6 protein-coding genes and 4 pseudogenes (1 of these 10 running past the window's edge) are annotated in these 57,671 nt (G+C 60.8%); 2 read left to right on the top strand and 8 right to left on the bottom strand.

Features of this window, described 5'->3' with window-relative positions; all coding sequences use genetic code 11:
• The 7 genes and pseudogenes from BLO51_RS09100 to BLO51_RS09060 all read right to left on the bottom strand — a co-directional run.
• Positions 1–15,537 carry the 5' portion of an SDR family NAD(P)-dependent oxidoreductase gene (locus BLO51_RS09100; RefSeq protein WP_090670095.1) on the bottom strand. 855 nt of this gene lie to the left of the window's left edge, so only the first 15,537 of its 16,392 coding nucleotides appear in the window; its start codon is at positions 15,535–15,537; its stop codon lies off the left edge, out of view.
• A gap of 250 nt (positions 15,538–15,787) precedes the next feature.
• Positions 15,788–23,770 (bottom strand): annotated as a pseudogene (locus tag BLO51_RS09095) (SDR family NAD(P)-dependent oxidoreductase); the annotation flags it as partial.
• 424 nt (positions 23,771–24,194) lie between these two features.
• A pseudogene (locus BLO51_RS30210) lies at positions 24,195–39,725 on the bottom strand (SDR family NAD(P)-dependent oxidoreductase); the annotation flags it as partial.
• A 1-nt stretch (position 39,726) separates the two neighbouring features.
• A pseudogene (locus tag BLO51_RS09075) lies at positions 39,727–51,213 on the bottom strand (SDR family NAD(P)-dependent oxidoreductase); the annotation flags it as partial.
• A 52-nt stretch (positions 51,214–51,265) separates the two neighbouring features.
• Positions 51,266–54,679 carry an ACP S-malonyltransferase gene (gene fabD / locus BLO51_RS09070; RefSeq protein ID WP_090670083.1) on the bottom strand — a complete coding sequence of 1,138 codons (3,414 nt, stop codon included), beginning with the start codon at positions 54,677–54,679 and terminating at the stop codon, positions 51,266–51,268.
• A gap of 36 nt (positions 54,680–54,715) precedes the next feature.
• Positions 54,716–55,396: an MBL fold metallo-hydrolase gene (locus BLO51_RS09065; RefSeq protein ID WP_090670080.1), complete on the bottom strand. Its 681-nt coding sequence runs from the start codon at positions 55,394–55,396 to the stop codon at positions 54,716–54,718.
• Between the two features lie 90 nt (positions 55,397–55,486).
• The gene (locus BLO51_RS09060) at positions 55,487–56,170 is read right to left on the bottom strand and encodes a 4'-phosphopantetheinyl transferase family protein (protein ID WP_090670077.1); all 684 of its coding nucleotides are present in this window, start codon (positions 56,168–56,170) and stop codon (positions 55,487–55,489) included.
• A gap of 394 nt (positions 56,171–56,564) precedes the next feature.
• Here BLO51_RS09060 and loaP point away from each other — a divergent pair, with 394 nt between their 5' ends.
• Complete coding sequence (loaP, locus tag BLO51_RS09055; protein ID WP_090670074.1) at positions 56,565–57,119, top strand: antiterminator LoaP; 555 nt, start codon at positions 56,565–56,567, stop codon at positions 57,117–57,119.
• Between the two features lie 64 nt (positions 57,120–57,183).
• On the opposite strand, the gene BLO51_RS29165 is transcribed toward loaP, so the two are convergent.
• Positions 57,184–57,348, bottom strand: a complete 165-nt coding sequence (locus tag BLO51_RS29165) for a hypothetical protein (protein ID WP_167670143.1) — start codon at positions 57,346–57,348, stop codon at positions 57,184–57,186.
• Between the two features lie 85 nt (positions 57,349–57,433).
• Here BLO51_RS29165 and BLO51_RS09050 point away from each other — a divergent pair.
• Positions 57,434–57,671 (top strand): annotated as a pseudogene (locus BLO51_RS09050) (IS4 family transposase); the annotation flags it as partial.

The raw sequence follows: 57,671 nt of genomic DNA, 5'->3' as shown, positions 1-57,671 counted from the left end.
CGTGCCGTACTGTTGATTGATCACGCGAACCCATTCCACACCGACGATGGAGTCCAGCCCCATGTCCACGAATGCCTTGTTCACGTCGACGTCGCTCGGCTGCAAGAACAGCGCTTCGGCCAGGGTCGCTTGCAGCTCTTTTTGCAAAGACTCCGCCGGGATGGATGCCGGAACAGACGGTGCAGGCACCGCCACTTTGATCTCCACAGGGGCCGGTGCCGTCGTCGCTTGACCTACAGGTGACAGTTGGATCGGTCGACGGGGTGCTGACCGTTCCGAGGACGGCTCGCGGACAGCCGACAGCGGCTGCAGCGCGATCCCGTTCGTTCGGACGGAACGGTTCGATCTGCCGGAACGGTTCGACGACGCTTTGGCCGGTCCGATCGGCTTGAGTTCGCCCTCCGGTGCGACTAGTGCGACTGGTGCTACCGGTGCTGCCGGTGCTACACGGATCGCCGGGAGCCAGATGCGTTGTTTGGCGAACGGGTACGACGGGAGACTGATCAGGCGGGGCTGGTGTGCACCGTGCAGCTTTTTCCAATCTAAGGTCAATCCCTTGACCCACAAGGAAAGGAGTTTGCCGAACTTGCGCTTTGCAATCCACGCTTCAATCGTCAGCGCCATGTCTTCATCGGCGGCAAACAGCATCAGATCCTCATTGTTGCGTCTGAATTGCCCGCGATACAGGTCTTCTACGCCCGTCTCGCCAGCTGCATAGCGCTTCAGCTTGTCAGTCATCTCTTGCAGAGAGCCAACGACCAGCGCCAGCCGCTCTTCCATCGGCTCGCGTCCCACCTGCAGCATGTAGGCCGCATCGGACAGATTGGCCTCCGTGATTCGTCCGTCCTCGACGGCTGCCAGCAGCTGCAGAGCCTGTTGGCGAAGCTGCTCTTCCTGGCGAGCCGACAGCACGATCACAGCCGGGTTCTGCGGCGTGACCCGCGCCTGCGTCCCAGACGCTTGCTCAGGTCTGTACTCTTCGATGAGGATGTGCGCATTGGCACCCCCTGCACCAAACGAGGACAGACCTGCGATGCGCGGACCTTCCTGTTCTTTGCCGTCGATCTCTACCACCGGACGCTTCCAGTCGGTCAGCTCCTGCTGCACCACAAACGGCGTTTTCCCAAACTGAATGTTCGGGTTCAACTCTTGCGCATGCAGGCTCGGCGCAAGTTGGCCATGCTTCATCTGCATGACGATCTTCGCAAGTCCCGCGATGCCGGCTGCCGCTTCCAGATGTCCGATGTTCGACTTCACCGAGCCGATCGCGCAGAATCCGGTGTCCTTCGTATGGCGTCGGAAAGCTTGTGTCAGCCCGGTGATCTCGATCGGATCGCCGAGCTCTGTGCCCGTGCCGTGCGCTTCGATGTAGCTGACTTGGCGCGCGTTGAGTCCGGCCCGCTCCAAGGTCTCGAAGATCAGGTCGCCTTGCGCAGTCGGGTTGGGCACGGTGTACCCGTTGGTCTTGCCGCCGTGGTTCACGCGGGAGGCTCGGATCAGCGCATGAATCTGGTCGCCGTCCGCGAGCGCTTGCGACAACGGCTTGAGCAATACTGCGCCCACACCTTCGCCCGGCACGAATCCGTTGCCATTCAGCCCGAAGCTCTTGCACTGCCCGTCCGTCGAGAGCATGCGCTGCGCACTGAGGAACACGTAGGTGGAAGGATGCAGGTACAGGTTCACCCCGCCCGCGATCGCCATCTCGCAGTCCCCGCGATACAAGTGCTCGCAAGCCTCATGAATCGCGCTCAGCGAAGAGGAGCACATCGTATCCACCGGCATGCTCGGCCCGTTGAGGTTGAGGAAATACGACACGCGATTCGCAACGGAAGCAAAAGACGTGCGCGGGAAGATCTTCTCCCCTTGCTTCCACAGATCCGGCCCATACAGCTCAAAGCCGGTTTTGGTCACGCCGACAAACACCCCGACGCGGCCTTCGTGCTGGTCCGCGATGCGCTCCTTGGTATATCCGGCATCCTCCAGCGCCTTCCAGCTCTCTTCCAAGAAGAGGCGCTCCTGCGGGTCGATGTTGATCGTCCCTCGGGGCGACAGGTTGAAGAACTGCGGATCGAAGTCTGCGAATCCGTCTACAAAACCGCCCCATTTGCTGTAGCTTTTGCCTTGTCTCATCGCTTCGTCTTGATTCGGATGGTAAAAATCATCCAGCGACCAGCGTTCGCTCGGAACCTCGGAGACGCAGTCTCGGCCCGCTTTTAGATTCTCCCAATAGTGCTGTAGCGAAGGCGACTTGGGATAGCGGCCGGAGATCCCGATGATCGCAATCGGTTCGCGCTCGTTCGGTTTCGTCGGCAATGGCGCTACAGGCGCGATCCGTTCGACCGGTCTTGCCGGCGGCTGTGCAACAGATGCATCCGCTGCGACGGGTGCTTCATACCCCGTCCACCGCTGACAGGCCGTCCGTTCTTCCTCGACAAAATAGTCGGCCAGCGCGCCCAGCGTGCGGTATTCAAAGAAGAGCGTCTTGGACAGATCGCCAAAGATCACGGCGAGCTTCTGGTTGAGCTTGGAGATCATCAGCGAATCGATCCCGTAGCTCTCCAGTGGCTCTTCGGCATCCAGCTGGTTCGCGCGGATGTCGGTGGTTTCGCTGAAGAGAACTTTTAGCGCATGCAAGGTCTTGGCGCGCAGTGCGGCGTCTTGCTCCTTGGCAGGCGTGACGACCTCTGCGGCTTCGGCTTTGGCTGCGCGTGCCTCGATGCGTTCTGCCACTTGACGAAGCGTGGTCTCATAGAGCGAAGCCGGCGTGAGTTCCAGCCCGTATTGACGGTTGATCTTCTGCGCCAGTTCGCTGAGCAGGTACGGATCGAAGCCGTATTCCGTCAGTTGAGCATCCGGATCGATCTCGTTCCCCTTCACGTTGAGCAACTCGGAAACCATGTGCAGCAGGGCTGCTTCCAGCGGCGGCAGGACCGCCGTCGAGGAAGCGGACGTTGCGTGAACCGGTTCTGAGTGCAAGGTCTGCTTGATTTGTGCACGTTTGCCTTCCAACACCATCACCTGATCTTTGCCGGTTGCCAGACCGCGATACAGGGCCTGCAACCCGGTTTGAGTTCGCAGAGGGATCATCCCCATGCGTTGCAGCAGCAGCTTTTCCGTCTCTTCGTCAACGCGCATTCCGCCCTCTTGCCAGAGCGGCCAGTTGATGGACAAGATGCGTCCGCCGCGAGAGTTCGCAAAGGCATCCAGGAATGCGTTCGCCGTCGCGTAGTCGGCCTGTCCGAGATTGCCGAAGACGGCTGCGACGGAGGAGAAGAGCACGAAGAAGTCGAGGTTCAGGCCTTTGCTGGCCGCATCCAGATGCACCAGACCTGCAACCTTGGGAGCCAGCACCTCGGCCAACTCCTCTTGTGTTTTCTTGAAAATGAACTGATCCCGGTTGACGCCCGCACCATGCAAGATGCCGTGCAGGGTGCCGTATTTTTCACAGATGCCTTCGATCAGGCGTGTCACCTCAGGAGCAGAGCTCACGTCGACTTGTCGATATTCCACGCATGCGCCCATGCCCCGCAGTTTCCGCAGACGGGCCTGACCAGCGTCCGACAGCGGGGATCGGCCCGCGAGAATCAGGGTCGGGTTGGCGGCCTGCCGTGCGATCTCCTCGGCGACGATCATCCCGATCCCGCCGGCGCCGCCCGTAAGCAGGTAGATGCCTCCTGAACGCCACGGAACCGGGGCGCGCTCTTGGTCGATCTCCACTTCGCGCCACCCGGCAACAAGACGCTTGCCGTTTTGATAGCGGACATGGTCGTCTTGCAGGGCGTGCAGGTTCTCTTGCAGTCTCGCTTCAAGCCCTGCGCCCGACTCCACTTCGATCACTTGCCCGATGAAGTTCGGGTTCTCCAACTGCGCCGTTCGCAACAGGCCGGACAGCGCGGTGAACAGCTGCGAATCCGCCTGTGACGGCACGGCGATCTGCATCAGCACCTTGCCCTTCGGCTTGTTCTGCAGAAGGGTCTGAATCTCCGTGAACACCTGTGCCACATACGCTTGGAAGCGTTCTGCAAGCGCAGCGGAGCCGGCTTGCAGGATGCGATACTGCAACGAATCGAGCTTCGCCTCGACCTCGCAGAGCAGCACAAGATGCTGCGCGAGAGACGGTGGTGAAGATTGCGGGACCACCGCCTGCTCGGTCCAGATCGGTTCAAACAGCAGCGCTTCATAGGCATCCTGCGCTTGCGAAATCCAGTGGCGCTCCTTCGCGAACGGATAGGTCGGCAGGCTGAGACGGCGCGGTCGGTTCTCGCCGTAGAGTCGGTTCCAGTCAGAAAACTGGCCCTTCACCCAGAGTTCGGCGATCTGCTCCGCCCCTCGCGATTCCGGATGAGCGGCCGCTTCGGCCGAGCTCGCCTTGCCGCGCTTGACCTGTCCTCGCCAGACACCGTTCAGCCCGGTCTGCCCTTGCAAGAACGCCTGCAATCTGCGCTCCATCTCTTCAACCGACGTGACGACCAGCGCCAGGCGCTCTTCCATCGCATCGCGCCCAACTTGCAGCGTGTAGGCGATGGATGCGAGGTCTTCGTCGGCAAACTCCTGCGCGACGAGGGCGTTGCACAGTTGCCGCACCTGCTCCTGCAGGCGCTGTTCATTCTTGGCTGACAGCGCGATGACGACCGGGTTCTCGGTGGAGGTCTCCGTTTTCGATCTCGGCTGCTCCTTCGGCAGATACTCCTCGATCACGACATGCGCGTTGACGCCGCCGAACCCGAAGGAACTGACGCCCGCACGGCGCGGCAGGTCTTGGCCGGCTGCGTCTTGCAGAGCCTCCCATCGCTTCGCCTCCCGCACGAGATAGAACGGGCTGCCCTCCAGTTGGATGTAGGGATTGACCGTTTCGCAATGCAGCGTAGGTGCCAGCGTCCGGTGACGGAGCTGCAGCAGCACTTTGATCACGCCTGCGATGCCGGCCGCGAGTTCAAGGTGGCCGATGTTCGTTTTCACCGAACCCAGCCCGCAGTGAACGCTCTCGACCTCTTGCGTCCCTGTTCTTCTGTACAACTCTTGGAACGCGCTCTTCAATCCGTTGATCTCAATCGGGTCGCCCAATTCGGTGCCCGTTCCGTGCGCCTCGATGTAGGTGACGGTCCGCGGGTCGATGCCGGCTTTGTCGTACGCGTTGATCAGCAGGTCCGCTTGGGCCTTCGGGTTGGGAGCCGTCAGCGAGTTCGCGCGTCCCCCGTGGTTGACCGCCGTCGAGCGAATCAAGCCGTAGATATGATCTCCGTCGCGCTCGGCAACCGACAGCTTTTTCAAAACGAGCATGCCGACCCCTTCGCCGCGCACATAGCCGTTCGCCGCGTCCGAGAACGTCTTGCAGCGTCCGTCTTCAGATAGCATGCCGGCCTTGTTGAAGCTGATGTGCGCCTCCGGGGTTACGATCGTGTTCACACCGCCGACGACCGCCATGTCGCAGTCGCCGTTCTGCATCGCGCTGACGGCGCGGTGGATGGCGACCAGCGAACTTGAACAAGCAGTCTCCACCGGCTCGCTCGGGCCGTGAAGGTTCAGGGCATAGCTCATGCGGTTCGGTCCGACCGACGGCACGACGCCCGTGGACGAGTACCCTTCAATCGGGAAGTTCGCCTGCGTGATCAGTCCGCTGTACCCGCTGCTTCCCGTTCCGACGAAAATCCCCGTCTTGCTGCCCGACAGGCTCTGTGCCGAATAGCCCGCATCCTCGATCGCCTTCCAGACATAGGTCATCAAAAGGCGCTGCTGAGGGTCCATCAGCTTGGCTTCAAGCGGCGAGATGCCGAAGAAGAGCGAATCGAACTTGTCGGTCTCGTCGAGGAAGCCGCCCCACTTGATGTTCGTTTTGTTGGCTTCCGTCTTCGGGTCGCCAAAATAGGCTCTCCAATCCCAGCGTTCCGGAGGAATCTCGGAGATGCAGTCGATGCCTTCCACGAGGTTGTGCCAGAACTCCTGCATGTCGCGGGATTGCGGGAAGGCCCCGCTCATCCCCACGATGGCGATCGGCTCGGTCACCGCCGATTGTGCCTGTTGCACCACAGCGGTACGCGGGCGGCGCTTTTGTCTCGTCGCCCGGGTCGGAGTCGCTTCTTGCAGCAGGGGCGCTGCGACTTCCGCCCGTGCCGTTTCCGCTTGCACGGGGGCAGCCGGGGAGGAAGGAGCCGTCAAGCGCGAGGCGAACACATCTCGGAATTCGTCGGCCAAATAACCGGCAAACTCATGCAGCGTCGGATGCTCGAAGAAGATCGTCGGCATCAGGTCCAGCTTGTACGCCTCGTTTAGATCGTTGGCAAACTCGGTCAGCGTGATCGAATCAAAACCGTACTCGCTCAGCTCTGCATCCGCATCCAGCTCTTCTGCATCGACCTTGAGCAGACGGGAAACCGTCTGAGTCAGCAGGCCCAGCACGCGCTCTCGCAGGTTCATGCTGTCCGCCTTGTCATCGACAGCAACAGCGACAGAGGACGGCGAGACGGAGACAGATGCCGGCAGCAGTTTCTTCTTGATGCGCTCCGCTTTTCCTTCGATCACCAGCACTTGGTCCTGACCCGATGCCAAGCCTTCATAGAAGGCGCGAAGTCCGCTCTTGGTGCGCAGCGGGATCATGCCGAGGCTCTGCATCATCATCTTCTCGGTTTCCGGATCGACATGCATGCCGCCCTCTTTCCAGAGCGGCCAGTTGATCGACAGCGTCCGGCCAAGGCGATCCCCGGCGGCCACCCGTCTGTTGCGATGCGCCGCGTACTGATCCATGAACGCATTAGCCGCCGCATAGTCGGCCTGCCCCGGATTGCCAAGGCCGCCGGACAGCGAAGAGAACAAGACAAAGAAGTCCAAGGCCATGTCTTGGCTGGCGACATCAAGGTTCACAAGCCCGCGCACCTTCGGTGCCAGCACTTGCGTCAGTTCCGCCGCTGTTTTCTTGATGATGAAGCTGTCTCGGATCACCCCGGCGCTGTGCAGGATGCCGTTCAGGGTACCATGATCCGCCCGCAGCTCTGCAAACAGCTTCTCGACTGCCGCTCGATCGGTCACATCCACCTGCTTGTACACCACGCGCGCCCCCAGAGACTCCAGTTCGGACAGCGCCTCTCGTTGAGGATCGCCCAGCACGGATCGACCTGTGAGCACCAGCGTTGCACCCGGCGCCTGTGTGGCGATCTCCTTGGCAAACACCAGTCCAAGACCGCCCGCACCGCCGGTGAGGAGATAGATGCCGCCCTCTTTCCACGGTGTCAAAAGGGCATCTGCATCTGCGGATGCGCGAACTTCGCGCCAGCCCGCCACTTGTCGCGAGCTTCCCAGATATCGAATGCGGTCTTCCTTCCCGCTGTTGCGATCTGCCAGCAGCTTCTCCTCAACCGCTTCGAGCTCATCGACTTCGATCAGCTGCCCGATCAAGTTCGGATTTTCCATCTGGGCGGTTTTCAGCAGACCTGACAGCCCGGCGAGCAGAAGTTGTTCCGCATGGGCCGGCACGACGATCTGCACCAGCACCTTGCCCTTGGGCTTGCCTTGCAAGATGCGCTGAATCTCCTCCAACGCCTGCATCGCATACGCTTCAAAACGCACCTCGATGTCTCTCTCATCCGCTTGCAACGTCAGGCAGCGCGCCCCTTGCACGTCAGCTTCGAACTCGCAGGACAGCACGAGATGATCCGCATAGGCCGTCGCCTCTTGCTGTTCGTGCGCCTGTTCCGTCCAATGCGGTGCCAGCATGAGCGTTTCGAACGCCTCCGAGTCGGCCTGATTTTCCAGCACGCGAGAGGAAAAGCCCTTCATGTGCGCACACACGTTGCCTTGCTCGTCACAAAGGCGAATGTCGAGCTTCTGCACGCTATCCCCCGGCTTGCACCCCTCGCAGTAGCGAACCTGCGCCCACATCGAAGACGTGCAAGGAGCATAGATGTCAAGCTCCTGCAACGCAAACGGAAGCGCCGGCTTCAGCGGTGCCACGCCGAGCTGGAACCCGATCGCCGCCTGCAAGGCCGCGTCCATCAGGCTCGGGTGCAGGACGTATTGCGAATCGGTTCCCGTCACGCTCGACGGCAGTGTCAAACGAGCCAGAATCTGCCCGTCGCCGACCTGCAACAGATCGAGCGCACGCTGCGCCGGACCATACTCCAAGCCCATCGCGGCAAAGCTCTCATAGCACTCCGACGCGCTGATCTCACGCGTGCTGTAAGCTGCCTTCAACTCCTCAACAGGCAACTGCTCCACCTGTTTCTTGCCCATCACGACAGCACGCCCTTGGCTGTGTATGTTCGCGTCAACGCCGCTGAAGATCTCGTAGGAGATCGTGCCATCTTCCTCTTCGCACAGTCCGATGTGTACCTCGACAGGCCGCTCGCCAACTGTGACAGGGTGCGTCCAGACCACATTTTTCAGACGAAGGAATTGCGTGTCCTCGTCGGGAGCTCCGGCCGCCAGTTCGACGGCGGCGCGCGCCATCTCCAGATAGGCGACGCCCGGCAGAACGCGCTGTCCCTTCACCACATGATCGGCGAGGAAAAACTCCTGCCCCGTCAAGCTCGTGCTGTATCTCTGTTCGGAAAAATCGGACGTGTTCCGATGCAAAAGCGGATGAAGCGCGTCCGTCGTCAAGCCTGCTCGAACGACGGGCGGACGCTCAAGCTGCGGTGCCCAGCAACGCTGTTTGGCAAACGGATAGGTCGGCAGGCTGATGCGGCGCGGCAATTCCTCGCCCCACAGCTTGCTCCAATCGAGCGCCAGGCCCTTGACCCACAGGTCGGCCAGCTTGGACAGCTTGCGGCGCTGAATCCATTTTTCAATCGCTTCCTGCAGCTCTTCATCTGCGGCGAAGAGCGAGAAGGTGTCTCGGTTGCCTTTGACCTGCCCTCGGAACAGTTTACTGATCTCTTCCTGTCCGCTGATAAACGCCTCCAGCTTGCGAACCAGCTGCTGCACCGAACCTGCAACTACGGCGAGACGCTCTTCCATCGCTTCTCGTCCCACCTGCAAGGTATAGGCCATGTCCGCGAGATCTTCGTCGGCGAATCGTCCCTCCTGCAGTGCGGCGAGCAGGTTCTCCGCCTGTTGACGCAGGCGCTGTTCATTTTTGGCCGACAGCACGAGCAGCACCGGATTCTGCGGCGACACCTCGACAGGCGTGCGCAGCGGCTCTGCCGGAACGTACTCCTCGATGATCACATGCGCGTTGGAACCGCCCGCCCCGAACGACGAGATGCCGGCGATGCGCGGCACTTCGCGAACCTGACCGCCGATCTCCACCAGCGGACGCTTCCACTCCGCCAGCTCCTGCTGCACGACGAACGGGGTCGCGTCAAAGTCGATGTTCGGGTTGAGCACCTTGGCATGCAGCGAAGGCGCGAGTTGGCGATGCTTCATCTGCAGCAACACCTTCGTAACGCCGGCGATGCCCGCTGCGCTCTCGCAGTGACCGATGTTCGACTTGGCCGAGCCGATGGCACAGGATTGCAGTTTGGCGTTTGCCGTGGCCTGGAAGGCCTTGGTCAAGCCTGCGATCTCGATCGGATCGCCAAGCGAGGTGCCGGTACCGTGCGCTTCGATGTAGGAGACCATGCTCGGGTCAAGTCCCGCCTGCCGCAGCGCCTGCTCGATCACATTCGCCTGCGCATTCGGGTTCGGGACGGTATACCCGTTGGTTTTGCCCCCGTGGTTGATCGCCGTCGCCTTGATCACGCCGTAGATCTGATCGCCGTCTTCAATCGCTTTGGACAAAGGCTTGAGCAGCACCGCGCCAACGCCTTCGCCCGGCACGTACCCGTCGCCCCCTTCGCCAAAACTCTCGCATCGCCCTTTGCTCGACGCGAACTTGCCTTGGCCGAGCAAAATGTACTTATTCGGGTGAATCGAGACGTTGACACCGCCGGCGATCGCCAGCTCGCAACCGCCTTGTTGCAAGCTCTGGCAGGCCAGATGAATCGCCGTCAGCGAAGACGAACACATCGTATCGACGGCAAGGCTCGGCCCGTGCAGGTTGAAGAAGTACGACACCCTGTTGGCGATCGAAGCCGGACTTCCCGCCAGCGCGATCGGGCGGCCAAGCAGCGTCTCCTGTGCGCCATACAGCTGATACTCTTCGTACATCACGCCGACATAGACCCCAACGTTGCCGTCAAGCCCCCGTCCGCGCTGCTTGGCGAGCGTCTCGCGGGTATAACCGGCGTCTTCCATCGCTTCATAGACGGTCTGCATGAACAATCGCTCCTGCGGGTCCATGAGCTCCGCCTCGCGCGGGGAGATGTTGAAGAACAGCGGATCGAATTGATCCACGCCGTCAATAAATCCGCCCCATTTGCTGTTCGTCTTGCCCGCCTTGTTTTTGTCCGGGTCAAAATAGAGGCTATGATCCCAGCGTTCTTGAGGAATCTCCGTGATCGAATCCTCGCCGTCCCGCAGATTGCCCCAGAATTCCTGAAGGTTGCGCGCCCCCGGATAGCGGCCGGAGACGCCGATGATCGCGACGTCCAGCCTGCCGTTCGCTCCCTCTTCTTGTGCATGCGCCATCGAAGCGAACCGCTGGCGTCGACGGCTGACGAGCGCCGTCCGTTCCGGCGTCTCCTTGACCGCAGGCTTGCGGGCCGGCGCGGCGTCTTGTGCCGGTTCCTCGTCCCCTGTCAGCCGCACCAGTTGCGCTCGATGCGAGTCGAGGAAGTACCCAGCCAGGTCTCGGAGGTTCTGGTACTCAAAAAAGAGCGTCTTGGGCAGAGAGCCAAATGTTTTTTCCAACTGGTTGGTCAGCTTCATCACCAGCATGGAATCAATCCCGTACTGTTCGAGCGGCGCATCCGCATCAAGGCGGCTCACCGGCCATTTCAAAACGGTGGACACCTGCTCTTTGAGATACGCGATCGCTCTCTCCTGCAAGGGGTCCGCGCTCGCAGCAGCTACCTCTTCCCGGCTCGTTTCCACGAGCTTCTCCGGCACAGCGGCCTGCTCGTCTTCCGCAACCGCTCCAGCTTCCAGCACGCGGGAGGTATACCCTTTGAGACGGATGCGAACGCTTCCTTCCTTGTCGCAGAGGTCGACATCGAGCTTTTGCACCTTTTCTTCCGGCCGGCTGCCCGCGCTGTATCGAACGAGCGCCCACATCTCGGCTTCACACGGCCCGAAGACATCTAGCTCCTGCAGCGCAAACGGCAGTGCCGGCTTGAAGATCTCTTGCCCGATCAGGAACCCGACGGCCGATTGCAAGGCCGCATCTGCAAGGCTCGGATGCAGAAGGTAGTCGGCCAGAGAGTCGGTGACGACGGACGGCAGCCTCAATCCGGCCAGCACGCGCCCTTCGCCCACCTGCACCTGCTCGATGCCTTGATAGGCCGGCCCGTACTCCATGCCCATCGCACGGAAAAATTCATAGCAGTCCGCTGCCCCGTACTGTCCCTGCACGAAGGATGCTTGCAGTTCCTTCAGGTTCCACTTCGGCGCTTCTTCCGCCGGCGCATTCCGCACGGCGCGTCCTTGGCTGTGCACGATCTCCTCCCCGTCTTGCAGGGTGTAGACCTCATATCCAACTTCTCCGCCCGCCTCCGGGAAGAGGGCGATGTGCACCTCGACAGGTTCTTCGCCGACGAGGATCGGCCGCGCCCAGACCACATTGCGCAGGCGAATATCCTTCAGGCCAGCCGCCTGCTCGACCGCCTTGCGGGCCATCTCCAGATAGGCCACGCCGGGCAGCACCTTCTGCCCCTTGACCACATGATCGGCCAAGAAGAACTCCGCTCCCGTGAACGTCGAGGAAAAGCGCTGTTCCGCAAAATCAGACGTGTTCCGATGAACCAGCGGATGCAACTGCGACGCCGTCGGAAGAGCGCTGACCTCCGCCTTCTGTGCAACCCAGTATTCTTCCCGCGCGAACGGATAGGTCGGCAGGTTCGTGCGCGTAGGTCTTTCTGCGCCGAACAGCGCGTCTCCCGCGATCTCGCCGCCTTGGCAATACAGACCGGCAAGTGTACGAAGGTGCTCCTGATAGGCCGCAGGGTTCGTCGCCAATTCGCGGCTCTTCCCTGCCAGCTCCAACGCCTGCTCCTGCAGGGCCGGCTCTCCGGCCTTCTCGCGCGCCACCTTGCCGCGGAACACGTTGGCATCTTGCACACCTTCCCGCGCCTGTTTCAGAACGCGCAGCATCTCCTGCGCATCCTGCACCACGACCGCCAGACGATGGGCAAAATGCTGACGCCCCTCCAGCAACGTGTAGCTGATCTGCGCGAGACTGCCTGCCGCGCCCGAATCGGTCTCCAGCTTCGCGATCATGTCTTGCAGTTTCTCTTGCAGCGCCTCGTCCGTTTTCGCCGAAAATGCGAGCAGGTAATGCGAGTCCTGGGGACCGGTATTCCCACCCTTTTCAAAACTGCGGACGACCATGTGCGCGTTGGTGCCGCTCATGCCGAACGAACTCAACGCTCCCACACGGCCTGCGCCCGCCCGCTTCGTCCACGGCTTGCTCGTCTTATTCACATAAAAGGCACTGTTCTCCCAACGGATGTACTCGTTCTCCGTCTCGCAATGCAGGCTGGCCGGGATGGTCTCATGCCGCATCGCCTGAACCAAGCTGATCAGGTTGACCAAACCTGACGCCGCAAACGTGTGGCCCAGATTGGTCTTGGTCGAAGTCAGCGCACAATACCCGCGCTTTTGCGTGCGGCGCTTGAAGACGTCCTGCAGCGCATGAACCTCGACCGGGTCCCCGAGCTTCGTCCCGGTGCCATGCGTCACGATGTAGTCGATCTCTTCCGGGTCTACCTCGTGCTGCTCGTACACATCCTGTACGAGATTCGCCTGTGCGACGGTGCTTGGCGCCGTGATGCCGTTCGTCTTGCCGTCATAGTTCACGCCGCTGCCTTGGATGACCGCGTAGACCGGGTCGCCGTCCGCCAGTGCTTGCGAGAGCCGCTTGAGCACGACCACCGCCACGGCTTCCCCCGGCACCAAACCGTTCGCCCCGTTGTCAAACGCCTTGCATTTGCCATCTTCCGACAGCATGCCGGCCTCCGTCATGCCTAGGTAAGCGGCCGGCGTCAGCAGCAAGTTCACGCCGGCGACCACCGCCGCGTCACACTCCCCATTTCGCAGGCTCAAGCAGGCCTGATGGGCTACCACCAACCCGGAGGAGCAGGCGGTATTGATCGCCATCACCGGGCCGCTAAAGTTCAGGAAATACGGCAGGCGCGCCGCAAGAATCGCGTTATGGTTCGACGTGATGCTGGTATCCTCGCCTTGAGACAGCATCTGATAGTCGCCTTCTTCCACGCCGACGAACATGCCGATCTTGCTCTCGTTCAGATGTCGCTTGCCCAATCCCGCATCTTCCAGCGCCCGCCACGCCTCTTGCAGGAGCAGGCGCTGTTTCGGGTCCATCGCTTCGGCTTCCAGCGGCGAGATCTCAAAGAACAGCGGATCGAACTCCCGCACGCCCGGGATCGCACCCAGCCATTTGCTGCGGCTGCGGTCGCCATAATACTCCCGCCAGTCATAGCGGTCTTCCGGAATCTCGGTGACCGCATCCCGTCCTTCGGCGAGGATGTCCCACAGTTCGTCGATGTCGCGCGCCTGCGGGAAGCGCCCGCTCATCCCGATGATCGCAATCGGCTCCGGCCCCGCTCCCGAGGTCTCGGTCGCCGCCGTTTCCGCAATAGTGTCCTCAAGAGACGCTTCCGGCTGTTTCTCCACACGCTCAGGCTGCACTCGCTCCGTCGCGTAGAAGGCGCGCACGACTTCTCCATGCTCGCTCTCCAGATGCGAGACCAGCGCCTGAATCGTCGAATGCCCGAAAAACACCGCCGGGGAGATCTCCACGCCAAAATGCTTCGTCATCGCAGCGGCCAGCTCGGCCAAGCTGACCGACTCAAATCCAAAATCGGCCAGGTTCGTCCCCACGTCCAACTTGTCCCGCGAGACCTTTAGAATTCCGCCGATCAGTTCTTGCAAATCCCACGTCAAGCATTGTGCCACCGTGAATCCCTTCATCTCCGGACGTCTTCCGGAACCGGAAGAGAGGACCGCTTGCGAGGTCGGAGCCTTCGAAGGCTCCGGCTGCGACAGGCCGAGGAAGTGCTCGACTCGACGGCGCTCTCCGGCCATGACCAGATGCTGCGTCCGCTCCTGCGAGAGAAGGAGGTCGAACATCGCCAGCCCTTCTTCCACTTCCAAGAAGCGCTGACCGCTCGTTTTCAGGTAGATCTTGGCGCTCTCCTCATCTTCCAGCCCCATGCCTCCGTCTCTCCAGAGCGGCCAGTTGATCACCAGCGTCTTACCGGGACGCCCCTGTTCGTTTCGCATGGCTGCATAGGCCATCTGGAACCGGTTCGCCAGCGCATAGTCACCCGAACCAAAGTCGCCGAGGACCGCCGAAGACGACGAGAAATAGCAGACGAACTCCAACGCCTCTTCGTCTGCGAGCAGCTCATCAAGCACTTGGGTGCCCCTGATTTTCGGGTCGAGGATGCGCTTGAAACTCTCCGCATCTTTCTCAAGGATGCTCCGGTCGCTCGTGACACCCGCCGCATGCACAACGCCATGAATCGCGCCAAACTGCTCACGCGCTTGAGCAAGCCCTTCCCGCATCGCATCCGCCTCGCAGACATCCGCTTTCACATACAGGACTTGGCTGCCCAGCTGTTCCAGAGCACGGATCTTGGCCAGCTTCTCATCGTCAAGCGCAGAGCGGCCAGTCAGGATCAGCTTGACCGGACCTTTTTTCGCAAAATATTCCGAAAATAAATACCCAAGCCCGCCGCATCCTCCGGTGATCAGATAAGTGCCCCCTGCTCTCACCTTCAAGTCGCCCGCTTGCAAGTCGGTCGGCTGCACGGAGCAGACATAGCGCTTGCCGGATCGGTAGAGAACGCTGGAGAGCGACGGCGCTTGCAGTTCCGTCAAAATCTTCGGCAGGCACGCAGCGAGCGAGACCTCTCCCTCTTGAATGAACATGGCCGCCTGCGTCTGTGGCAGCACGAGCCGTAGCGAGCGGGTCAGCGCGATCCACGACTCCAGATGACAGCGCTCCAATTCGTTGGCATAAGAACCGAGGAGCAGCAGTCGCTTGGCCTGCACGTTCGACTTCGCCAGATCTTGGACAAGAGGAACGAGCGCAGCCGGGTCCTGACGGCAGCTCGCATCCTCCAGCGGACAGAGGTACAGCACGGCGTCCACCTCTTGCCAGTCCCGCCGCCCGTCGCCGAGCACGTCCTGAAGGCTCTCCCCGCTGGTGACGAACGCAACCTGTACGCGATCATCGACAGCCTGCACCGCTTCCACGACCGCTTGCTGATGCTCCGGCTCTGTCAGGAAGCAGATCAGCTTGCTCGCACGAAGCGGCGTTCCCTCGGCCGCCTTTTCCTCCTTCCAGACTTCTTCATAGGTCAACAATTCAGAAGCCGGCTCAGAAACGGACTCGTTTCTGCTTGCCGCCTGTGCATTTCGAATCATATCTATCGCTTCGGATTTGGACAAACGATTGTGTTTCACTTCAGACAATAGTTGCTGCAGGAAATCTTTCATATGTGCCTCCTCGCGGTTCGGCGTTTCTTTTCGAATTTCTCTCATATAAATAGAAAAAAGGGAGGATCGCTCCTCCCTTTTTTTAGGTTCTGCTATGAAAATATGTCATGCGGACATACTCTTCCCATGTCATCTGCCCACATGCACACGACACAATGCAACTGGATGTGCCCCTTACGCCCGCCAACGCGCCGCAACATCGATTGGAAAGCAAATAAGGAGTTTTTTTCAATCATACCATCATTTACCTTCTTATACCTAATACTAATCTCGCAACATTCATTTAGTCAAGAGATCAATTCGGGATCAGGGCGCTGCTGATTTTCAGAAGGGCTTCTTCGAGGGTGATCTCTTCGTCCACCATCTCGTCCAGAATCTGCTCATAGAACCCTTCGTCAAAATTCGGCCCCTCCACCGCCCAGCATCTCTCACGGGCAAACGGATAGATCGGTAGCGAGAGGCGGCGCGGTCTCTCCGTGCCATACAAAGAACCGAACTCCACACGCAGGCCCTTGACCCAGAGGTCGGCCAGCTTTGCAAGCTGTCCGCTCTCCCACCATTTCGTCACGAGCTCCTGCAGAACTTGATCCGCCGCGAACGAAAGCGAGCTGTCCGTCGGACCGCGGAAGACCGCGCCAAGCGCCGGACGGCCTTGCAGATAGGCGGACAGCTTCTGCTGCAGGTCCTGTGCGGAGGTTGCCACCACGGCGAGCCGCTCTTCCATCACTTCGCGCCCCACCTGCAAGGTATAGGCCGCATCGGCGAGCGTGTCATCCGTCACGACCTGTCTGTCGATCGCCGCCTGCAGGCGCAGCACCTGCTCGTGCAGACGCTGCTCGTCTTTGGCGGACAGCACGAGCAGAGCCGGACGGTTCTGCGCGATACGGGCAGCCGCTCGCGGTGCTACCTCCGGCACATGCTCCTCGATCACAAGATGCGCATTGGAACCTCCCGCTCCGAACGAGGAGATGCCAGCGATGCGCGGAACCTCGCGAAGCTCGCCGTCCACCTCCAGCAGCGGGCGCTTCCACTCCGCCAGTTCCCGCTGCACGACGAACGGCGTCCGACCAAAGTCGATGTTCGGGTTCAGCACGTCTGCGTGCAGAGACGGCACCAGCTGGCGATGCTTCATCTGCAGCAGCACTTTGGTCAGGCCCGCGATGCCAGCCGCACTCTCGCAGTGGCCGATGTTCGATTTGACTGATCCGATCGCGCAGAATTGCGTGTCTGCCGTGTCTTCTTGGAAGACTCTCATCAATCCGGCGATCTCGATCGGGTCGCCGAGCGCCGTTCCCGTGCCGTGCGCTTCCAAGTAAGAGAGGGAGCGCGGGTGAATGCCGGCCTTTTTGAACGCGCGTCCGATCACGCGAGCTTGCAGATTCGGATTCGGGACGGAGTAGCCGTTGGTCTTGCCGCCGTGATTGACCGCCGTCCCCTTGATCACGCCGTAGATCTGGTCGCCGTCCTCCAACGCCTTGGCGAGCGGTTTGAGCAGCACAGCGCCGACGCCTTCACCCGGCACGTACCCGTCGCCCCCTTCACCAAAGCTCTCACAGCGCCCTTTGCTCGACGCGAACTTGCCTTGGCCGAGCATCAGGTACTTGTTCGGATGCAAGGACAGGTTGACCCCGCCGGCCACGGCCAGCTCGCAGTCGCCTTGCTCCAGACTCTGGCAGGCCAGATGAATCGCCGTGAGCGACGAGGAGCACATCGTATCGACCGCAAGGCTCGGGCCGTGCAAGTTGAAGAAATAGGACACGCGGTTGGCGATCGACGACGGGTTGCCCGACAAGGCCATCGGACGGCCCCGCAGCGTCTCCTCCGCTCCGTAGAGCTGATACTCCGAGTACATCACCCCGACGTAGACCCCGACATTGCGCTCCTCGCCCGATTCCCCGCCTGACACGAGCGTGTCGCGGGTGTAGCCCGCATCTTCCATCGCCTCATACACGGACTGCAGGAACAGGCGCTCTTGCGGGTCCATGATCTCAGCTTCCCGAGGTGCGATGTTGAAGAACAGCGGGTCGAACTTGTCGACATCGCGCACGAACCCGCCCCACTTGCTGTACGTCTTGCCACGCTTGCTGCGATCCGGGTCATAATACGGGCTGTGATCCCAGCGCTCCTTTGGAATCTCGGTGATCGAGTCCCGACCCTCGCGCAAGTTGTTCCAGAATGCCTCCAGATCATCCGCCTGCGGATAGCGCCCTGACAGGCCGATGATCGCGACGTCGAGCGCGCCGCTCTGTTTGGTCGGCTCCTTGACCGCCGCGTGAACCGGCGCGACGACCTTCCGCACAGGCGCTGCCACCGAAACCGATGCAGGCTCTGCCGGTCGCTCCTCGACCCCGAGCAGGTCGATCAGATGGGCACGGTGATTTTTCAAAAAGTACCCGGTCAGATCGCGAATGTTCTGGTACTCGAAGAACAGCGTCTTCGGCAACGCACCGAACGTTTTTTCCAATTGACGGGTCAGCTGCATCACCATGATCGAGTCGATGCCGTACACTTCCAGCGGCGCAGACGCTTCGATGCTCTCAGCCGGAACTCCCAGGACGGAGGACAGCTGCTTTTTGAAAAAATCGGCCGCTGCGCTCGCCAGAACCGCCTCTTCCTTGGCAGTCAGGATCGGAGCTGCGGGAACCTGCTTGTCGGTCTCGCCTGTCAGCAGGTCGATCACCTGCTGGATCGTCGGCAGTTCCGAGAAGGTGCTCGGCGTCAGATCCAGGCCGAACTCCTCGTTGAGACGATCGGCCAGCTCATTCATCAGAAACGCATCGATCCCGTAGTCCAGCCACTCGGCCTCGGCATCCAGTTCATCAGGTCTGACCTGCAGCAAGTCCGAGGCGATCTGCAGCACTCTCGCTTGCACATGGCCAGCCACGCTGTGAACCGGGCGGGCAGCAGGGGCAGGGAACAGCGGGTGCAGCTTCTCCGTGATCCGGGCGAGGTCGCCTTGCACCACCATCACCTGATCGCACCCGATGGCCAAGCCCTGATAGAGAGCCCGAATCCCGTTCCGGATCTCCAGCGGGATCATCCCCGTATGCTCTCTCATCCATTGCTCCGTCTCTGCATCCACCTGCATTCCGCCGTCTTGCCAGAGCGGCCAGTCGATCGCAAGCGTGCGGCCTTGGCGTTGCCCGCGAGCGACCAGACGATTGCGCTCGGCAGCATAAGCATCCAAGAATCCGTTGGCCGCCGCATAATCGGCCTGCCCCGGATTGCCGAGGCAGCCGGCCACAGCGGAGAACAGCACGAAAAAGTCCAGCGGCAGCCCGATGCTCGAACGGTCGAGGTGGACCAATCCGCTCACTTTGGGAGCCAGCACCTCCTGCATCTCCTGCCCGGTCTTGCGGATGATGAAGTTGTCGCGGATCACGCCCGCTCCGTGCAGGATGCCTTGGAGGGTGTCATAGCGCGCCCGGATCTCCTCAAACAGTCCGGCGACCGCCTCTTCCCGCGTCACATCGACCTGTTGGTACTCGATGTGTGCGCCGAGGTCCTTCAACTCCTGCAGAGCCGCTTGCTGCTGCAGGCCCAAGGGGGAGCGGCCGGTGAGGATCAGTCGCGGAGCCTTGACTTGGCTTGCGATCTCTTTGGCAAAAATCAGGCCGAGTCCTCCCGCACCGCCAGTCAGAAGGTAGACGCCGCCATCGCGCCACGGGATGTGGAACGCCTGCTGCGAGACTTCCGCCACATCCCAAGAAGCGACCCAGCGCTGCCCGTATCGGTAGCGGATGCGGTCATCTTGCAGGGAATGGCGATTTTCCAAAAGCTTGTGTTCCAATCCTGCCGTGTCCTCGACCTCGATCAGCTGCGCGATCAGGTTCGGGTTCTCGCGGCGGGCGGTGCGAAGCAGTCCGGCAAGGCCGCTGAAGACCTGACCTTCTCCGTCGGCAGGCACCACGACTTGCACCAGCGCCTTGCCCTGTGGCTTGCTGCGCAGAAGGGTCTGAATCTCTTCGAACACGCGCACCGCATACGCTTGGTAGCGCTCGGCGATGTCCTGACGATCCGACTGCAGCGCCACGACCTGTCCGCCGAGCACGAGAGGTGCCGTCAGCTCGCAGAGCAGCACCAGATGCTGCGACAGGGCAGGAAGGGCCGTCTTCTGCGCGATGCCCTGCTGCTTCCAGCTCGGCTGCAGCAAGTGCGCTCCCTGCGTGCGCCCCCCTGCTCCCTCTTCCAGCACGCGCGAGGTGTAGCCTTTCAAGCGCACGCGCACCTGACCATTTTCGTCACACGCGTCCACGTCGAACTTTTGCACCTTGTCTTCCGCTGTGCTGCCTTCGCTGCGGCGCACCACGGCCCACATCGAGGGCGTGCACGGGCCGTAGATCTCGACTTCCTCCAACGCGAAGGGCACAAGCGGCTTGAATGACGCAGTGCCGAGCATCAGGCCGATCGCGGCCTGCAGCGCCGCGTCCATGAGGCTTGGGTGCAGAACGTAGCGGCTCTCAGTGTCAGCCACGCAATCGGGCAGCGACAACTTCGCCAGCACCTGCCCCGTTCCGATCGACAGGCTCTCGATCCCTTGGTGTGCCGGCCCGTAGTCCAGCCCGGCTTGGCGGAAGAGCTCGTACAGCTCGGAAGCGCTGATTCGGTTCTGCGAGCAGGCCGTCTGCAGAGTGGCGAGATCGACGGCAGGAGCATCTGCCTTACCCAAGCGTCTCGCCCGGCCTTGGCTGTGTACGACAGCCCCCCGCCCGTCTCTGACTTCAAAGGAAATCGCCTCGGCCTCTTCCGCCCGCAGCCCGACCTGAACCTCAACCGGCCCGTTCCCTGCGAGGATCGGGCTTGCGAAGCCCACATGCTGCAAGCGCCATGCGCTGCCTTCTTCGCTCGCTCCTGCCGCCAGCTCAAGAGCTGCGCGGACCATTTCGAGATGGGCCACGCCCGGCAGAATCCGCTGTCCGTTGATCACATGATCGGCAAGGAAGAACTCTTTTCCTGTAAAAACAGACGCATAGCGCTGCTCTTCCAGCACCGAAATGTTTTCGTGCAGCAACGGATGCAGCGTGCGGGAGTTTGTGCCGCCCGCCTTCGCGACAGACTGCGCCGAACCCTCCGGCTTCCAATACCGCTCCTTGGCAAACGGATATGTCGGCAGCGGGATGCGCGCATAGGGCAGCCCTTCAAACAGGCGTCCGTACTCCAGCGCATAGCCTTGTGCATACAGATCGGCCACGGCCGCGAGCTGTTCGAGCAGGTCTGCCCCTTGGGCAGCATGGCGACAGTTTTCGATGCACTGGTTGCCGTAGCGTTTGAGCGACGGCTGTTCCCGAAGTTCGTTCTCAAGCAATTCGCCGTGATGCACACCGGCGACTTTTCCCGTCTCCAGCCATTTTTGCAGCGACTTGACCAGTTCCGGCACATCGCGCACCACGCAGGCCAAGCGGTGAGGCAGATGCCTGCGCCCGACGAGCAAGGTGTAGCTGATGTTGCCGCAGTCCGCATTCGGTTCCTGCTCGCAGAAGGCGATCAGATTCTGCACCTGCTTGCGAAGCTGTTCGGCGGTGCGAGCGGACAGCACGATCAGATGCCCAGCTCTGTCAATCGGCGTCCGAACGGTCTGCGGCGCTTCCTCGATCACCATATGCGCGTTGGTGCCGCTGAACCCGAAGGCGCTGATCGCCGCGCGGCGCTTGCTCCCCGGCTCGATGCTCCAGTCCCGCAGCTTGGTGTTCACATAGAACGGGCTGCCTTGATGCTCGATGTTTGCATTCCACGCATCAAAATGAAGCGAGGGCGGCAGTTGCTTGTGTTCCAGCGCGAGCAGGATTTTGAGCACCCCGGCGACCCCGGCCGCCGCAGCTGCGTGTCCGATGTTCGTTTTGATCGAACCGATCGCGCAGTATTCCTTGCGATCCGTGTAGGCGCGGAAGGCGCGGGTCAAGGCGTCGAACTCGATCGGATCGCCGAGCTTCGTTCCGGTGCCGTGCGCTTCGACCAGTTGAATCTGCTCCGGGTTGATCCCATGCGTCTCATAGACTTCGCGCTCCAGACGCTCTTGCGAATTGGCGCTGGGAGCGGTGATTCCGTTCGTCGTGCCGTCCTGGTTGAGCGCTGAGCCTCGAATCACGCCATAGATATGATCTCGGTCGGCGAGCGCGTCTTTCAGTCGTTTGAGGACGACGACCCCCACGCCTTCTCCCGGCACGAATCCGTTCGCCTGGTCATCGAACGTGTGACAGCGCCCCGTCGCCGAGAGCATGCTCGCACGCTCTGCCGTCAAGTAGAAACGAGGCGTGCTCTGGATGAAAACGCCGCCGGCCAGCGCCATGTCCGTCTCCCCCGACCGCAACCCTTGGCAAGCCAAGTGGATGGAGACGAGCGAACTCGAACAAGCCGTGTCGACCGCGACCGCCGGGCCTTGAAGGTCTAGGAAATACGAGATGCGCGCCGGAATCACAGAGGCGGCGTTGCCCCACATCGCTTGTGCCGGTGCCTGTTCAACCATCGACTGCTGGTAGTCGCCTCCGTTGATCCCGACATACACCCCGCAGGAGGCTCCTTTGACCGCGTCGCCGGCATAACCGGCCACTTCGAGCGCTTTCCAAGACTCTTCGAGGAAAATGCGCTGCTGTGGGTCCATGTACGTCGCTTCAACGCCCGAGATGTGGAAGAACAGCGGATCGAAGCGGTCGATGTCATCGAGGAAGCCGCCTTCGTTGCAAAAGCGTGCTCCCTCCGCATGATAAGAGCGAAGATCCCATCGCGTCACCGGGCCAACGAGATCGTCTCCGTTCGCCAGATGCTCCCACAGCTCGCCCAAGTCCCCCGACTTCGGAAAACGCCCGCTCATGCCGACGATCGCAATCGCATCAAGATCTCCGCCTTGTTCGGAGATCTTTTTCCCCGCATCGTCTCGACCGTCAACTCGACCGCCTTCTCGAGCACTTTCTCGAGCGCCTTGCTGAACGTCAGCTTGAGCTCTTGCCGTTTGCACCAATGTTGCTGCCGATGCAATTGTATTTGCAATTGCAGGGTCATTTGCGATTGCAGTCGCTGAGGTCGTCGCCGATGTTTGAGGCTTGGCGGGAGCGAACGCTGTGGCAAGCGCTTCTTTGTATTGCCGGAGCATGTAGGAAGCGAGTTGGTTGACCGAGCTGTAATCGAACAGGTTCGTCGTCTTCAACCCGACCGGCAGCTTGTCGTTCAGCGCCTGCACCAGATGAACACCCGTGATCGAATCCAGACCGTAATCGGCAAACGACTTGTCGGAATCAATCCGATCCCGATCCACTTTTAACGAAGAGACGAGCTGGTCCTTGATCGCCTCCTTCACCCGCTCCTCGATCAGCGCTTCCGTCACCTCGGAGGCCGTCACCTCGGATGCCGGAGCCTCGCCCGCTTCTCTCGACACAACGGGGATCTCCGTTTTCGGCGACTTCGCTGCGGTGGAGGCCACCGTCGGCCCTTGCCCCTGTTTCTGTCGCACCACCCCGTCGCTTTCCGCCACGATGATCTGCTGGCCGAGATTGTGCGCCTTTTGCGCCGGATGATCGACCGCGCGGAATCCTTCCGCTTTCAACACCGAGGACCAGGCCTCCGGAGACAAGCCCGGGCAACCCGGCATGCGCAGCTCCGCATCCTCATACCGCCACCATCCATCGAGCAGGCCAAAGGTCAGGTGCGTGAACACCGAATTGCGGCTCATCTCGTTGAGCAGCAACAGGCCGTTTTTTGCTAAAACAGCCTTGGCATTGCGCAAGGTCTGGCGAATGTTCTTGGTGGCATGTAGGCAGTTGGTCGCCAACACGAGGTCATACGCCCCCGCGTCCAGTCCCTGCCCGGCGATCGGCTCCTCCACATTGAACACTCGATAGGTCAGATACGGAGCCTTCGGAGCATACTCCCGTTCGGCATGGAGCAAAAACGCCTTGGAGATGTCCGTGTAGCAATATTCTTCGACGTGCTGCTGATAAGGTTGTAGCTTGTCAAACACCATCGCGCTCGTCCCGCCGGTTCCGGCTCCGATCTCCAAGATGCGGATGCGCGCCGCCGGTTCGTTTTTCAAACGCTCCTGCAGGTAGAGGACCACCGTGTCGGCCAGCACTTCGTTGAAGCCGTCGGAGATCGCGTTGTTTTTATACACGCCTTCCACCAGCTTCATCGAGGCATCAGGGAACAGGATGTCCGTCGCCGCCCGCTTGCCCGTCAGAATGTCCGGCAGTGCGCGCATCGTCGTCTCGACCAGCACGACCTGCGCCTTGAGTTCCGCTTTTTCCAGCCAGCGAGACTTTCTCGCCTCCCACTCCTGCCAGAGCGTTTCCGACGATGCGTCGAAGCTGAGATGCGCATAACGGGTCAAGAGGGCGAGGCTTTCTTCGTACCACTTGTTATATAAGTCGGCCAACCCGCGAGCCGGGTTCTTGGCCGGATGCAGTCCCAGTTCGCGCAGGTGCGCCCCGAGCAGACGACAGAGGAGTTCATCCAGTTCCTCGCGATCACGGCTGCCTTCCGCCCAGACGCGAAGGAGGGTGGCGTCATCAGACACGAACTCCTTGCGGATCTGTTTCACAATGGAGGGATGCTTCTGCGGATAGACGGTGATGATGTCTCCTGCTCTTGTCCCTAGATACCGGTTCATGATCTTGCCCCCTCAAGTCAGGTGATTTGCTTTCCTATCTTTTGCATAAAAAAAAGCGCCCCCCTTCCCGGACAGGAAGAGGAGCGCTTTTCATCTAGTTCAAAATCTTCATCAGTGCCATCTGATCCATCGGACCTGCCAGCAGCGCCTCCAGCGCCTGCATGCCCTCAGGCGGCTCGATCGAGCCGATCCCCGCCTGGGTCATGCGTTCCTGATAGGCCGGAGATGCGACGACCCCGACCGAGCCCCAGTAGCCCCAGTTCATCACTTTCACGGCACAAGGCCATTCCTGCGCGAGCCGGTGCGCAAACGCGTCGGTAAAGGTGCAGCCGGCCACATAGTTGCTCTGGCCTGCCGCTTTGAGAAACGCGTTCACCGAGGAGAAGATCATCACGAAGTCTAGCGGTTCTTCGCCAAACACCTGCGCCATGCGGACGCTGACATCCACCTTGGCTGCGAGCGAGGCGCGGAACTGCTCCTCCTCCATGTTGGCCAGGCTGCTGTCCGCCAGCACGATCGCGGAGTGTACGATCCCGTCGACCTGTACGTAGCGAGCCTTGATCTTCTCATAGGCGCGCTCCAGCGACTGTCGATCCGTCGCATCCGCCGCGATGTAGTGCGGTGCAGGCCCCAGCTTGGACAGGGCGATCCGCTTGGCTTCAATCGCGGCATCCTGCGAACGGCGGCCGATCCAGACGATCTGCGCCGCGTAAGTACGGATCATGTACTCGCTCCAGACTTCGCCGATGCCGCCGGCCCCGCCGATCACCACGTATACGCCGCCCGGCTTGTAGATCGTCTGATCCGGCTGTGGGCATCTCAGCTCCGCCAGTTGCTGGCGATGCCATTGCCGTCCTCGATAGACCCATGCATCCCCTTGCGGGTCTGCCGGGATCGTGAACAGGTCGGGCAGCGGCCATGCCTCCTCTGCGTCCAGATCGACCAGGCGAATGTTCCAGTTCGGATACTCCTTGGCCATCGAACCGATCAGGCCATGCAAGCCGGCGTGAACCGGGTTGACCGCCTCTTCGCGGTGCAGAGCCTGCGTCTGCGTCGTCAGCACCGTCCAGCCAAGGCTTCGAGCTCCGTACCCGAGATCGAGCACCGCTTTGATCAGGCGGAAGGCGAGCAGAACCCCTTCGTGCTGCCCGGCGATCACCGCCTCCAGCTCCAGCCCGTCAGAAGAACGGTCGGGCGCGATCCAGAAAATGTGATCGAGCGCACCGCGCGCCTGCAGCTTGCTGGCGATGGCCTCCACGCTCTCTCCCGGCTTGATGTCAAGTTCGCGCGCGTTCGGCAGATACTGCCGGATCGCTTGCTGCTGCTCCGGCGTGCCGCCTACGATGGCGATCTGATCGAGCGGGGATGGGTGCAAGGGGCCTCGCTCCAAGGGAAACGCATCCCAGACAGGAACCAGACTCACAACCTCGCCTTGCTCATCGTGCAGAAGGTTCGCTTCTGCGCTTGAAGTCTGCGGTGCAAAGGAAGCCACTCCCGGATTCTCCATCAGCGGCTCCACCCAGCAGCGCTGCTTGGCGAACGGGTAGGTCGGCAGGGAGATGCGTCGCGGTCTGTTTCCTTCGTAGAGCCGGCTCCAGTCAAACGCCAATCCTTTGACCCACAGGTCGAGCAGCTTCGCATATTTGCGCTTGCTCACCCACGCCTCGATCGCCGCCTGCAAATCTTCATCGGCCGCAAACAAGGACAGGGTCTCTTTGTTGCCTTTGAGCTGACCACGGTACAAGCCGTCGATGCCGTCCTCCCCATTCAGGAAGCCCGCCAGCTTTTCCACCAACTCCCCGACGCTCGAAGCCGTCAGGGCCAACCGCTCCTCCATCGCTTCTCGTCCGACCTGCAAGGTGTAGGCGAGATCGACGAGGTCGGCTTCGGTGAACGCTTCCTCTTGCAAAACGGTCAGGAGATGCCTTGCCTGCTCGATCAGGCGCGGCTCTTCTTTGGCCGACAGCACAACGACCGCCGGGTTCTCTGCGGTGACCTTCCGCTGCACGCGAACCTCCGCTTCGGGAACGTATTCCTCCAGCAAGAGGCAGGCATTGGAACCACCCGCGCCAAAGCTGCTTACAGTTGCTCTCCTCGGCACTTCCCGCCCGTCGATCACCGGCCGCTTCCATTCCGCCAGCTCCTGCTGGACGACAAACGGCGTGCGGTCAAAGTCGATGTGCGGGTTGAGCACGGCTGAATGCAGAGAAGGCACGAGCTGACGATGTTTCATTTGCAGCAGCACCTTCGTCAGACCGGCGATGCCCGCGGCGCTCTCCGAGTGCCCGATGTTCGATTTGACCGAACCGATCGCGCACTTCTGCCCGCCAACACGCGATTCTTGGAAGACCTTGGTGAGACCGGCGATCTCAATCGGGTCGCCCAGCGACGTTCCGGTGCCGTGCGCTTCCACATAGGAGAGCGTGCCCGGATCGATGCCGGCCTCTTTAAAGGCGCGGCCGACCACGCTCGCCTGCGCGTTCGGGTTCGGGACCGTATAGCCGTTGGTCTTGCCGCCGTGGTTGATGGCGGTCGCTTTCAGCACGCCGTAGATCTGGTCTCCGTCTTCCAGCGCTTTGGCCAGCGGCTTGAGCAGCACAGCGCCCACGCCTTCGCCCGGCACATATCCGTCGCCGCCTTCGCCAAAGCTCTCGCAGCGCCCTTTGCTCGACGCGAAGTTGTTCTGCCCGAGCAGCAGGTACTTGTTCGGGTGCACCGACACGTTGACGCCGCCGGCAATCGCCACCTCGCACCCGCCATGCAGCAAGCTCTGGCAAGCCAGATGAATCGCGGTCAAGGACGAAGAGCACATCGTGTCGACCGCCAGACTCGGCCCGTGCAGGTTCAGGAAATAGGACACGCGATTGGCGATCGAAGACGGGTTGCCGGCCAGCGCCATCGGCTTGCCGAGCAGCGTCTGCTGCGCCCCGTACAGCTGATACTCTTCATACATCACGCCGACGAACACCCCGACATTGCCGTCGAGCCCATAGGCGCGGTGCTTGGCGAGCGCATCGCGGGTGTAGCCCGCATCTTCCATCGCTTCATAGACGGTCTGCAGGAACAGCCGCTCTTGTGGGTCCATGAACTCCGCATCGCGAGGGGAGATGCTGAAGAACAGCGGATCGAACTTGTCCACATCTTGGAGGAAGCCACCCCACTTGCTGTTCGTTTTGCCCGGTTTGCGCTTGTCGGCGTCGTAATACGGGCTGTGATCCCAGCGGTCAGCCGGAATCTCCGTGATCGAGTCCCGACCATCGCGCAGGTTTTTCCAAAACTCGCGCAGGTTCTGCGCCTCCGGGTAGCGGCCGGATACGCCGATGATCGCGATATCCAGCGGTTTTGCATCAGAAGTTGCTTCAACGGTCGGCACGTTTGCACGCACCTTCGAAGGAGCTTGTACGAAACGGCCTCTCCCTCGCTTGCTGAGCACGGGCGCTTCCCGCTCTGCGATCGGCTCGGCTGCGGCGACCGGCTCAGCGGCTGCCGGAGCCGGCTGATCTGTCGGCACCTCGACCCCGAGCAGCTTTTTCATCGGCTCCGGATAGGAGTCGATGAAGTACCCGGTCAGGTCTTCGATGTTCTGATATTCGAAGAACAAGGTCTTCGGCAGCGAACCGAACGTTTTTTCCAGCTGGTTGGTCATCTGCATGACCATGATCGAATCGATACCATAGTCCTCCAGCGGCGCATCTGCTTCGATGCGGGCCGTCGGCATCTTCAGGACGGTCGATAGCAATTTTTTGAAAAAGAGAATCGACTTGTCCCGCAGGATCTCTTCCGACACCGAAGACGTGCTCAGCACAGAAGCCGATGCAGTCGGAACTGCCGTCTCTTGCGGCTGCTCCAACAGGGAAGCCCGCAGCTGTCTCATGTCGCCGTGAAACACGACAACCTGATCCTGTTCCACCGCGAGGCTCTGATACAGCGCCTGTACGCCGCTCAAGGTCGGCATCGCGGTCATGCCTAGCTGCTCTTGCAAGGTTCGCTCCGTCTCGGCATCCAAGCGCATGCCGCCGTCCTGCCAGAGCGGCCAGTTGATCGACAGCGTGCGACCTTGGCGCTGCTTGGCTGCCACCTGCCCGTTGCGATACTGGGCATATGCATCCAAGAAGGCATTGGCCATGCTGTAGTCCGCTTGGCCCGGATTGCCGAGCACACCGGCGATCGACGAGAAGGTGACGAAGAAGTCGAGAGGCATGTCGCCGCTCGCTTGATCCAGATTCACCAGACCCGCCACTTTGGGAGCCAGCACCTCGGCCAGTTCCGCTTCCGTTTTCTTCAGCATGAAGTTGTCGCGGATCACGCCGGCGCTGTGGACGAGGCCGTCCAGCTTGCCGGAGTCGGCGCGGATGGCGTCAAACAGGCGCGCGACCTGTGCTCTGTCGGTCACATCCACACGCTTGTACTCGATGCGAGCACCTGTCGCTTGCAGCTCCTGCATCGCGGTCTGCTGTGCCGCTCCAAGAGCAGAGCGGCCGGTGAAATACAAGGTCGTGCCGCTGACTTGCTGCACGATCTCCCGAGCCACGATCAGGCCGAGACCGCCTGCGCCGCCCGTGATCAGGTACGTCCCGCCATCTTTCCACGGGATGTGCACCTCCTGCCGGGAGACCTCCGCTTCGCTCCAGCCTGCCACCCAGCGCTTGCCATCTTGGTAGCGAACGTGACGGTCTTCCAAGCGGGCGAGATTCTCTTGCAGGCGAGCGGCCACTTCCGTCGCGTCGGACGTGCGCTCCAGTTCGATCAGTTGCCCGATCAGGTTCGGATTCTCTTGCGACGCCGTTCGCAGCAGAGCGGAGAGTCCTGCGCTCAAGCGATGCTCCGGCTCGGTGCCGACTGCGATCTGCACGAGCACTTGGCCTTTGGGCTTCTGCTGGAGCAGAGCTTTGATCTCTCGGAACGCTTGGGTCGCGTGCGCTTCATAACGCGCTGCCGGATCGGATGTCTCCGAGCGCAAAGTTATGCAGCGAGCGTCGTGCACGTCTGCCTCCATGTCGCAGAGGAGCACCAAGCGCTGGCTGTAGCTCGGCTGTTGTGCCGGCTCGCCGACCGGTTGCTCCGTCCAGTTCGGGAGCAGCATCAGCGTTCCTTCCCGGCCGCGCCCATCGTCCAGTTGTCGTGCGGAATAGCCCTTGATGCGAACGCGGACATCGCCTTCTGCGGCGCAGAGGTCAAGGTCGTACTTCTGCACCTTGTCCCCCGGACGGCTGCCAGCGCTGCGGCGCACGAGCACCCACATCTCGTCTGTGCACGAACCGAGGATGTCCACTTCCTCCAACGCGAACGGCAGAGCCGGACGCTTGATGTCGGCACCGTCGGACAGCAGGGCCAGCGTGACCTGCAAGGCCGAATCCATCAGGCTCGGATGCAGCACAAACGAGCTTTCCTGCTCAACGGAAGCCGGCAGCACAAGGCGGGCGAGCGCTCGATCCGTGCCCAGATGCAAGCGCTCGACGCCGCGATGTGCCGGCCCGTGGTCGATGCCAAGCGACTCAAACATCGAGTAGAACGCGGAGGCATCGAGCGTCTTCAGGGAGCACTGAGACTGCAAAGTCTTGAGGTCAAGGCTTGGCATGGCTTCAAACGACTTCCAGACCGCACGCCCTTGCGAGTGAATGACCGGCTCCTGACCTGCCTCCTCCTCGCGATAGACCTCAAACCCGATCTCGCCATCCGCTTCCGGGAACAGGCTCAGATGCACATCCAGCGGCTGCTCCCCGAGGAGGAGCGGGCTTGCCCAGATGACATGCTTCAGGCGCAGGCCGTCTCTTCCATCTTTCAGAGAAGCGGCCGCCAGTTCGACAGCTTCGCGCGCCATCTCCAGATACGCCACGCCCGGCAGCATGCGCTGGCCTTGCACGACATGGTCGGCCAAGAAGAACTCCTCCCCTGTGAAGGTCGAGGTAAATCGCTGCTCGGTCAGGTCGGACGTGTTGCGGTGAAGCAGCGGGTGAAGCGCCGTGTTCATCGCGTGCGACGAACGGCGTCCGCTGCCTGCCGTCCCCTCCTCCTTGGACATCCAGTAGCGCTCTTTGGCGAACGGATAGGTGGGCAGGCTGATGCGCTGCGGTAGGGTTTGATACAGCTCGTTCCAGTCAATGCTGCCACCAAGGACCCAGAATTCGGCGAGCTTGTCGTGCTGACGATTCTGCATCCAATCGCTTGCCTCGGATGCGAGGTGGCCAAGGCTCGGCTTGTCCTTGCCGCGTCTGACCTGACCACGGTACAGCCCGGCGATGTTTTCCTGCCCTTGCACGTACGCTTCCAAACGGTCTGTCAGCTCTTGCAAGGATCGGACCACGAGGGCCATCCGCTCTTCCATCTTTTCGCGTCCCACCTGCAACGTGTAGGCCGCGTCCACCAGATCGGCATCCGTGATGCGTCCTTCCGCCACGAAGGCGAGCAGTTGGCGGCTCTTTTCCTGCAGGCGCTCCTCATTCTTCGCCGACAGCACGACGATCACCGGCTGCTCCGGCGCGGTGCCTTTGGTCTGGCGTGTTCCGCTCGGGATATATTCCTCGATCACCAGATGCGCGTTCGAACCGCCGGCGCCAAACGACGAGATCCCTGCGATGCGCGGATATTCTCGACGAACCCCATCCAGTTCCAGAACCGGACGCGGCCACTCTCCCAGTTCCTGCTGCACGACAAACGGCGTCTTGCCGAAGTTGATGTTCGGGTTCAGCGTCTTGGCGTGCAGGGTCGGCGCGATCTGTCCATGCATCATCTGCAGCAACACTTTGGTCACGCCCGCGATGCCTGAAGCGCTCTCGCAATGGCCGATGTTCGACTTGGCCGAGCCGATCGCGCAGAACTGCTTGTCCTCCGTGCCTTTTTCAAATGCTTTGGTCAGGCCGGTGATCTCGATCGGGTCGCCCAGCGACGTGCCGGTTCCATGCGCTTCGAGATACGAGACTGTCCGCGGGTGAACGCCCGCCCGCTGCAGAGCGTCTGCGATGACGCGAGACTGCGCGTTCGGGTTCGGCACCGTGTAGCCGTTGGTTTTGCCGCCCGCGTTCACCATGCTGCCCTTGATGACGCCATAGATGTGGTCGCCGTCGGCGATCGCCTTGTACAGCGGCTTCAGGAGGATCGCCCCGACGCCCTCTCCGTCGACAAAGCCGTCGGCCCCATCGCCGAACGCCTTGCACGCATCGGTCGCCGAGAGCATAGTCATCGCCGAGAGCCGCAGATAGTGCGCCGGATCAGAGATCAGGTTGACACCGCCTGCGATCGCACAATCGCTCGTGCCGCTGTACAAGCTCTCCAAGGCGAGATGAATCGCCGTCAAAGAGGACGAGCAAGCCGTGTCCACATTGATGCTCGGCCCTTGGAAGTTAAAGAGATACGAGACGCGGTTCGCCAGCGACCAGAAGTTCGCACCCGTCGGGTAAAAAGCGTTCATGATCCCGGCGAACACCCCGACCTTGCCACTCTTCGCGAGAGTGCCCGGCGTGTACCCCGCATCTTCGATGCTCGCGTATACCGTCTCCAGGAACAACCGCTCCTGCGGGTCCATCTTCTCCGCTTCGGCAGGGGAGATCTGGAAGAACAAAGGATCGAACTTGTCGATGTCCTTCAGGAACGCTCCCCATCGGGTGTACATCGTCCCCGCTTTTCCTTTTTCCGGGTCAAAATAGTCCTGCCAGTTCCAGCGTTCTTGCGGAATCTCGCCCACGCTGCTGCGGCCCTGCTTCAGATTGTTCCAGAAGCTATTCACATCGTCAGCGCCCGGGTAGCGCCCGGCCAGCCCGACGATCGCGATGTCCTGCAGGCGCATCGGCGGCTCTTCAGCTCTCACTTCGCGGGCGACAGGTGCCTCTTCTTGCCGCTGCAGATAGCGCTTGGAGGACGTGCGGAAGGTCAGGTTCGTGCGTGTTTGCGCGGCCTGTGCAGGCACGGAAGCCTCCGTGCGCGGCGTCTGCTGCACCTCCCTCTGCCCGGCCAGCCCGAGCTTTGCGACAAGCGCCTCGCGCTGCGTGTCGACCAGATGATCGGCCAGCGAGTCTAGGGTCTGGTATTCAAAGAACAGCGTGCTGTTGAGATCCTCCCCGATCCCTTCGCGCAACGCATTGGTCAGCTGGACGACGAGGATCGAATCGATGCCATACTCCTCCAGCGATTCGGACGGGTCGATCTGGTCACTCGGAATCTTCAGCGTGTCACCGACCACATTTTGAAGGTAGGCGATGACGTTTTCACGCAGGCGTTCTTTCGTAACAGGAGCCTTCGTGACAGGAGCCTTCGTGACAGGAGCCTGCGCGACAGGCGCGACGGATGCCGGCTGCACAACCGCAATCGGTTCTGCTCTCACCGGTTCCGGCTCGAAGCCGATCGCCTTTTGCAAAGCGTCCTTGTGCGCCTTGACAAAATAGTCGGCCAGCTCGCCGAGCGTCTGATATTCAAAGAACAAGGTGCTGCTGATCTCCCCGAACACCTCGCGCAGAGCATGGGTCAGCTGCACGACGAGGATCGAGTCGATGCCGTACTCCTCCAACGCTTCCGTCTCGTCGATCTTGTGCACCGGAATCTTCAGCGTGTCGCTGACGAGCTCTTTCAGATACGTCACGCTCTTCTCGCGCAGAGATTCAGGAGAAAGCGCGGCGACCGTCGCCTGCACAGGGGCCGGCTTGATCGATACCGCTTGCGGTTTTGCTGCTTGTGGCTTGGTCGCCTGCTTCGCCACCGGCTTGCTTTTCTTCGCCGCCTGCTTCTGGCGAACGACGCCGTCGCTCATGGCGACGACAACCTGCTGGCCGAACTCATGCGCCTGCTCTGCCGGATGGAACACGCCGGAGAAGCCTTCGCTCGCCAGCAGCTTGCCCCAGACCTCCGGGAACAGGCCCGGGTTGCCCGGAATGCGCAACTCTGCATCTTCGTAGAGCCACCAGCCTTCGAGCAGGCCGAACGTCAGATGCGTGAACAGCGCATTTTGCGAGATCTCGTTCAGCAAAAGGAGGCCGTTCGGTCGAAGCACGGCTTTGGCGTTGCGAATCGTCTGCCGGATGTTCTTGGTCGCATGCAGGACGTTGGTCGCGATGACAAGGTCGTAGGCCCCCGCTTCAATGTCCTGTCCGGCGAGCGGTGCTTCGACGTTGAAGATCTTCGGTGCGAGATACGGATTGTCAGCCCCGTACTCACGCTCTGCATGCAGCAGAAACGCACGCGAGATGTCGGTGTAGCAGTACTCCACAATGCGATCCTGATACGGCCGCATCTTGCGGAAGACCATCGCGCTCGTGCCTCCCGTGCCGGCGCCGATCTCCAGAATGCGCAGGGAGACGGCCGGATCGTCCGCCATCCGTTCCTGCAGATAGGTCACCACCGTGTCGGCGAGCACCTCGTTGAAGTAGTCGGAGATCTGGTTGTTCTTGTAGATCCCCTCCACCAGCGCCATCGAGGAGTTGGGGAACATGATCTCCGTCGCCGGCACGCGGCCGGTCAGGATATCCGGCAAGGCGCGCAAGGTGGCCTCGACGAGCTGCACCTGGGCTTTCAGGTTCGGGTTGGTGAGCCAGTGCGGCTTGTTCGCTTCCCATTCCTGCCAGAGCACCTGTGCCGGCGTATCGAACTTGAGCGCAGGATCGCGCTCCAGAACGGCGACGCTCTCCGCCAGCCATTTGCGGTAAAATCCGCGCACCGCATTTCCGTCCTGCAATTGCGGCGCTTGCAGCTGCGCGCCGAGCAGACGAACCAGCAACTCCTCCATGTCCGTCTTGTCCAAGCTCTCGTCCGCCTTCATGCGCGCCACGCGACCGTTCTGATCCGGCAGGCGCTTTTGCAGCGACTCTGCAAGCGCAGGCAGAACGTCCGTCCCGATCTGCATCGTTTCGGTCGCGTTCACCCCTTCGACCTGCACGGCTTTGGTGGTTTTCATCAGCCCGAATTGGGCGATCGGGCGCGTCAGCAGCGTCTCCAGAGCTTCCATCGCTTCCTTCGGCTCGACAAATCCGATGCCGACCTGCGACAACAGCTCCCCTTCTTTGGAATGCACGATCTCCTCGGCGTTCCAGTAGCCCCAGTTCATCACCTTCACGCGGCAAGACATCTCGCGCGCCATCTGATGGGCAAAAGCATCCATGAACGTGCAACCAGCCGCATAGTGGCTCTGGTTCGCATTTTTGATGAACGAGATGATCGAAGAGAAGAACAGGACAAAATCAAGCGGCTCGTCGCGGAACACCTGGGCCACGCGCAAAGAGACGTCCGCCTTCGCCGAGAATCCGGTGCGGAATTGCGCCTCCTCCATGCGATCCAGTCCTGCGTCCTGCAACACCATCGCCGAGTGGATGATCCCGTCAATTCGGCCATACCGCTGCTTGATCTCGTCACGCGCCCGCTGGAGCGACGCGGCATCGGTCGCATCGGCGGCCACATAGTGCGGAGCCTTGCCATGCCGTCCGAGGGCTTCGAGCTTGGCTCGAATGGAGGCATCCGGTTGACGGCGACCGATCCAGACGACCTGCGCCTCGTAGCGGCGGATCATGTACTCGGTCCATGCTTCTCCGATCCGTCCGGCCCCACCGATCACCACATACACGCCGCCCTGTCGGTACAGCGTGCCGTCAGCCGGCGCCGCTTGGAGCAAGACGAGCTGTTGGCGGTGCCATTCGCCGCCTCGATAGACCCAAGAGCGACCACGGCGATCCGTCGGGAGCTGCAGCAAGTCAACCAGCGGCCAGGCGCCCGCTTCGAGATCGACCAGGCGGATTTTCCAGCGCGGGTACTCCTTCGCCAGAGAGCCGACCAATCCGTGCAAACTGGCGTGGGTCGGGTTGACCTGCTCCTGCGCGTGCAACGGTTGGGCCTGCGTCGTGAGTACCGTCCAGCCCAGCGGACGGGATTCGTATCCCGCTTGCAAAAGAGCTTTGACCGTGCGGAAGAGCAGCAGCACGCCTTCTTCCTGCTCGCGGACCAGCGCCTCGTTCGTCACCGAGGAGAGAGCGCGCTCCGGAGCGATCCAGAAAATGTGGTCGAAGCTGCCCAGGCGCTGCAGCTTGTCCCCGATCTCTGCGATGGAATCGCTCGGCTGCAGGTCGAGCGACTGCACGTTCAAAAGGTGCAAGCGCACGGAACGCTGCTGCTCCGAAGTGCCTCCGACCACCAGCACGCGATCGGCAGAAGCCGGGAAAGACGGCACGCGTTCCGGCGTGACGACATCCCATACCGGTGCCAAGGTCAAGTTGCCGACCAGCGGGTCGTTTTTGCCCTCCTGCCCGGACGGCGTTTTCGCATCCAGCGCACGGTACGTGAAGCCTTTGATTCGAACCGAAACGCGGCCTGCCTCGTCGCACAGATCGATGTCGAGCTTTTCCACCGCGCCGCCTGCTTGGCTGCCTTCGCTGTGGCGGAGCACCGCCCACATCTCAGAGGTGCAGGCTTGGTAGACCTCCAGCTTTTGCAGCACGAACGGCAAAATCGGGTTCGGCGAGAGGTCTCCGCGCGCGCCGAGCAGGAAGCCGACCGACGCCTGCAGCGCAGAATCCATCAGGCTCGGATGCAGAACATACCGGCTGGCGGATGCTGACAGCGCGGACGGCAGAGACAGTCGAGCCAGCACGAGACCTGCGCCGACGTAGAGCTCTTGAATGCCGCGATGACCTTCCCCGTACTCGATGCCCATCGACGAGAAGGCTTCATAGCAGGCTGCCGAAGTCAGCACCTGCGAGGACGCTTGCTTCTGGAACGAGGCAAGATCGACCGTCGGAGGAGCCGTGACAGAAGCGAGCAGCGCGCGGCCTTCGCCATGCACCACCGGCTCGGAGTCCTGCCCCACGGTGTAGATCTCATACGCGACCTCGCCGTTCTCTTCCGGGAACAGTCCGATGTGCACCTGCACAGGCTGCTCTCCTACCGTGATCGGGCGAACCCATGCGACATTCTGCAGTTGCACCTCGCTCGGCCCTTCGACCAGCCCGCCGGCTGCATGCTCGACTGCGGCCCGCGCCATCTCCAGATAAGCCACGCCCGGCAGGACGCGATTGCCTTGCACCCGATGATCGTTCAGGAAGAACTCCTCGCCGGTAAAGGTCGACGAGAAACGCTGTTCGGCAAAATCGGACGTGTTCTGATGCAGCAGCGGATGAAGCACGCTCTGCACGCCCGCCGTTTCGGCCGCGACCTGTGCCGTCGCTCTGTTTGCAGCCTTGGGAACCCAATAGCGCTCCTTGGCAAACGGGTAGGTCGGCAGGCTGATGCGCTGCGGACGCCCTTGACGGTAGAGGCGATTCCAGTCGATCTCCACGCCTTTGACCCAGAGGTCTGCCAGCTTGTCATGCTTGCCTTTGGCGATCCATCGGTTCAGGAGTTCCCGCGAGTCTTCGTCTGCGCTGAAGAGCGCAACCGTCTCTTTGTTCTGCTTGACGGAGCCGCGATGCACGCCCGCCTGCCCGTCCGGGTCTGCCAGATACGCTTCGAGCTTTTGCTTCAGCTCCGAGAGGTCGCGGACGACAAAGGCCACGCGCTCCTCCATCGCCTCCCGACCGACTTGCAGCGTGTACGCGAGGTCGATCAGGTTGAGGCGTTGAAGAGCCTCCGCAGCCGGGGTGACAGACTCTAGATGCAGGCCGGCCGCCGCCGTTTCCCGCACCGCTCCCTCAAGCCCTGCCACGTGGGCCACCGCAGCCGCGATCGACTCTTGCTCCAGCAGTTCTTTAGGATCGACCTCCAGTTGGAATTCCGCTTGCAGACGCTCGCTCAGCTGGGCGAGGTGAATCGGTTCGATGCCATATTCGCTCCACTCGACATCCGCTTCCAACGCGTCTGCCTTCACGTGGATCAGCTCCGCGAGCATCTCCCGCATCACCGCTTCCAAACGCAGTTCCATCCCTTGCGCTTGCACAGGCTCCACAGCTTGCACAGCCACCCGCACCGGATTCTGACGCTGCGCCTCCTCGTTCTTGTTCAGAGCCGCCAGCAAGCGGCCCGCATAGGCGACCAGGCGCTCTTTGTTCTTCGCGGACAGAGGAACCAGCGCGGCACCCTGCCCTTCCGTGCTCGTCACCGCTTGCGGCGGGATGTATTCCTCCAAGATCACGTGCGCGTTCGAGCCGTACGCCCCGAACGAGCTCAGCCCGGCACGGCGCGGGTATTCGACCCGCTCACCGTTTTCGATGAGCGTCGGACGCTGCCACTCTTCCGTCTTGTGCTGGACGTAAAAAGGCGAATTTTCCAGATTGATATACGGGTTGAGCTCCACCGAATGCAGCGACGGCACGAGCTTTTTGTGATGAAGCTGCAGGGCGACTTTGTGCAGACCGCTGATGCCGGCCGCCGATTCGCCGTGGCCGATGTTGGACTTGACCGAACCGATCGAGCAGTATTGCTTGTCCGGTGTGAAGTGTCGGAACGCCTTGACCAGCCCTTGGATCTCGATCGGGTCGCCGAGCGACGTCCCGGTGCCGTGCGCTTCCATATACGAGATCGTGCGCGGATCGACACCCGTTTTTTCCAAACATGCCTGAATCATGTCCGCTTGGGCCACCGGGCTCGGGACGGTGATCCCGCTCACCGCGCCCACGTGGTTGGTCGTGCTTCCTTTGACCACCGCATAAATGTGGTCGTTGTCCGCAATCGCCTTGCTCAGCGGCTTGAGCAGCACCACGCCGATGCCTTCGCCCGACACATACCCGTCGCCGCCCTTGCCGAACGTGTGGCAGTACCCGTCGCTGGAATGCATGTCCATCATGCCATACGTCATGTACTTGTTCGGATGCAGCGACAGGTTCACCCCGCCGGCCAGCGCCACTTCACACTCGCCGCGCTTGATGCTCTCCAGCGCCAGATGCACGGCGATCAGCGAAGACGAGCAGACGGTGTCGATCGCCATGCTCGGTCCGTGAAAATTGCAAAAATACGACACGCGGTTCGCGATCGACGCATAACTGAGCGACAAAGGCTGCGGCTGTCCGTCGCGCACCGCTTCGGCTTGAATTAGCGTGTAGTCCTTGTGCATCGCCCCGACGAACACGCCGACGTTGCGGCGCTTGTTCGGCCCTTTTGGCGTCACCACCGTCTTCGGGGTGTAGCCGGCGTCTTCCACCGCTTCCCAGCAGGTCTCCAGGAACAAGCGCTCCTGCGGGTCGATCGTCTCCGCCTCCCGTGGCGAGATGCGGAAGAATTGCGGGTCGAAGCGGTCCGGATCATGGATAAAACCGCCCCACCGCGACATCGGCTTGCCGGACGGAGACTTGACGCCCTCCAGCCGCTCCCGCTCCCAGCGCGACTCCGGAACCTCCGTGATGCAGTCTTTGCCAGCCAGAAGATTCTCCCAGAACTCGTGAAGGTCGTGCGATTGCGGATACTTGCCGGACATCCCGATGATCGCGATGTCCTCTCCCGCATCCGGCACGCCATAGCTGCCGGTCTCCGGGAGTTCGCGCTCAGCTTCGTACAGCTCGTCCGCCGGCTCGCTCCACTCTGCCTCTGCCTGATTCGCTCCGCTTGCACCGCCGCCGAAGCGATCCGCATGATGCTCAGCGAGGTACTCGGCCAGCTCCGTGATCGTCGTGTACTCGAACAACAGCGTCGGCATGAGCTGCGTTTCGAGCTTGCTGCCGATCGCCGTCACGACTTCCAGCAGCATCGACGAGTCGAGGCCGATCTCGTAGTACCCGACATCTGTCGCCACTTGATCTTCCGGTTTGCCCAGCTTTTCGGCGATCAACCGGCGCAGGAATGCGGACGCCTCCTCGACCGCCGAACCGCCTCCCGACGCATACGCAGGAGGTGCGACCGGTGCGGAAGGTCGGGGCTGTGGTTTTGGCTTCGGCTTTTCTTGCACAGCGGCCTCCGCCTTGCGGGCCGGATTGATCAGCCCTGCCCCGCGCACCAGCTTGCCCTTGTAATTGAGCAGCTCCGCGATCTTCTTTCCGTTCGTGTCAAAAAACTCCATCGTCAGAAAATTGAGCTCTTTCTTCCGCTCAACCGGTTTGGCGATGCGAGTCCAGCACTCCGTTCCGAGCAGAGCGGCGGCGCGGAATTTTTCATAAAACAGCGGCAGGAACAGCCGCTGCTCCTCCTCGTTCGTGTTGTCGAACAAGACACCGGTGCCAACGCCGCTGCCATCGATCAGCGTCGGGTGGAACATGAAGCCCTCCGCACTGCGGCGCGCCTCGTCCCCCAGCGCGATCTCGATGTAAGACGCCCCGTTCTCGCCCTCATAGACCACGCCGTCCGCCAGCATGAACCCGGTATGCACGAGCTCTTGGTGGCGGCACTGCGCATAAAACGAATCAAGCGATACCGAGCGCGCGGCCGTCTGCTTAATCCGGCTGATATCAAGAACCTCGTCGAACGTCAGCGGATCGCACAGATGCATCTCCGCCGTGATGTGCAACTTGCGCTCCGGGGACAAGACCCCCTTGCGCTGCTCCTGCCCTTCCACGCGAATCTGCCAGCGGCCGGCTTCCGTCTCGCACTGAACGCGGAGCAGGACGTTCAGATCCTGCCCCACGACCAGCGGGTTATAAATGGAAAGATTGAGAAGCTCCAGCCGTGCGAAATCATAGCCCCGCTCTCGAAACAGCTGATAGAGCAGATCGATGTACGCAAATCCCGGAAACAGCTCTTGACCGTAGGCCTTGTGATGCTTGACGACCGGATGATCCTTGCAGATTAGAATTTGATCTTCCATGTTACACCTCAACTCCAATTTGCTTCCAGATATTCATCGCGCTCTCTGCCCGTTCGCCCTGTCCGCGCCCGCTCACATCGCGGCGCTGCAAGACAGGAAGCGGAATCGGCTTGCGAAGGATCGAACGCTCCTCAGACTCTTCCCAGCCTTCGAGGATCACGTGCGCGTTGGTGCCGCCGTCGGCAAAGCAGTTGATCGCCGCGATGCGAGCCGTGTCCGTCCAAGGCATGAGTTGACAGGCCATCTCAAACGGCGACACCTGCAGATCATAATGCGTCATCGCCTCTTCGCCCGACAGGAACGGCACCATCTGCCGGCGCTGTAGCATCAAGACGACTTTGATAAATCCGGCGATCCCTTCCGCGCACAAAGGATGCCCGATGTTCGGTTTCATCGACCCCAATCCCAGCGGGAGGTTCGAGGAAGCGCGATACACCGATTGGATCGTCTTCAGTTCCAAGAGGTCGGTCACTTGCGTGCCCGAACCGTTTGTTTCGATATAGCGAACCGCTTCAGGCGATACCCCGCCTTTTCGGAGCGCCGCCTGCAGCACTTGTTTCTGTGCCTCAAGGCTCGGGGTGGCAGGTCCGGCGGTCCGTCCGTTGTTGTTGACAGCGACCGCTTTGATGACGGCGTAGATCGCATCGCCATCGCGCAAAGCCTGCTCCACCGTCTTCAGCAAGACCATACCACACCCTTCCCCGACCACGATGCCGTCCGCTCGTCGGTCAAAGAGGTGGAACGCCCCTTCTCGGTTCAGGATGTTGCGCTGTTCAAAGATGCGGTGCGTCTCATCGGTGGTCAGCAGAGAGACCCCGCCGACGATCGCCGACTCGATCTCCCCGCTCTGAAGCGCCTGCGCTGCCATGTTCATCCCCACCAGAGCGGAGGAGCAAGCGGTGTCCACTACGACACACGGGCCGCGCAAGTCAAAATACTGCGAGATGTTCGCCGCCAGATAGTTCTGTCCGACAGCCAAAATCGGGTTGCGCGTCTGGCCCAGATCCGCCGTGCTCGGCGAGTGCTTGCTGCGCGCCCCGAGGTAGACGCCGACCGAGCGGCCTTTGACCTCCTGCTGGGTGTAGCCGGCGTGGCACAAGAGCTTGAGGCTCTCTTCCAGCACCAGAAGGGCTTGCGGGTCCATCGCTTTGGCGTCTTCCTCCGAGAGATGGAAGAACGACGGGTCATACTGCGTGATGTCGTCGAGCAATCCGGCATAGAAGCCGCTCGAATACCCCCAGCGCCCCTGCGGCACCTCGCGAATGGCGGAACGGCCCTCGGACAGCAACTGCCAATACTGCTCCAGAGAAGCCGCCCCCGGCAGTCGGCAAGACAGGCCGACGACGGCCAGATCAGCGGCCCCAGAGGCCGGAGCCGCTTTGCGCACGGCTGCTTGTCCTTGCTTCGCGACACGCGGCTTGGCAGGACGACTCGGCGCACGATAAGAAGGTGCCGTCGGCTCTTCTTGCTGAACCTGCGTGGCCCCCGTCGCGTTGGCGAGGGCTGGCCCATGCAGAGCCTCCAAATGCTTCGCCAGCGATTCGATCGTCGGGAACTCCAGCAGGAGAGACGGGTCGAGCTTCACTTGCAACGCCTGCGCGATCTGACGCAGCAATTGCGCTTGCAAAATGGAATCGACCCCGTAGTCTGCAATCTGTGCATCGACCTCGATCTTGGCCGGGTCCATTTTCAACTCTTTTGCAAAAATCGACCGAACCCAAGCCTCCGCTGTCTGCCCTTGGCCGCCTGCCACCACGCTTGCTTTCTGCGCAGGGGCCGCCGGACGCTGTGCCGGAACCACAGGGGATGTCGGGAGCGCCGCCGTCTGCTTTTTGTGCTGCATCAGCGTTTGCGGATTCCAGAGCGATGGGTTGACCACGGCGGACATGGCGACCGGGCCGATTTTTCTCGCCAGCACATAATCGAGGAACTCCAGCCCCTCGGCGTTGGTCATCGTCAGAAGGCCTGTCTGCTCGTAGGCTCTGCTCTTGACTTCGCCCATGCCCGCCTCTTTCCAACTCGGCCATTGCACGCTGACGATCGGACATTCCGGACGCTTCGCTTCCGCCAGATAATCCATGTAGGCATTGGCCACCGCATAGTCGCTCAACCCCGCCGCGAGCGACGGGATCGTGGCCGACACAGACGAGAACGCGACGAAGAACTGCAGCGGCTCTGCGCGGAGACTGCGGTACAACGCGTCAAGTCCCGCCACTTTCGGCTCCAGCACCTGCTCGATGCCTTCGACCGTCTTGCGAATGAAGGCCGAGTTCTCTTCATCGAGCAGGCCCGCCGCATGCAGCACCCCGCCGATCGGGCCGAGGCTGCGGCGAACCGCCTGCACGCTCTCTTCGACCGCCTGAACATCGGACAGCGGCACAGACAGAACCATCACCTGCGCCCCTTCTCGCTCCAGAGCTTGGATGCCCTGAATCTTCCGGGAAACAGGCGTCTGCTCCCGAAGGTGCGCCGCCCACGTCTCGCGCGGCGGCAAGGTTTCCCGTCCGGTCAGCACCAGGCGCTTGACGCCATAGTGTTTGACAAAATGCTGCGCGCACAGATACCCAAGGCCCCGCGTGCCCCCGGCGATCCAGAGCACTTGATCTTCCGGGAACGGCGTTCGCGCTTGCTGCTCGCCTTTTTCCCATTCCTTGAGCCGCGCGCGATAACGCAGCCCGTTTCGCCAGCACGCTTCCGTCTCCTCATCTTCGACAAGGAACTCAGCGGCGATCTGCTCGGCCAGCCTCGTCTCATCAGAGACCGGCTCCAGATCGAGATGGCGGGATTGCACATGGCCATATTCGCTCTGCAGCATGCGATAGAGCGCCGCACGGGAGGCACCTGCGAGGTTGACCGTCGCATTCTGATACCCTTCCAGCCCCTTGGTGACACCCAAAAGCATCATCCCATCGCGGCGGCCGTGTTCGATCAGCAGCTGAAGCCAGCTCATCCATTCCGCCGACTCCTTGCGCTCCTGACCGCAGCCGACCAGATCGATCAGGCCGTCATACGCCTGCCAATCCAGCTCTTGCGGCTCTTGCGCCACATCGAACAGGCGGCTTTGCGGCAGTCTCTTCGCCAGCTCGGTGGCCAAACTGCGCGTCTCCGGCGTGGTCAGGATCGCCACCGCCCGGTTGACGCTACGGCTTGGAGCTGCCGAACATGGCTCCCACACTTTTTTCAGAAAATACATCTTGCGCTCTGCCGCCGTGCTGTTTCCTTGCCACTCGCCTTCGACCGGCTCCAGCACCAGTCCGCGCATCTGCACGCAGACCTCTCCCGTTTCGTCGCAGAGGTCGAGGTCATAGCCGACCTCGCCGCTTCGAATCAGCGCCCACATCGCAGACGGGCACGGACGGAGGATGTCCAGCGACTGCAGGGAGACCGGTCGGGTCGGCTTGCGGTCGGTCTGTTTCAGCGTAAAAGCGTTCACGGCCTGAACCGCAGCTTCCAGCAAGGTCGGGTGCAGCACATAGTCCGCTTCCGTGGCAAGAGCTGCTGACGGCAGGGCGAGCTTGGCCAGCACGTGGCTCTCTCCCAGATAGAGCGTCTCGATCCCTTGCAGGCTCGGCCCATAGGCCGTCCCCATCGCGCGGAAGGCATCGTAGCATTGCTCAGCCGTCAGAACGCCGAGTCCCGACTGCACCTGCAAGGCGTGCAGATCGAGCGGCGGTGCCGGATCGAACGCGCAGATCTCGACTTCGCCATAGCTATACAGCGTCGGAGCTTCCTCCCCTTGTGGGATGTCACCGCTGATCTCATAGGCGATCTCGCCGTCCTCCAGCGCATGGAGTCCGACATGCAGACGTATAGATTCGCCTGCTGCGACGATCGGTTGCGGCCAGACGACATCTTTCAAACGCATGGATGTCGGATCGTTCGCTTCAAGACCCGTCGCCAGCAGAGCAGCCGCTCGCGCCAGCTCCAGCTCTGCGACGCTCGGCAGTACCGGGTTGCTATAGACGACGTGATCGCGGAGGAAGAATTCGCGGCCCGTCAGCGTCGAACGGAACCGCACTTCGGTCAGGTCGGACGTGTTCTCGTGCACCAGCGGATGCAGCATCGCGGCGCGTCCTACGCCCGTCCCGCTCTGCACAGCTCCGTCGATCGGAAGCCAGTAGCGCTCCTTGGCAAACGGATAGCCCGGCAGCGAGATGCGACCTGGCTTGCCTGTTGCATATTGCCGGCTCCAATCGATCGACAGCCCTTTAGCCCACAGGTCGAGCAGCTTGCCGAACTTGCCTTTTGCCTGCCATGCCTCGATCACCGCCTGCATGTCCTCGTCCTGCGCGAAGAGGGCCAGTGTGTCCTTGTAGTGCTTGACATGTCCGTGGAACAGGCCGTCGATGCCTCGTTTGCCGGACAGGAAATCTTGCAGTTTGGCACTCAGTTCCTTGAGCGACGAGGCCAGCACGGCCAGACGCTCCTCCATCGTCTCGCGGCCCAGCTGCAAGGTGTAGGCGATCGCCGGCATGTCCGCGTCGCTGTATGCACCGCTCTCGACAGCCTGCAGCAAGCGCTGTGCCTGTTCTTGCAGACGGTCTGCGTTCTTGGCCGAGAGCACGATGACGTGCGGAGCCGTTCCGAAATGGTCACGCTGTTGCTCTACCGCTTGGTATTCCTCGATGATCACATGCGCGTTCGCACCGCCGGCCCCAAACGACGAGAGGCCCGCAAGGCGCGGGAACTCCCTTGTCTGACCGTCGATCTCCACCAGAGGGCGCTTCCATTCCATCAGCTCTTGCGGCACGACAAACGGGCTGTTCCGGAAGTCGATGTTTGCGTTGAGCTGTTGAGAGTGCAAGGACGGAGCGATTCTGCGGTGCTTGAGCTGAAGCAGCACTTTGGTCAGGCCGGCGATGCCGGCGCTCGCTTCCAGATGCCCGATGTTCGATTTGACAGAGCCGATCGCGCAGAACTGCTTGTCTCGCGTGTACTTGCCAAACGCGCGGGAGAGCCCGGTGATCTCGATCGGGTCGCCCAGCGCCGTGCCGGTGCCGTGCGCCTCGATGTAGCTGATCGCGCGCGGGTTGATCTTCGCCCGCTCCAGCGCTTTCAGAATCATGTCCGACTGCGCCGTCGGGTTCGGCACCGTATACCCGTTGGTCTTGCCTCCGTGATTGACAGCGGTCGCCTTGATGACGCCGTAGATGTGGTCGCCGTCCTTCACCGCTTGGTCGAGCGGCTTGAGCAGCACGGCGCCGATGCCTTCGCCCGGCACATACCCGTCGCCATCCGCGCCAAAACTTCTGCATCTGCCATCCGTCGCCAGGAACTTGTACTGGCTCAGGAACAGATATTTCCCCGCGCCGATCGACAGGTTGACGCCGCCGGCGATGGCGACGCTGCTCTCTCCGTTCAGAAGGCTCTGGCAGGCGAGATGCAGCGCGGTCAGGGACGAAGAGCACGCGGTATCCACCGTCAGGCTCGGCCCGTTGAAGTTGCAGAAATACGAAACGCGGTTGGCGATGCTGTAGAGCAGCGTGCTTGGGCTGAGCACATGGCCCTGCGCCTGTGCGAGCACACCAAGCTCTTGATACGGCTGCCACAGCGCCCCGACGAACACGCCGACCGACTGATCCCTGAGGCTCTGTCTCGTATAGCCGGCATCTTCGAGCGCATGCCAGACCACCTCAAGGAACATACGCTCCTGTGGGTCCATCAGCTCGGCTTCACGCGGCGGGATGTTGAAGAACATCGGGTCGAACTTGTCCACATCATCGAGGAAACTACCCCATTTGCTGTACAGCTTGTCGTTTTGCTTGTCCGGATCATAGTAGCGCACATAATCAAATCGATCCGGTCGGATCTCTTCGATGCAGTCCTTGCCCGCTTGGATGTTCGCCCAGAATTCCGCCAGCGATCCGGCCTGCGGATAGCGCCCGGCAAGGCCGATGATCGCGATATCCTGCACAGCCGGAGCGTGCGGTGTCATCGCGACCGTCTCGACCACATCTGCGGAACGCGCGGTCTCTTGAGCACTCGCCACAGCCGCTACTGTCGATTCAACCGCCGCCTCTACCACCTCATCCACTTCAAGCGTTTCCCGCAATTGCAGCAGCGAACGCAGCGTCTCTTCATACTCCTCCAGGAAATAACCCGTCAGATCTTCCAAGTTGCGGTACTCAAAGAACAGAGTCTTGGACAGCCCGGACCCGAACGCATCCTCGAACAGCTTGTTCAGCTCCAAGATCATCACCGAGTTGATGCCATACGCTTCGAACGCTTCCTCCGGCCGGATCATCGACGGCTCCAGCCCGATCGCCTCAGACAGCAGACCCCGCACGAATTCCTGTGCGCGAGATCTCAGCACAGCCACTCCACGGTCGCGAACCGCCTGCGTTTGGGCCGTCGACACCGGGGCCGCCGCCTGCACCAAGGCCGATTTTTCATAATTCGTCGCCTTAATCGAGAAATTGACGAGCCGCGCCACCACGCGCCCCTCCTCGTCGCAAACGGTCAGGTTAAACTTCTTGATGTCCGGGTTGTTCTTCGTCTTCGGGCTGACTTCGCTGTAGACGTGGCATCTGCGCGGCACGATCCCCCACATCTCCAAGCTTTCGATCGCAATCGGGATAAAATCGCGCTCGTCATCGCCGTGGAAGCGGTTGTTGATCAGCGCCGTCTGGAACACGCCCGTCAGCATCGTCGGGTGCAGCAGGTACTCCTCATACGTGTCTGCGATCATCTCCGGCAGTTCCAGCGTCGCCAGCGCTTCCTGCTCGTTGAGCACCATCTCCTGCATCGGCATGAAGCTCTCCCCGACGATCAAGCCCTCCGCATGAATCTGCTGATAGACCTGCTCCCGCGTCCAGCTCGCCGTGCATCGCTCTCGAATCGCCGCGAGATCGAGCGTTTCCACCTCGCTCTGCGCCAGCTGCCACGGAGCATATTCCAACGCCCCGGTCGCATGCACGACGCGCTCGGCCCCTTCCATTCTGTAGATCTCGTAGTCGGTGCGCTCCCCTTTTGGCAGCAGTTGAATGAACACATCAAACGGCTCTCCGCTCGAAGACAGTTGCTTCGCCCAGTAGCAGTTGAGCAGCTTGCTCACCCGCTGGCCCGGAAGAGCGAGTGCGCCGGCCTGTCTGGCCATCTCGGCATAGCACGCGCCTGGCACGTTGTATTTGTTGTCCACCACATGATCGACCTGATAGAACTCCGTGTTGTCATAACGTCGCTGGTACAGCCCCTGCTCGCCATCGACCTTGTTCAGATCGATCAGCCCCGAGCTGCGATACAGCGGAGCCAGAGCCCCCAGCTCGGCATAGTGCGCCTCGATGACCGCGCGCTGCCTGTCTTGCAGCAGATAGTCCAGAATCTGTTGCGAGGTTCCATGCTCAAACAGCAACGGCGGTTTGAAATCGACGCTAAAATACTGCGAGATCAGGTTCGCGATCTGCAGCAGCGACAGCGACGCCACCCCGAGCTGCTGCAGCGGCTGGCTGGCACCGATCTCCGCCGGAGCCAGGTGCAGCGCTTGTGCGAGGATGCTGTAGAGATCCCGACGGATCATCGTCGGCACATCCAGTTCTCGCACAGTCTCCGCCTTCTTGCGGATGCCAAAGTGCTGGTTGATTTTCATCTGGTCACCTTCGATCCCTACGATGTGAGCGAAACCTTCCTGACTTGCCAGATGCAGCGCTTCCCGGAGCAGGACCAAGCCCTGCGGCGTTTCCAGCGGCTGCATCCCGAACACCTTCCAGAGGTGCTCCTTCTCCTCCGGCTCCACGGTCATCCCGCCGTTCGCCCAGAGCGGCCAGTTGATCGCCAGCGACAGACCGCTGCGCCTGCCCTCGGCGACGAGCTGCTGCCGGTGCGCCGCATACGCATCCATGAAGCTGTTGCCCGAAGAATAATCGCACTGCCCTTGATTGGGCATCAGCGCTGCAATCGACGAGAACATGACAAAAAAGTCCAGTTCGTCGCCGGCCGTCGCGTCGTCCAGATGGAGCGTCCCCGCGAGTTTGGGCTGCAGGACTTTTTCAAAAGACTCGGTTGTTTTGCGCAGGATGAAGCTGTCTTCAATCAACCCGCTTCCCTGCAAAACGCCGTGGATGCTGCCATAGGTCGCACGCGCTTGCTCCACCGCCGCACGCACTTGTCCGGCATCGCCGAGGTCCGCCCGAATGTACAGGCCGGAGCCGCCCAGACTTGCCAGCCTGTCAAGCTGTGCCGCGATTCTCTCATCCTGCTCTCTTCGCCCGAGCAACACGACCTTCGCCTGATATTCCTTGGCCAGATAGTCGGAGAAAATCTGCCCCAGGCCGCCCGTGCCGCCTGCGATCAGATACACCCCGCCTTGGCGCAGCGCATAAGCCTGCTTCTGCAAGCCGCCCGCCACGGTCACCATCTCGCGCAGCTGCCTTGTCCCGCCTACATATCTCACTTCATGCAGCGGGGCCGGAGCACTCGCAAACAGCTCCTCCAGCAGCGCCCGGCCGCAGTTTTCAAAGCGATCCGTGAACGCCGCCACCTCCAGATGAAGGCGCGGGTACTCATACTTCAGCGTGCGAGCCAGCCCGCCGGCCGCATACAGGGCGGGCAGCGCCTCGGACGACATGCTCTCGCCGGCGTAGAGGATCTTGATCGGCTCTTTAAACCGGCTCTTAATCAGAGCTCCTGCCAGCACGAGCAGCCCCCGCAGGTCTTCCACCCCCGGACGGACGGCCGGCACGAGAATCTGCCGCACGGCAAACCCGCTCGCCTTGACCTCCTGCAGCGCTTCCAGATAGCGATCCGGGTCCTGCTCGGCGATCGTCAAGCGCCGGAACGGCACCTCCTCGCCCAGTTCGCCGCGCATCCAATCGGCCAGCGACTCCGAACCGTTGAGGAGGAGCAAGCCCTTCGCCTCCGCTTCCGGACCGCAGGCTTCCTCCCGCCACTTCGAGGTGTAATAGAGCAGCCCCTGTTTGCTCGGCGCTTCTTTTCTCGTTTCTTCGTTCCTTGCTTCTTCTTTTCTCACCAACGCCCGCTTCGTAAAATTCTTCACCGAAGCCAGCACGCGACCTTCGCCGTCGCAGAGATACAGGTCGAACTGGATCGAACCGCTCTGCTGCACCTGACGCTGCTTAACATAGTAATAGCGCACCGCTTCCAAGCTTCCCGCAACCGTGAAGCTCTCCGCATAATACGGCACATACTGCGATTCGCTCGCCGTGCCGTTTCGCACGCTCAAGCACACCGCCGTCTGCAGCGCCCCGTCCAGAATGCCGGCTGCAATGCGCCCGTGATTCCGGACGTCCACCTCCGCAATCGCCTCGTCAGCCGAGTAGTGCAGCGTCTCGATCACCTGGAACGAAGGCCCGTACACCAGACCGTTTTCGGAAAAGAGACCATACAGCTCGGCCTTCGATTCCTTCGTCTCGCAGCGCTTGCGAATCTCCTCCACCTCGATGCGCTCTTCCGTCCGCGCCACCTGCTTGAGCAGGCGGCCTTGGCAGTGCAGGTCCACACCCGAACGGATGCGCACAGCCCGGTCGCTTCCTTCCTCCTTCACGTTCAAGAGGAGGGTGCGCGGCTCGTCGAGAACGGCCAGCGGCTTCAGCCAGTACACATCTTGGAACGTCACACCGGCTGTCCACTCTTCCTTCAGCTCTCCGACGATCAGGTCCAGATAGCCCACGCCCGGCAGCACTTTCTGCCGCTGAACGAGATGGTCTTGCACCATCCGCTCCGTAGCAGGGAGCAGGATCTGCTTGTCGCCGGAAGCCGCATTCGCATCCGCCTTCACCGTCTTCGGCTCAAACCAGCAGCGCAACCGCTCAAACGGATACCCCGGCACCTCGATGCGAGAACCGTGGAAGCTCGCCTGCTCCCATTCGATCCCCTCGCCCTTCACCCAAGCCTCGGCGAGCAGGAACAGATCGTCCGTCGACGTAGCGACCTGCACAGGCGCGTCAGGCTTCGTCACCGCGACGCCTTGGAACAGCGACAGCGAGGCCTGCTCGCTCACATACCGCTCCAGCTCCTCCACCACCTGCTCCACCGACGAAGCGACCATCGCCAGACGCTCCTCGAACTCCTCGCGCCCGAACATCAGCGTGAACGCGAGATCGTCCACATGCACAGACTGTCCGGCTTCGCTTTGCAAAAATGTGAGCAGTCGCTCAGCCGATGCCCGCAACTTCCCTTTTTTTGCAGACAAAAGCACCAACCGCTTCTGCGACGCGCTCTTGGCGCGAGGTCTGTTGCTGCGCGGCGGCTCTTCCAAGATCACATGCGCATTGACGCCGCCCATGCCAAACCCGCTGACCCCCGCCTGTCTCGGCAGCAGCTTGCCTTCGATGCGCCGCTTCTTCCACGCGGTCGGAGCCGTGACGAGGCCAAACGGCGACCCCTCAAACGAGATGTACGGATTGATCTCTGTAAAATTGAGCAGCTCCGGCAGCACGCCATGCTTCATCGCCAGCAGCACCTTGATGATCGAAGCCATCCCGGCCGCGCTCTCCAGATGGCCGATGTTCGTCTTAACCGAGCCGAGCAAGCAAGAGTTCTCGCGCGGCTGCAGGCCCCGCTCCTCATAGTACTGCCCGTATGCTTTCTTCAGCGCATTGATCTCGATCGGGTCGCCCAGCGGCGTGCCTGTGCCGTGCGCTTCGATGTAGGAGATGTTGCGCGGGTCCGCTTCGGAGCGCTGCAGCACCGTGTAGACCACCTCAGACTGAGCGGTCACGTTGGGGGCCGTCAGGAAATTCGAGCGCCCACCATGATTGATCGCCGTCGCCTTGATCACGCCCAAGATGTTGTCACGGTCTTCCACCGCCTTGTCCAGCGGCTTGAGGAACAGGGCCGCCACGCCTTCACCGCGCACATAGCCGTTCGCCGACGCATCAAACGTTTTGCATTGCCCGTCCACCGACAGCATGCCGGACTTGGCATGGGAGATGTACATCCGCGGGCTGAGCAGCGCATTGACGCCCCCGACGATCGCCGCCTCGCATTCCCCTTCCCGAATATCGCGCACCGCGTTGTGCAGGGCGACCAGAGAACTGGAGCACGCGGTGTCCACGGCTTCGCTCGGCCCTCTGAAGTTGAAAAAATACGACACGCGGTTCGCGAGGATCGAGTGTACCGTTCCTGTGGAAACAAAGGCGCTGATGTTCTCCCCCATCAGCTCGGCATAGTCGTTTTTCGAAACGCCCGCATAGACGCCGATCTTCCGGCCCGACAGACTCTTCGGGCTGTAGCCAGCGTTTTCAATCACCTGCCAGACCGTTTCTAGGAACAGGCGGTGCTGCGGGTCGATAAAATTCGCCTCTTTGGGCGAGATGCCAAAAAACAGCGGGTCGAATCGATCGACCTCCTCGATGAATCCGCCCCACTTGCTGTTCGTCTTGTTCTCTTCCTTTTGCGGGTCGCCGTACACATCCTCCCACTTCCAGCGGTCTTGCGGAATGACAGAGATGCTGTTGAGGCCTGCATTGAGGTTGTTCCAGAATTCCTGCGTGTTCTTCGCCCCCGGAAAACGACCGGCGATTCCGACGATGGCAACTTCTCGCTTTGGCGTTTGAGTCATCCAGATCCGCTCCTCTTTTTGCTTACAATCCGACCAGTTCAGAGATGCGCCGGTTCAGCAGGTCTGCCGTTTCGCGCATCAGTTTTTCGCCGATCACATTGACATGGCGCGCTCTCCAGCTTTCCAGCGGCGTGCCTTTCACCCAGCGGTTGAACGCCCCCAAGGCCGGGCCGCAATGCACCTGATAATCCACCGTGTGCTCGGCGTCCCCGCTGAGCGCCATGCGCGATGAATAGCCAAAATACCATTTGAAGATCAGCGCCATCTTGTGCTTGGGATTGCGCTCCGCCTTCTCGATCTCCTGCGGGGCCACATAGGCTTGCACTTCGCGGTAGACCTCGTCGAAACTGCGCTTGAAGTAACGCTCTTGCAAAATGCGGCGGGTCTTCTCATCGACCTCCTCCAGCGAGTTGAACTGGCGGTAGAGATCGTACAGCTTGTTCGCACGGGCCGGGAAAAAGACGCCTTTTTTCAAAACCTGCACGCGAGCGCCGATCTCAAACATGTCGCCCGCCGGCGCATAGGCCGTGTCCTGCACGTTCATCTCCTGCAGCAGATCCTTCACCGACTCGGACGTCTGCGCTTCCACCGTGCATTGGTTGATCGAGCCGGTCACGAGATAATCCGCCCCGAGCACGAGCGCCGCCACCGCCGCTTCCGGGGTTCCGATGCCGCCGGCCGCTCCGATGCGAATCTTCTTCTTGTATCCGTATTTGGCCATCATCTCATCGCGCAGGCGAACGATCGACGGAAGCAGCACGGAAGAGACCCCCTGATCGGTATGTCCGCCGGAATCGGCCTCGACGGTGATGTCATCCGCCATCGGAACTTCGCGGAGCAGATCTGCTTCCTCGCGCGTGATCCGCTGTTCCAGCAACAGCTTGTCGACGATGCGCTCCGGTGCCGGGCTCAGAAACGCCTCGGCAACTTCCGGGCGCGAGACTTTGGCGAGGATGCGGTTTTCGACGATCACGCCGCCTTCTGCCGAGCGTTTCAACCCTTTCGCCCGGTAGCGGACCAATGCGGAGTTCACCGCCATGTAGGCGCTTGCCTCCACGTTCCGCACGCCGGTGCGCAGGAAGAGATCGACCGTCATGTCCTCCATCGATGGGTTGCCTTGGTTATGCAGCAGGTTCATGCCATACGCCTCACCGCGCGTCAACGCCTGCTGAATCGTGCGGATCGCCTGTTCGATCTGCTCCAGCTTCATGCCGCCGGTCCCGTAAAAACCCAGCATGCCCGCCTTGCCGACCTGAATGACCAGGCGCTCAGAAGCCACGCCGCGATACATCGAGCCCGTGACATAGGCGTACTTCAAGTTATAATCCTTCTTGAACTCCTCATCGCCCAGCGATTCTGCCGTGCTCGCCCTTCTCGACACACGCACGACCGGCTCGCTCACAGCTTCCCTCACCGGCACGACCTCCACCGGAGCCGGAGCAGGCGCCGCAGCAGGCACCTCAACAGCGACTGCCACCTCCACCTCCGCGACCGACGCTTTCGTCACCTCAGGCACAGTCACAGACGCCGCCACAGCCACCAGCACCGCCTCTTCCGCCTCCTCCACGTCATCCGCTTCCGGCTCGATCACGAGCGGTTCCGCTTTGCGGCGGATCGTGGTGACGAGCTTGGTCAGGACATTGCCCGGCCCGACCTCTTCGATCTCGATCTCGCCAAGGCCCATCAGATAGCGCACGCTGTCCGTCCACTTGACCGGAGACACGATCTGCTGCACCAAATTATCCTTCACCTGCCGTTGCTTGTACGGACGCGCATAAATGTTCGAGATGACCGGAATCTCCAGTTTTGAAAATTCAAACGATTCCAGATACGCTTCAAAACTCCGCTTGCTCTCCGCCATATACCGGGAATGGAAAGCCCCGCTCACATTGAGCGGAATGTACATGCGCACGCCCGCTTCCTCAAAAAACGGCTGCGCGCGCAGGATGTCCGTCTTCAAGCCCGCGATGACGATCTGGTCCGGCGAATTGTGGTTGGCGATGTCGATCCCGTCCAGCCCGTTCTCCATCAGCACCCGGTCGATCTGCTCCACCGTAAACCCGATCACCGCCGCCATGCCCCCACCGCTCGCAAGGCTCATCAGTTCGCCCCGCTTCTTGACCATCCGCAGACCGGTAGCAAAATCAAACGCCCCTGCCGCAAACAGCGCATTGTACTCACCTAAGCTGTGCCCGGCCACATAATCCGGCTTGCATCCCGTCTCCTGCACCTTCTTGAGAAAACTCAGTGCGCTGACCACATACAGAGCCGGCTGCGTGTACTGCGTCTGGCCCAGCTGATTGTCCGGGTCCTCCAAGCACAGTCTTTTGATCGAATAGCCCAAGATCTCATCCGTTTGTGCCATCAGATCTGCAAACTCGTCAAACAGCGTACCTCCCATGCCTTTGTGCTGAGAACCTTGTCCAGGAAACACGTATGCTTTCATAGGTTGTCCTCCCTTTCTGATGGGCGATGAAATGAGTTGCTCCAGTTGCTCGCAAACCTTGTTGAAGTTCTTGAGATCCTGCTGATACGGCGTGAGGACCGCATAGCTTTGCGAGAGCGAATCCTGTTTAAAATTCCGCTTGGCCAGATTGGCCAGCGTTCCCGAAGGACCCAAGTCCACGTACAGGCAATCGTCTCCCTGCTCCAGCGCCTGCACCGCTTCGGCAAAGCGAATCGGCTGTCGCGCCACCTCCCAGAAATACTCGCTCCTCAGCGCTGTCTCCCGCCGCCCGGTCACCCCGGAATAAAATCGCACCCGAGGCTGGCGATACGAGAGCCCGCGCAGCCGCGCCACATAGGAAGCGGCAGCCGGATCAATCCATGAGGAATGGTACGCAAAGGAGACCGGCAGAATCTGATAGGCGATGCCTTTCTCCCGCAGCGCCTCCCCGATGCTCGGCAGCATCGCCGCCGGGCCGGCCACCACAAAATGCGCGTCCGAATTGATCGACGCCATCTCCGTGTTCTGACGCAAGAGCGGCATCCTGTCATAGAGGCTCGGCTCCTGCAGAATCCCGATCATCCCGCCGAGGAGACAGGTAGCCTCAAACGCCTTGGCCTGCTCCACCACCAGCTCCAACGCGACCTCCACATCGAGCACACCTGCCACAGCCGCCGCCGCGAACTCGCCCATGCTGCTGCCAAGGACCGCATCTGGCTTGACCCCGCGGGCCATCAGCGCCTGCGCCAGCGCATATTCCACCATGAAGATCGCGGGGTGGGTCAGCAGCGTCCGTTCAAACGGCTCGTCTCGGCGCTTGTCCTCCGCATACAGACGCGCCAGCACCGACTCCCCGACGAGCGGCGTCACCATCTCGTCCAACTTGTTCATCCACTTGCGAAACTCAGATACCTCCTCATAGAGCCCTCGACCCATCTGGTAAAACTGAGAACCCTGCCCGGAGAAAAGAAACACGACCGGCTTGCCCATCCATGCCCCTCCTGAACGCGACTCGTCTGCCTTGATTTATTTAAAATTGAACAATTGCCCCTGATTCTTGCGCATCCGAAACCGGACAAAATGCTCTTTTTGCTCAATCTGAAAATAGATGTTGTGCTCCAGCACATCCCGAAACGCCATACCCGGCTCCTTGCCATAAGAATGACCCGGATACACCCGCACATGAGGGGGAGTGGACTTGCGAATCCTCTGAAAACTGTCATGCATCTGCTCCGGGGAACCTCCGGCCCCATCGCAGACGCCGCAGCCTTCAATAAACACCGTATCCCCCGTGATCAGATCGTCTGCGAGCCGAAAACAAGCCCCGCCGGCCGTGTGCCCTGGCGTCAGCATGCAGGTGATCGGCGTCTCTCCCAGCCAGATCGTCTCCCCCTCCTCAAACGGATGCAGATTCCGACATGCGAACCCGTAGGCATCGATCTCCTTGACCGACATGTACGCCCGCGCCGCCGGGTAGAGCTCCAACAGCGGCTCCACCTTGTTGACATGATCGTGATGCGAATGTGTCAGCAGGATGCAAGCCAACTTCACCTCCAATGAGCGAAGCATCCCGTCGATCAACTCCAAGTCCCAAGCCGGGTCCACCACAGCCGCCTGCCGGGTGGCTTTGTCCACGAGTATGTACGCATAATTTTTCATGAACAAAAACTCAACCTTCAACGGGTGCAACTCATAGCTCCGCTTCATCCTTCCCCCCCTCTCTACAAATCCTAAAAAGCAAGCACAAAAAAATAGAGGAACGATCTCCTCTACTTTTTTGTGCTTGCTTTGGCTATTTTATATAACTTCTTCCACCTTGCACAACAGATCCTGCACGGCCTCCAAGTTCAAACGGCAGTCCTTGGGATAGGCGATCGCAAAGACGCGCTCCCCCACGACCCAGCCCGCAACTCGGAACTGCGGAAAATGAGAGTAAGCCGCCACCCAAGCCGTTCCCTGCTGTTCGAGCCCTGTGATCTCCAAAAACTCGAACGGCACCGCAAGGCCAGTTTTCAAGACTTTGGACAAGGCTTCCTTGGCCGACCAGTACAGCGTCATCAAGAGCGCCTCAGACCCCGGCTGCGCACCGATCCGCTCGCGTTCCCGCTCCGTCATCTGAGCCGCCAGCACGGCTTGCCGGGCCGGACGGATCTGCTCGACATCCAACCCCATCGGCAACGCTTCCGGAAACACGAGCGCCGCCCCCAGCTCGTCGCAATGAGAGATGCTCACCTGCAGATTGAGAGCGGCAGGGTGTACGATCAGCGGCTGGTGAAGAATCCCCCGATCAATCCAGATCCGATCCAGACGTTCTTCCTGCACAGAGGCCGCCACCGCTCGCTTGGCCGCATAGCGTCCGGCCAGATAGCTGGTGATCCGCCGCTCAAACTGCAGCCCTTCATAAAACGCCAGCTCGTTCGGATGCAGAAACGGGATCGTGGCCTGATACTCCGCCGCCGATTGCGCACAGCAAACGCTCAACCAAGCGCTGTACGGCCTCTCCCCCTCGCACGTCAAGTCCCTGCACGAAGCTCTCCGGAGGACACACTTCACCCATGCCCCTTCCTCTCAATGCGATTCAATATGATACCCTAAGTTCCTTCAACGCGCCGAAACATCGATTAAATTTGCTTAGGGATTTTCTAAGATTCAACCAAATATTCGATCAATGAACTTACGAATTGAACAACATAACCCATTACACTAATACAGCTTAATACTACCCTCATTCAACTTTGTTCGTCAAGGATTACTTACCAGAGACCTATTTATTCTATCCCCACGTCTTGGTATGATATGGGCAAATAAAATATGGTATAATGTTGTAAAATATACTGTTTTTTTAACAAAATACACAAGTTAGGGGATGACTATTTTGAATTGGTACGCACTATTCGTTGAATCCGGTCAAGAAGAGGTCGTGCAAAAGTTCCTGAACCTGTACTTTGATGAAACTTCCCTCCACTCTGTCGTACCGAAACGCAGACTCCCCGAGAAGAAGGCAGGCGCTGTCAAGCACGTGCTGAAGAAAATGTTCCCCGGCTACGTGTTGATCAAGACCCGCATGACCGATGAAGTTTTTCACACCTTGAAAAAAGTCCCCAAGTGCTACAAGCTGCTCAGCCAAGGCACGCTCTACTCCAAAGATGAAGGAACCTATTACTCCAAAATTGACGAACGCGAGATGTCGCTGATCTTGCAGCTGATCGGAGACGGAGAGATCGTTGGCTATTCGGGCATCTACATAGAAAATTCACGTGTCTCCGTAACCTCCGGCCCGCTGCAGGGCATGGAAGGCATCATCACCAAAATAGACCGTCACAAAAAGCGGGCGAAGATCCACCTCAACTTCATGGGTGCCGAGAAGATCATCGACGTAGGCGTGGAGATCCTCTCCCCTTGCATCCCGCAGCTACAAAAGGCCACGTAAAAAACATCCCAGTTCCGGTAAGGAACTGGGATGTTTGTTTTAAGCGCTGCTCAGACGAGTATGACTAGCAGATCATCGTGCAGAAGAAGCACGTTTGCGTATTGACTTCCCGCTCACAGTTGCTATCGGCCGTGTAGCCAACGCCTTGGTGAGTGCTGGTGTTGATGTTGATGTCTTTCACTTGAACGTCGAGATCGAACAGATTGGCCCACGCCTGTTGATTAACCAAAATAAGGTATCCAAAAATTGAAAAAAGGCCACTCTTTCGATAAAATCGATTCCACCACAGAACCCGATTCGAAAGAGGCGACCTCATGAAAAAGTCTACCACGTTTACAAACCTTGTTCAAATTCTTCTTAAAGAAGAAGATGTGATCAGCATACTGAAAGAGTTGAACTACAAAGATACAGCACGCAAATTTACAGCACATCAGTTACTGGTATTCTTTATGCACGCAGCTTTGGGACAATGGGATGGTTATCGCTCCGGTGTCGTTAAAGCCGAAATCTGTGGACTTCAAACCGTTTGCTTTTCTACCTTCTCATCCAAAG

The organism is Paenibacillus tianmuensis (assembly GCF_900100345.1).
GTDB classification, from domain to species: Bacteria; Bacillota; Bacilli; order Paenibacillales; family NBRC-103111; genus Paenibacillus_G; species Paenibacillus_G tianmuensis.
Note: the sequence above shows the minus strand (reverse complement) of the source record. Positions and strands in the feature narration are given on the sequence as shown.

Excerpts from the sequence above, each read along its gene's own strand:
- fabD (WP_090670083.1), bottom strand. The coding sequence starts at position 54,679 with ATGGGCAAGCCGGTCGTGTTTCTTTTCTCCGGGCAGGGTTCTCAGTTT.
- BLO51_RS09065 (WP_090670080.1), bottom strand. The coding sequence starts at position 55,396 with ATGAAGCGGAGCTATGAGTTGCACCCGTTGAAGGTTGAGTTTTTGTTC.